The organism is Nocardioides gansuensis (assembly GCF_003076135.1).
Classification (GTDB): Bacteria; Actinomycetota; Actinomycetes; order Propionibacteriales; family Nocardioidaceae; genus Nocardioides; species Nocardioides gansuensis.
Map to the genome: position 1 here is coordinate 227,480 of NZ_QDGZ01000003.1, position 55,510 is coordinate 282,989.

At 72.1% G+C, this 55,510-nt stretch carries 54 protein-coding genes (2 of these 54 cut by a window edge); 22 read left to right on the forward strand and 32 right to left on the reverse strand.

Features of this window, described 5'->3' with window-relative positions; all coding sequences use genetic code 11:
- Positions 1 to 4,563, reverse strand: partial view of an ATP-binding protein gene (locus DDE18_RS08075; protein WP_116571726.1) — the 5' portion only. 954 nt of this gene lie to the left of the window's left edge; 4,563 of the gene's 5,517 nt are visible here — the first part of the coding sequence; it begins with the start codon at positions 4,561 to 4,563; the stop codon falls past the left edge of the window.
- 104 nt (positions 4,564 to 4,667) lie between these two features.
- On the opposite strand from DDE18_RS08075, the gene DDE18_RS08080 reads away from it, so the two are divergent.
- Entirely contained in the window at positions 4,668 to 5,585 is a 918-nt protein-coding gene (locus DDE18_RS08080) for an ATP-binding protein (protein WP_116571727.1), read from the forward strand.
- Positions 5,586 to 5,610: 25 nt separating this feature from the next.
- Here DDE18_RS08080 and DDE18_RS08085 read toward each other — a convergent pair whose 3' ends face one another.
- Together DDE18_RS08085 and DDE18_RS23975 are read right to left on the reverse strand one after the other, a co-directional pair.
- Positions 5,611 to 6,378 (reverse strand): ABC transporter permease, encoded by a 768-nt coding sequence (locus DDE18_RS08085; protein ID WP_245916514.1) that lies wholly within the window; start codon positions 6,376 to 6,378, stop codon positions 5,611 to 5,613.
- A complete protein-coding gene (locus tag DDE18_RS23975; RefSeq protein WP_281258359.1) occupies positions 6,375 to 6,497 on the reverse strand; it encodes a hypothetical protein in 123 nt (40 codons plus the stop codon). Before DDE18_RS23975 ends, DDE18_RS08085 begins: the two co-directional genes overlap by 4 nt.
- A gap of 143 nt (positions 6,498 to 6,640) precedes the next feature.
- Here DDE18_RS23975 and DDE18_RS08090 point away from each other — a divergent pair, with 143 nt between their 5' ends.
- From DDE18_RS08090 to DDE18_RS08100, 3 genes are all read left to right on the forward strand, one after another.
- Entirely contained in the window at positions 6,641 to 7,792 is a 1,152-nt protein-coding gene (locus DDE18_RS08090) for a YibE/F family protein (protein ID WP_211754470.1), read from the forward strand.
- Positions 7,793 to 7,895: 103 nt separating this feature from the next.
- Positions 7,896 to 8,306 (forward strand): hypothetical protein, encoded by a 411-nt coding sequence (locus DDE18_RS08095; protein WP_116571729.1) that lies wholly within the window; start codon positions 7,896 to 7,898, stop codon positions 8,304 to 8,306.
- A 62-nt stretch (positions 8,307 to 8,368) separates the two neighbouring features.
- The gene (locus tag DDE18_RS08100) at positions 8,369 to 9,607 is read left to right on the forward strand and encodes a hypothetical protein (RefSeq protein ID WP_116571730.1); all 1,239 of its coding nucleotides are present in this window, start codon (positions 8,369 to 8,371) and stop codon (positions 9,605 to 9,607) included.
- On the opposite strand, the gene DDE18_RS08105 is transcribed toward DDE18_RS08100, so the two are convergent.
- Positions 9,588 to 10,421 (reverse strand): class I SAM-dependent methyltransferase, encoded by an 834-nt coding sequence (locus DDE18_RS08105; protein ID WP_116571731.1) that lies wholly within the window; start codon positions 10,419 to 10,421, stop codon positions 9,588 to 9,590. The two genes, DDE18_RS08100 and DDE18_RS08105, sit on opposite strands and share 20 nt — an antisense overlap.
- A gap of 95 nt (positions 10,422 to 10,516) precedes the next feature.
- Here DDE18_RS08105 and DDE18_RS08110 point away from each other — a divergent pair, with 95 nt between their 5' ends.
- A complete protein-coding gene (locus DDE18_RS08110) occupies positions 10,517 to 12,331 on the forward strand; it encodes an AfsR/SARP family transcriptional regulator (RefSeq protein ID WP_116571732.1) in 1,815 nt (604 codons plus the stop codon).
- Here the strand turns inward: DDE18_RS08110 and DDE18_RS22620 are convergent.
- Genes DDE18_RS22620 through DDE18_RS08120 form a run of 3 tightly spaced genes read right to left on the reverse strand, consistent with a single transcriptional unit; the run spans position 12,309 to position 14,316 of the window.
- On the reverse strand, positions 12,309 to 12,548 hold the full coding sequence (locus tag DDE18_RS22620) for a hypothetical protein (protein ID WP_133241188.1): 240 nt from the start codon (positions 12,546 to 12,548) through the stop codon (positions 12,309 to 12,311). The genes DDE18_RS08110 and DDE18_RS22620 overlap by 23 nt on opposite strands.
- 16 nt (positions 12,549 to 12,564) lie before the next feature.
- Positions 12,565 to 13,014 (reverse strand): PaaI family thioesterase, encoded by a 450-nt coding sequence (locus DDE18_RS08115; RefSeq protein ID WP_116571733.1) that lies wholly within the window; start codon positions 13,012 to 13,014, stop codon positions 12,565 to 12,567.
- 36 nt (positions 13,015 to 13,050) lie between these two features.
- Positions 13,051 to 14,316: an MFS transporter gene (locus DDE18_RS08120; protein ID WP_245916515.1), complete on the reverse strand. Its 1,266-nt coding sequence runs from the start codon at positions 14,314 to 14,316 to the stop codon at positions 13,051 to 13,053.
- Between the two features lie 82 nt (positions 14,317 to 14,398).
- Between DDE18_RS08120 and DDE18_RS08125 the strand changes: the two genes are divergently transcribed.
- Positions 14,399 to 15,268, forward strand: coding sequence for a LysR family transcriptional regulator (locus DDE18_RS08125; protein ID WP_116571735.1), 870 nt, complete (start codon positions 14,399 to 14,401; stop codon positions 15,266 to 15,268).
- 44 nt (positions 15,269 to 15,312) lie between these two features.
- Here DDE18_RS08125 and DDE18_RS08130 read toward each other — a convergent pair whose 3' ends face one another.
- Genes DDE18_RS08130 through DDE18_RS08140 form a run of 3 tightly spaced genes read right to left on the reverse strand, consistent with a single transcriptional unit; the run spans position 15,313 to position 18,773 of the window.
- Positions 15,313 to 16,842, reverse strand: a complete 1,530-nt coding sequence (locus tag DDE18_RS08130; protein ID WP_116571736.1) for an acyl-CoA synthetase — start codon at positions 16,840 to 16,842, stop codon at positions 15,313 to 15,315.
- A 3-nt stretch (positions 16,843 to 16,845) separates the two neighbouring features.
- Positions 16,846 to 17,973, reverse strand: a complete 1,128-nt coding sequence (locus DDE18_RS08135) for a DUF5938 domain-containing protein (RefSeq protein WP_116572005.1) — start codon at positions 17,971 to 17,973, stop codon at positions 16,846 to 16,848.
- A 5-nt stretch (positions 17,974 to 17,978) separates the two neighbouring features.
- On the reverse strand, positions 17,979 to 18,773 hold the full coding sequence (locus DDE18_RS08140) for an SDR family NAD(P)-dependent oxidoreductase (RefSeq protein WP_116571737.1): 795 nt from the start codon (positions 18,771 to 18,773) through the stop codon (positions 17,979 to 17,981).
- A gap of 135 nt (positions 18,774 to 18,908) precedes the next feature.
- On the opposite strand from DDE18_RS08140, the gene DDE18_RS08145 reads away from it, so the two are divergent.
- On the forward strand, positions 18,909 to 19,523 hold the full coding sequence (locus DDE18_RS08145) for a TetR/AcrR family transcriptional regulator (protein WP_116571738.1): 615 nt from the start codon (positions 18,909 to 18,911) through the stop codon (positions 19,521 to 19,523).
- Positions 19,524 to 19,541: 18 nt separating this feature from the next.
- Here the strand turns inward: DDE18_RS08145 and DDE18_RS08150 are convergent, their stop codons facing one another.
- The 5 genes from DDE18_RS08150 to DDE18_RS08170 all read right to left on the reverse strand — a co-directional run bounded on the left by DDE18_RS08150 (position 19,542) and on the right by DDE18_RS08170 (position 22,954).
- A complete protein-coding gene (locus DDE18_RS08150; RefSeq protein WP_116571739.1) occupies positions 19,542 to 19,880 on the reverse strand; it encodes a cupin domain-containing protein in 339 nt (112 codons plus the stop codon).
- 91 nt (positions 19,881 to 19,971) lie between these two features.
- The gene (locus DDE18_RS08155; RefSeq protein WP_116571740.1) at positions 19,972 to 20,364 is read right to left on the reverse strand and encodes a hypothetical protein; all 393 of its coding nucleotides are present in this window, start codon (positions 20,362 to 20,364) and stop codon (positions 19,972 to 19,974) included.
- An 84-nt stretch (positions 20,365 to 20,448) separates the two neighbouring features.
- Positions 20,449 to 21,090 carry a LysE family translocator gene (locus tag DDE18_RS08160; protein WP_116571741.1) on the reverse strand — a complete coding sequence of 214 codons (642 nt, stop codon included), beginning with the start codon at positions 21,088 to 21,090 and terminating at the stop codon, positions 20,449 to 20,451.
- A gap of 121 nt (positions 21,091 to 21,211) precedes the next feature.
- Positions 21,212 to 21,451: a hypothetical protein gene (locus DDE18_RS08165; protein WP_116571742.1), complete on the reverse strand. Its 240-nt coding sequence runs from the start codon at positions 21,449 to 21,451 to the stop codon at positions 21,212 to 21,214.
- A 126-nt stretch (positions 21,452 to 21,577) separates the two neighbouring features.
- Positions 21,578 to 22,954, reverse strand: a complete 1,377-nt coding sequence (locus DDE18_RS08170) for a pyridoxal phosphate-dependent decarboxylase family protein (protein WP_116571743.1) — start codon at positions 22,952 to 22,954, stop codon at positions 21,578 to 21,580.
- Positions 22,955 to 23,238: 284 nt separating this feature from the next.
- Between DDE18_RS08170 and DDE18_RS08175 the strand changes: the two genes are divergently transcribed.
- The gene (locus DDE18_RS08175) at positions 23,239 to 23,802 is read left to right on the forward strand and encodes a hypothetical protein (protein WP_116571744.1); all 564 of its coding nucleotides are present in this window, start codon (positions 23,239 to 23,241) and stop codon (positions 23,800 to 23,802) included.
- A gap of 146 nt (positions 23,803 to 23,948) precedes the next feature.
- Here DDE18_RS08175 and DDE18_RS08180 read toward each other — a convergent pair whose 3' ends face one another.
- A complete protein-coding gene (locus tag DDE18_RS08180) occupies positions 23,949 to 24,368 on the reverse strand; it encodes a hypothetical protein (protein ID WP_165821105.1) in 420 nt (139 codons plus the stop codon).
- Positions 24,369 to 24,404: 36 nt separating this feature from the next.
- On the opposite strand from DDE18_RS08180, the gene DDE18_RS08185 reads away from it, so the two are divergent.
- The 5 genes from DDE18_RS08185 to DDE18_RS08205 all read left to right on the forward strand — a co-directional run bounded on the left by DDE18_RS08185 (position 24,405) and on the right by DDE18_RS08205 (position 29,212).
- Positions 24,405 to 25,163 (forward strand): alpha/beta fold hydrolase, encoded by a 759-nt coding sequence (locus DDE18_RS08185; RefSeq protein ID WP_211754472.1) that lies wholly within the window; start codon positions 24,405 to 24,407, stop codon positions 25,161 to 25,163.
- Between the two features lie 290 nt (positions 25,164 to 25,453).
- Positions 25,454 to 26,509, forward strand: a complete 1,056-nt coding sequence (locus DDE18_RS08190) for a phosphotransferase (protein ID WP_116571745.1) — start codon at positions 25,454 to 25,456, stop codon at positions 26,507 to 26,509.
- Positions 26,510 to 26,526: 17 nt separating this feature from the next.
- Positions 26,527 to 27,333, forward strand: coding sequence for a histidine phosphatase family protein (locus DDE18_RS08195; protein ID WP_165821086.1), 807 nt, complete (start codon positions 26,527 to 26,529; stop codon positions 27,331 to 27,333).
- Between the two features lie 107 nt (positions 27,334 to 27,440).
- Positions 27,441 to 28,001 carry a TetR/AcrR family transcriptional regulator gene (locus tag DDE18_RS08200; protein ID WP_165821087.1) on the forward strand — a complete coding sequence of 187 codons (561 nt, stop codon included), beginning with the start codon at positions 27,441 to 27,443 and terminating at the stop codon, positions 27,999 to 28,001.
- Positions 27,998 to 29,212, forward strand: a complete 1,215-nt coding sequence (locus DDE18_RS08205; protein WP_116571748.1) for a glycosyltransferase — start codon at positions 27,998 to 28,000, stop codon at positions 29,210 to 29,212. Before DDE18_RS08200 ends, DDE18_RS08205 begins: the two co-directional genes overlap by 4 nt.
- A gap of 14 nt (positions 29,213 to 29,226) precedes the next feature.
- Here the strand turns inward: DDE18_RS08205 and DDE18_RS08210 are convergent, their stop codons facing one another.
- Positions 29,227 to 30,249: an LLM class flavin-dependent oxidoreductase gene (locus tag DDE18_RS08210; protein ID WP_116571749.1), complete on the reverse strand. Its 1,023-nt coding sequence runs from the start codon at positions 30,247 to 30,249 to the stop codon at positions 29,227 to 29,229.
- A 51-nt stretch (positions 30,250 to 30,300) separates the two neighbouring features.
- Here DDE18_RS08210 and DDE18_RS08215 point away from each other — a divergent pair, with 51 nt between their 5' ends.
- On the forward strand, positions 30,301 to 31,941 hold the full coding sequence (locus DDE18_RS08215; RefSeq protein WP_116571750.1) for an ABC-F family ATP-binding cassette domain-containing protein: 1,641 nt from the start codon (positions 30,301 to 30,303) through the stop codon (positions 31,939 to 31,941).
- Here DDE18_RS08215 and DDE18_RS08220 read toward each other — a convergent pair.
- The 3 genes from DDE18_RS08220 to DDE18_RS08230 are packed head-to-tail and all read right to left on the reverse strand — an operon-like array spanning position 31,928 to position 36,370.
- Positions 31,928 to 33,301, reverse strand: a complete 1,374-nt coding sequence (locus DDE18_RS08220; protein WP_116571751.1) for an adenylate/guanylate cyclase domain-containing protein — start codon at positions 33,299 to 33,301, stop codon at positions 31,928 to 31,930. The two genes, DDE18_RS08215 and DDE18_RS08220, sit on opposite strands and share 14 nt — an antisense overlap.
- A complete protein-coding gene (locus tag DDE18_RS08225) occupies positions 33,294 to 34,988 on the reverse strand; it encodes an NAD(P)/FAD-dependent oxidoreductase (RefSeq protein ID WP_133241190.1) in 1,695 nt (564 codons plus the stop codon). Before DDE18_RS08225 ends, DDE18_RS08220 begins: the two co-directional genes overlap by 8 nt.
- Positions 34,989 to 35,041: 53 nt before the next feature.
- Entirely contained in the window at positions 35,042 to 36,370 is a 1,329-nt protein-coding gene (locus DDE18_RS08230) for an FAD-dependent oxidoreductase (protein WP_116571753.1), read from the reverse strand.
- A gap of 76 nt (positions 36,371 to 36,446) precedes the next feature.
- Here DDE18_RS08230 and DDE18_RS08235 point away from each other — a divergent pair, with 76 nt between their 5' ends.
- Positions 36,447 to 37,370 (forward strand): LysR substrate-binding domain-containing protein, encoded by a 924-nt coding sequence (locus tag DDE18_RS08235; protein WP_116571754.1) that lies wholly within the window; start codon positions 36,447 to 36,449, stop codon positions 37,368 to 37,370.
- Here DDE18_RS08235 and DDE18_RS08240 read toward each other — a convergent pair.
- Together DDE18_RS08240 and DDE18_RS08245 are read right to left on the reverse strand one after the other, a co-directional pair.
- On the reverse strand, positions 37,367 to 37,870 hold the full coding sequence (locus DDE18_RS08240) for an O-acetyl-ADP-ribose deacetylase (protein ID WP_116571755.1): 504 nt from the start codon (positions 37,868 to 37,870) through the stop codon (positions 37,367 to 37,369). The two genes, DDE18_RS08235 and DDE18_RS08240, sit on opposite strands and share 4 nt — an antisense overlap.
- 8 nt (positions 37,871 to 37,878) lie before the next feature.
- Complete coding sequence (locus tag DDE18_RS08245) at positions 37,879 to 38,226, reverse strand: hypothetical protein (protein ID WP_116571756.1); 348 nt, start codon at positions 38,224 to 38,226, stop codon at positions 37,879 to 37,881.
- Between the two features lie 392 nt (positions 38,227 to 38,618).
- On the opposite strand from DDE18_RS08245, the gene DDE18_RS08250 reads away from it, so the two are divergent.
- The 3 genes from DDE18_RS08250 to DDE18_RS08260 are packed head-to-tail and all read left to right on the forward strand — an operon-like array spanning position 38,619 to position 41,974.
- Positions 38,619 to 40,778: a DEAD/DEAH box helicase gene (locus DDE18_RS08250; RefSeq protein WP_116571757.1), complete on the forward strand. Its 2,160-nt coding sequence runs from the start codon at positions 38,619 to 38,621 to the stop codon at positions 40,776 to 40,778.
- Positions 40,779 to 40,796: 18 nt separating this feature from the next.
- Complete coding sequence (locus DDE18_RS08255) at positions 40,797 to 41,516, forward strand: UdgX family uracil-DNA binding protein (protein ID WP_116571758.1); 720 nt, start codon at positions 40,797 to 40,799, stop codon at positions 41,514 to 41,516.
- Positions 41,516 to 41,974, forward strand: coding sequence for a DUF5709 domain-containing protein (locus DDE18_RS08260; protein WP_116571759.1), 459 nt, complete (start codon positions 41,516 to 41,518; stop codon positions 41,972 to 41,974). Before DDE18_RS08255 ends, DDE18_RS08260 begins: the two co-directional genes overlap by 1 nt.
- 30 nt (positions 41,975 to 42,004) lie before the next feature.
- Here DDE18_RS08260 and DDE18_RS08265 read toward each other — a convergent pair whose 3' ends face one another.
- The 3 genes from DDE18_RS08265 to DDE18_RS08275 are packed head-to-tail and all read right to left on the reverse strand — an operon-like array spanning position 42,005 to position 45,471.
- Entirely contained in the window at positions 42,005 to 43,582 is a 1,578-nt protein-coding gene (locus DDE18_RS08265; RefSeq protein ID WP_133241191.1) for an MXAN_6640 family putative metalloprotease, read from the reverse strand.
- 11 nt (positions 43,583 to 43,593) lie between these two features.
- Positions 43,594 to 45,045, reverse strand: coding sequence for an MXAN_6640 family putative metalloprotease (locus tag DDE18_RS08270; protein ID WP_116571761.1), 1,452 nt, complete (start codon positions 45,043 to 45,045; stop codon positions 43,594 to 43,596).
- 30 nt (positions 45,046 to 45,075) lie between these two features.
- Positions 45,076 to 45,471 carry an FAD synthase family protein gene (locus tag DDE18_RS08275; RefSeq protein ID WP_116571762.1) on the reverse strand — a complete coding sequence of 132 codons (396 nt, stop codon included), beginning with the start codon at positions 45,469 to 45,471 and terminating at the stop codon, positions 45,076 to 45,078.
- A 38-nt stretch (positions 45,472 to 45,509) separates the two neighbouring features.
- Between DDE18_RS08275 and DDE18_RS08280 the strand changes: the two genes are divergently transcribed.
- Together DDE18_RS08280 and DDE18_RS08285 are read left to right on the forward strand one after the other, a co-directional pair.
- Positions 45,510 to 46,775, forward strand: coding sequence for a DUF445 domain-containing protein (locus DDE18_RS08280; RefSeq protein WP_116571763.1), 1,266 nt, complete (start codon positions 45,510 to 45,512; stop codon positions 46,773 to 46,775).
- A 177-nt stretch (positions 46,776 to 46,952) separates the two neighbouring features.
- A complete protein-coding gene (locus DDE18_RS08285) occupies positions 46,953 to 47,198 on the forward strand; it encodes an RNA-binding S4 domain-containing protein (RefSeq protein ID WP_116571764.1) in 246 nt (81 codons plus the stop codon).
- Positions 47,199 to 47,287: 89 nt separating this feature from the next.
- Here the strand turns inward: DDE18_RS08285 and DDE18_RS08290 are convergent, their stop codons facing one another.
- From DDE18_RS08290 to DDE18_RS08320, 7 genes are all read right to left on the reverse strand, one after another.
- Positions 47,288 to 47,659, reverse strand: a complete 372-nt coding sequence (locus DDE18_RS08290; protein ID WP_116571765.1) for an FKBP-type peptidyl-prolyl cis-trans isomerase — start codon at positions 47,657 to 47,659, stop codon at positions 47,288 to 47,290.
- Positions 47,660 to 47,739: 80 nt separating this feature from the next.
- Positions 47,740 to 48,171, reverse strand: a complete 432-nt coding sequence (locus DDE18_RS08295; protein WP_116571766.1) for a CBS domain-containing protein — start codon at positions 48,169 to 48,171, stop codon at positions 47,740 to 47,742.
- Positions 48,172 to 48,266: 95 nt separating this feature from the next.
- A complete protein-coding gene (gene hisN / locus DDE18_RS08300; protein WP_116571767.1) occupies positions 48,267 to 49,160 on the reverse strand; it encodes a histidinol-phosphatase in 894 nt (297 codons plus the stop codon).
- A gap of 24 nt (positions 49,161 to 49,184) precedes the next feature.
- Complete coding sequence (gene rsgA / locus DDE18_RS08305; RefSeq protein WP_116571768.1) at positions 49,185 to 50,183, reverse strand: ribosome small subunit-dependent GTPase A; 999 nt, start codon at positions 50,181 to 50,183, stop codon at positions 49,185 to 49,187.
- 82 nt (positions 50,184 to 50,265) lie between these two features.
- A complete protein-coding gene (aroA, locus tag DDE18_RS08310; RefSeq protein WP_116571769.1) occupies positions 50,266 to 51,549 on the reverse strand; it encodes a 3-phosphoshikimate 1-carboxyvinyltransferase in 1,284 nt (427 codons plus the stop codon).
- 21 nt (positions 51,550 to 51,570) lie between these two features.
- Positions 51,571 to 52,101 (reverse strand): DoxX family protein, encoded by a 531-nt coding sequence (locus DDE18_RS08315; RefSeq protein WP_116571770.1) that lies wholly within the window; start codon positions 52,099 to 52,101, stop codon positions 51,571 to 51,573.
- 37 nt (positions 52,102 to 52,138) lie between these two features.
- Positions 52,139 to 53,884, reverse strand: coding sequence for a sigma-70 family RNA polymerase sigma factor (locus DDE18_RS08320; protein WP_116571771.1), 1,746 nt, complete (start codon positions 53,882 to 53,884; stop codon positions 52,139 to 52,141).
- 351 nt (positions 53,885 to 54,235) lie between these two features.
- Between DDE18_RS08320 and DDE18_RS08325 the strand changes: the two genes are divergently transcribed.
- Positions 54,236 to 54,835 carry a hypothetical protein gene (locus tag DDE18_RS08325; RefSeq protein ID WP_133241192.1) on the forward strand — a complete coding sequence of 200 codons (600 nt, stop codon included), beginning with the start codon at positions 54,236 to 54,238 and terminating at the stop codon, positions 54,833 to 54,835.
- 36 nt (positions 54,836 to 54,871) lie between these two features.
- Positions 54,872 to 55,510, forward strand: partial view of an SOS response-associated peptidase gene (locus tag DDE18_RS08330; protein ID WP_116571773.1) — the 5' portion only. Its footprint extends 117 nt past the window's final position; 639 of the gene's 756 nt are visible here — the first part of the coding sequence; the start codon lies at positions 54,872 to 54,874; the stop codon falls past the right edge of the window.

Consider the following 55,510-nt stretch of genomic DNA (forward strand, 5'->3'; position numbering starts at 1 on the left):
CTCGCCGGGCACGACGTACGTGTGCTCGTAGTGGGCCATCAGCACGTCGAAGGCACCGGCGAGGTCCGGCGCCCAGTACTGGGCCTGGCCGTTCGGGCCCATGACGCGGTCGTAGCCGCCGATCCCGAAGTTGTCCTCGGCCGACACCCCGCCGGAGAAGTCGAGCGACTGCTTGCCGGTGAGCACCATCGCGCTGTCCGGTGTCATCACCAGGATGCCCTTGGTGTGCATCAGCATGGTGGCCTCGGCGTTCCAGTAGGGCTGGGCGCCGACGTTGATGCCCGCGACCACGACGTTGATCTCGCCGCCCGACTGGGTGAACTCGACGATGCGGCGCAGGGCGGCGGCAACCCAGTCCATGTTCTCCGTGCCGGAGTCCATGGAGATGCGGGCACCCGCCGACAGCGCGAACCACTCGACCGGGACGCCCATCCGCTCGGCGAGGTCGAGGGCCGCGATGATGCGCGTGCACTCGGGCTCCGACACGGCACCGAGGGCCTTGGTCGGGTCGCCGCAGAGCACCACGCGCGTGACGCCCTCGGGGTGGAGGGCCGTCGGCGTGGTGACGACCGCGACGAGGATGCCTGCCTTGTTGAGGCCCCGGGGACGGTCGACCGGCACCAGCGTGCCGGTGTCGTCCAGGTCGTGCTCGACCAGGGTGCCGCGCGGCCCGGTCAGCATCGCTGCGAGCTCGTAGGGGTAGACCAGCCCGCGCCGACGCGCTCGCTGCACCTTGCTGCCGTAGTCATCGAGCGGCTTGAGCGGCTCGGTGGGCGGCTCCTCGATGGTGGAGACCACTCCCGCGCCCGGCGCCGCCGAGAACCGGATGGAGATCGGGACCGGCGTGCCGTCAGGCCCGGCGACCCGGCCCTGGGCGGACACCTCGGCGATGCCGGCGCCGTCGGTCAGCGGCGTGATCTTCTTCTGCAGACTGGTGAGCTGGTCGAGGTCGGCCTCGACGACCGGCCAGACCTGCACCCAGACGTGGTTCATGTCGAGCTTGGCGCCGTCCGCACCGCGTGCGGTGCGCGCTCGGCGTACGGCCTCGAGACAGTTCTCCACCGCACGCTCGGCGTGCGGGAGGCCGATGACCTGGCCTGCGTCGTCGCGGACGACGGCGAGCTGGCGGACCTGCGCGAGGGCGACCAGGCGGCGGTCGGCCGGGTTGTCCCGGGCAACGCAGTCGTAGAGGAGCACGTCGTCGGGCGCCTCGATGCGCGTGACGTGGAAGTCGCGCAGCCGCCAGAGGTTGAGCCGGCGGCCGACCATCGGGTGGACTCCGCGCACGAGATCGTCCTCGACCACACCGCCGGCCCCGTCCGGGCGGAAGGTGAAGTAGTCGACCGGCTGGCCGCTGCCGCGGCAGACCGCGACGGTCACCCGGCGGGCGAGTCCTGCGAACGGAAGGTCGCCCAGCACCTGCGACAGCCCCTCGCGAGCGTCGGTGAGGGCCGCGGGTGCGTCCGGCCAGTGGAGGTAGAGGTCGACGACCGTCTCGTCGCCGGTGGGCCGGGCGGCGACCTCGGTGGTCACGCCAGTGACGAGGCCGGACGCGGCGTCGGAGAGCTCGGCCACGGTGCCGATCGTCGAGACCAGCCGGGTGGGCCGCTCGTCGAGCACGTATTCGGCGTGCACGAACGGGCGGCCGTCGTGGCGGGAAACTGCCAGCTCGTGGAGGTCGAACTCGCGGTAGTGGCGCTTGACCAGGACCTCGAGCATCGGCTCGTCGCCGCCGATGCCCTGCTCCAGCCGCTCGGCGAGGAACTGCACGATCTGCTCGGGGATCGCGGCGAGTGCGTCGAGGCGCTCGGCACGATCCGGCGCGGCGGGATCCGCGGCGAGGGCGGCCAGCTCGTCGCGCACTCCGGCCAGCACGCTGGCGCGCTCGGCGTCCACCAGCGGCTGGTCGAACCAGCGGAACCGGACGCTGCGGGCGAGGTCTCCGATCACGGGGAACCTCAGCTGGGTCGCACGCTTCAGACGCTCGAGCAGGTCGCGCACCTGCGTGGCGCGGTCCTCGGACGGCGGGGGCTCGTCGATCCAGCGCTGCAGCAGCGCCGTCACGACCTCGGCGTCGGCAGCCGGTCGCTGCTGGGTCAGGAAGATCCGGAACACCGCCTCCTCGAGGGCGGGCGTGCGCTCCAGGTCGGTGACGCCGTAGTGGCTGAGGACCCGCTCGAGGCGGCCGTGGAACTCGTCCGGGAGGCCACCGCGCTCCACGTCCAGGCTGCGCAGGTAGGTGTGGAAGTGCTCGCGGGCGCTGTGGACGCGCAGCTCGGTGCGGAGCTCGTCCTCCGCCGGCCGGTTGCGGCTGAGCTCGGCGAGGTCGGTGAACAGGTCGAGGAGCTCGACCTCGTCCTCGATCACGTCGACGCCGGCAGACCGCAGCTCCTCACGCGCGGTGAGATAGCCCTGGAGTGCCGCCTTGCGGTCGGCGGGGGTCACGTCGTAGCCGCGCAGCAGAGCCGCCAGGTCGGCGCGGAAGCGGGCGGCGTCACCCCGGGGCGTGCGGGCCTCGTCGCCCAGGGGAAGGGCCAGCGCCGGGCCGTCGGCCTCGGGGGCTGCCGTGCCGGCGGTCTCGTCGGCAACCGGCTCCAGCTTGACCAGCGGAGCGCCGGTCTCGACCTGGCTGCCAGTGCTGACGGGGAGCTCGCGCACCCGCGCCGCGAACGGCGCCCGGATCACCGTCTCCATCTTCATGCTCTCGAGCACCAGCACCGGGGCCCCGGCCTCGACGACGTCACCGACGGCGACGGGCGTGGCCACAACGAGCGCGGGCGCGGGGGAGCGGAGCACGCCGCCCTCGTCGCGTGTGATCCGGTGCGTGACACCGTCCACCTCGACGAGGTGCGTGGCCCCGTGCACGGCGGACACGATCCGGTGACGGCGACCGCCCACGACCAGCTGGGCGTGGAGGTGGTCGAGGCGCTCGAAGGCGACGTCCGCCGAGGCGGACTGGCTGGCGCTGGCGACCGTGACGCGGTAGAGGCCGGGCGCGGCCTGCAGGGCCGAGACCCGGTACGTCGAGCCGCGGAGCTTGACGCCGACCGGGTCACCGACCTTGTGCTGCGCCTGGGGGCGGCCGCCGTGCGCGGCCTCGAAGAACCGGTCCTTCTCGACCTGCAGCTGCTCGTCGTACGCCTCGATCGCGGTGACGAGCAGGGCGATCTCGAAGCTCGCGTGGGACACCAGGCGCCCCTCGCCGCGGGCCCGGTCGATCCACGCGGTGTCGGCCCACGCGGGCTCACCGGAGACGACCTCGGGCTGGTCGAGCAGGTCGAGCACGAAGCTCTTGTTGGTGGTGCCGCCCTCGATGACCACCGTGGTCTCCGACATCGCCCGCCGCAGGCGGGCGAGCGCCTCGTCGCGGTCGCGGCCGTAGGCGATGATCTTGGCGATCATCGAGTCGAAGTCAGCGGGAATCGTGTCCCCTTCGCCGAGGCCGGTGTCCACCCGGATCCCGGGTCCACTGGGCAGCTCGAGGAGCTGGACCCGCCCGGGAGAGGGAGCGAAGTCGCGGTCGGGATCCTCGGCGTTGAGTCGCACCTCGATGGCGTGGCCGCGCTCGATCGGGCGGCCGCCCTCGAGCGCCCGGCCCGCGGCGACGCGGATCTGTGCCTTGACGAGGTCGACGTCGGTGGTCACCTCGGTGATCGGGTGCTCGACCTGGAGCCGGGTGTTGACCTCGAGGAAGGCGAACGTCTTCTCCTCCGGCTGGTAGAGGAACTCGACGGTGCCGGCGCCCTCGTAGCCGACCGCGAGGGCGAGCCGCTCGGCGGACGCCTTGAGGGACTCGTTCTGCTCCGGGGTCAGCAGCGGTGACGCCGACTCCTCGATGATCTTCTGGTTGCGCCGCTGGACGGAGCAGTCGCGGACGCCGATCGCCCAGGCGGTGCCGTGCCCGTCGGCGATCACCTGCACCTCGACGTGCCGTGCTCCCTCCACGACCCGCTCGAGGAACACGACGCCGCTGCCGAAGGCGCGCTCGGCCTCGTCTCGCGTGCGCTGGTAGGCGTCCTCCAGCTCGGCCGCCGAGGTGACCTTGCGGATGCCTCGGCCGCCGCCACCGGCGGTGGCCTTGAGCATGAGGGGATAGCCGATCGACTCCGCGGCGGCGAGGGCGTCCTCCAGCGTCTCCACGGGACCACCGCTCCAGGCCGCGACCGGCACGCCGACCTCCTCGGCCAGCAGCTTGGACCCGATCTTGTCGCCGAGGCGACGCATCGCGGCCGCGCTCGGGCCGATGAAGGTCACCGCGAGGCGGTCGCACAGGTCCACGAACGCCGGGTCCTCGGCGACGAAGCCCCAGCCGACCCACACGGCGTCGGCGCGGGTCTCGACGAGCGCGCGCTCGAGCACGGCCAGGTCGAGGTAGGGCCGGGCCGCGGCCGGCCCCAGCGCGTAGGACTCGTCCGCCTCGCGCACGAACATGGCCTGCCGCTCCGCGTCCGTGTACAGCGCGATGGTGACGAGGTCCTCGCCTGAGGACTTCAGGTCCCGGGCGGTGTGGATCAGCCGCATGGCTGCCTCGCCTCGATTGACGACTGCGATGCGTGAGAACAAGTCCGAGTCTCCTGTCAGCAGCGGGGTCGCTACGTCCAGTCAGGAGATTGTCACGGGTAGAGGGTTACGGGCTAGTCACCAAGCCGCGGCCTAGGCTGAGGCGCATGGAGCAGGTGGTCTCCTTCGCCCCCGGACGAGCGGCGGGAGTCGACGTGTGGGCCCGGGCGGCGCTCGAGCGGCTGGGTGCGCTGCCGTCGGTACGGCGGGTCGGAGTGGCTCTGGTCGAGGGAGGCGGCCGCCGGCTGTTCTTCACCGCGAGTGACCGCGACAACGCCGAGCGCGTGGACTGGTGCCAGATCGACGCCTACCTGGACGTCCCGCTCAACACCGCGGTGCGCACGAGCGACCTGGTGGCCGGTGACCTGACCGAGCTGGCGGTCTCCTATCCCGAGTTCATCTCCCGCCAGACCGGGGCGACGCCGAGCCTGGCCGCGGTCCCGCTGCGCGCCGCCGGGCAGGTGCTCGGTGGGGTCGTGCTGTTCTATGTGCGGCCCCAGCCCTTCGACGCCGCCCAGCGCCGGGAGCTCGAGGAGCTGGGAGCGGATCTCGGGGCCCGCCTGCGGGCCGCCCAGCGCGCGAGCAGGCTGCCGAGCCGCTCGCTCGAGGAGGAGCCGGTGCCCCCCGGGGCAAGAGTGGCGACCCATCCCGTGGCGCCCGACCCGCAGGAGGTCTCGCGGGCCCGCTCGTTCCTGCGCGGTCAGCTGACGGCCTGGGAAGTCGACGACGACACGCTCGACACCGCGGTCCTGTGCCTGAGCGAGCTGGTGACCAACGCGATCGTGCACACCGCCGGCGGGTGCGAGGTGCGGGCCGTGCTCGACGAGGAAGTGCTGACCGTCACGGTCCGGGACGGAGGCGCCGACCGCGTCGACCCGGATGCCGAGGCTGAGCCACTGGCGGCGCACGGTCGCGGCCTGGCGCTCGTGGCGGCGCTGTCGAGGAGGTGGGGCTCGGAGCTCGATGCCGCAGGGACGACCGCGTGGTTCGTCCTGGAGCCCGGCTTGCGCAGATGCTCTCCGTGACGCGCACGCCGTGCGCCGGCGTCGGTCAACGGGGATGGACCGCGCGCAGGTCTCCGCGGACCACTCTGCCCGTTGCGATCAGCCGTAGCAGCGACGCGGTGGTGATCGCCTGAGCGGCCAGCAGGCCGATCAGCACCAGCACCTGCGCGGCGCCGGCCTCGACTGCGGAGCCGCCACCGAGCAGCACGCCGACGAACGCACCCGGGAGGGTCACCAGTCCCACCGTGCGGGTCTGGTCGAGTCCCGGCGTGAGTGCCTCGCGCGCGCTCGGCTGGATCACGAGGTGGGCGGCGTACGTCGAGGGAAGGCCCAGTGCCAGTGCCCCTTCGTACGCACCCTGGTGTGCCGACAGCTCGTCGAAAGCCCGGCGCCCCGTCAACGTGCTGGCGGTCATCGCACCGCCGATCAGGATTCCGGAGATCGGGATCACGCCGGCGCCGTTCAGTGGGATCACCCCTGAGCCGAGGCACAGGGCGATGACCGGCGCGGCCCCCGCAGCGATGGCAAGGGCCACCCACACGGACTGGCGGGGTTGGGCGCCGATCCGCCGGTGCGACGTCGCAGTGGCGACGGCGAACATGAGCAGGACGAAGGCCAGAGACCACCACAGCGACTGCATGACCGCCGCGATGACGACGCTCACCACCGCCAGCTGGAGGACCGCGCGCACTGCTGCGGTGACGTGATCCCGCTCCACCTCCAGGCCCGCCACTCGCGAGGTGAATGCGGCCGCGACGACCAGCACCAGGAGGACGACCGCGAGCCTCCAGTCCGTGTCGGGTGCGCTCGTCAACGCAGGCTGACCTCGCGCGAGAGGCGCACCGCCACGGCGAGCATGATCACGACGAGCGGCATGGAGGTCTCTGCTGCACCGCGCCAGGTCGGGTGGTCGATGAGGTCGTGCGTGGTCATCTGGTCGTCCTCCTCGGATCGATGCCCTGGTGGAGCATCGTGGTGGATGCCGATCCCGGCGTCCAACGCCCGCGCGGTGCGCCCCGTGGTCGGTGGCAGGATGAGCCGTCGACGGTCCCCGACCCGATGAGGAGCCGCAGCGCATGGGCGCACACCATCCGAGGCACGCCGCGCCGGAGACCCGGAGCATGCGCCGCCTCGCTCTGGCCGTGATCGTCCCGATCGCGGTGGTGACGCTGGCACTGATGGTCTGGCTGTGGCCGTCGAGTGGAACGGTCGCCACCGAGCAGCCGGCCGGCGTGTCGGAGCTGAAGGGTGAGATCACCGCCATCCAGCGGGAGGACTGCCCCCGGGGCGTCGACGAGGACGTCAACGGGTGCGGCACGGCGCAGGTGCGGGTCACCTCGGGCGCCGAGGCGGGCGAGCAGCTCGAGACCCTCCTGCCGAGCGGCCCCGGCGCGCCGGAGGTCGCCGAGGGGGACGCGGTGGTGCTGATCGAGACCAGCACGCCCGACGGCGCCGCCTACTCGATCATCGACCACCAGCGAGCCACCGAGCTGTGGGTGCTCGCCGTGGCGTTCGTCCTCGCCCTGATCGCGTTCGGGCGCTGGCGAGGGATCACGGCCCTGGCCGGGCTCGCCTTGACCTTCGCGCTCCTGCTGCTGTTCGTGGTGCCGGCGATCCTCGCCGGCGAGCCGCCGCTGCTGGTCTCGATCGTGGGCTCCTCCGCGATCGTGCTGACGGTGCTCTACCTCACGCACGGCTTCGCCCTCTCGACGACGGTCGCGGTGCTCGGCACCCTGGCCAGCCTCACCCTCACCGGCCTGCTGTCCGCTGCCTCGGTCGCCGCGCTCCACCTCACCGGCGTCACCGACGACATCTCGACGTCCGTCGTCAGCACCCACAGCGTCAACATGGAGGGCCTGCTCCTCGCCGGCATCGTGATCGGCTCGCTCGGTGTGCTCGACGACGTGACCGTCACCCAGGCCGCCACGGTCACGGAGCTCGCGCGCGCCAACCCGTCGTATCGATTCGGGCAGCTCTACCGGGCCGGCAGTCGCGTGGGCCGCTCCCACATCGCCTCGGTGATCAACACGATCGTCCTCGCGTACGCCGGGTCGTCGCTGCCGCTGCTGATCCTGATCGTCGCCGACGGCGCGTCGTTCGGCGGGGTCGTGACGGACCAGATCATCGCCCAGGAGATCGTGCGCAGCGCCGTCGCGACGCTGGGCCTGATCGCAGCGGTCCCGGTGACCACGGCGCTCGCCGCACTCGCGTCCGGGAAGGCCACCTGAGCAGCAGAATCATCCTCGGGATGGATGCGCGTGCACCGCTCGGACCGAGAGCCTCGGACGGTGCCCGGAGCGGGCGCACCGACTACAGGGGAGACACCTGCGAATGATCACCACCTCCATCCTCCGCCGCGCCTGGGCTGCCATCGCCGGTGCGAGCGCTGTGGCGCTGCTGGCCGCCGGGCCGGCCTCTGCCCACCACTGCCTGGTCAACTTCAACGAGGCCGCCCAGGCGCAGGTCGCCGAGGGCACCGCCTGGATGCCCCTGGGCGACTTCATCGAGTTCGCCGTCGTCAACTTCGGTGGCGCGTCGCCCGCGTGTGCCGCGCACGCCGACGAGTGGGCGGCCGAGATCATGGAGATCGAAGGCCTCGAGTCCGAGCCGAACGTGCACATGAAGGCGACCGTCGGCGGCGGGGCTGCCCACAGGGCCGGCCGTGAACCGGTGCCGTTCAACTACATGGACGTCGAGGGCGACCTGTTCCCGCTGATCGCGGCGGAGCCCGACTGCGCCTGACACCCGGCATCAAGAGGGGCGCGGCCGCTCGGGCCGCGCCCCTCCAGCTCTATCGTGAGGGCGTGCCGGTCCGACTGCGTGCCACCGGGTGCCTCGCCGCCGCCAGCCTCGCGCTGACCTCCTGCACCGCCTCCGACTCCTCGACCGACTCCGACCAGCCGGTCGAGGTGGCCTGGGAGGAGGTGCAGCTGCCCGCCCATCCCGGCGCCCCGGGCCGTGTGGTGGGCCGCAGCGTCGTGCACTGCGCCGACCAGGGCACGACGAGGTGGTACGTCGTGGGAGCGGTGTTCCTCGCCCGTCCGACCGAGGATCAGGACACCCGGCCGGCAGCCTGGATCTCGATCGACGGCACCACCTGGGCGCCGGTGCCGATCGACGCGTCGACGTTCTGGGGGCAGCGCGCGATCCTCAACTCCGCCGCCTGCTCCGAGGGCCGGCTCGCGGCCGTGGGCGCCCGGTCGGGCGGTGGTCACGGCAATCCCCGGGTCACGACCTTCGACCTTCGCGCAGACGGGGTCCTCGTCGACGTCCAGGCGCCGTTCAACCTCTACGGTGGCGTCCATGCCAGCAACGTCGGCCCCATCAGCGGCGGACCGCAGGGCTGGCTGATCGCCGGCAACCGGGTCAGTGGGCCGGCCGTCTGGGTCACCGACGACCCGAGCGGGTTCACCCTGCTCGAGGGCGTGCCCGGCCTCGCGGACGACGACCGGACCCGCGCGCTGGCCCAGGCCGGCACCTGGTCCGAAGCCGAGGGCTGGGTCGTCGTGGGTGGCGGCACCTCGACCGAGTCGGGCCGGGCAGTCGACTACGAGCCCTTCGCCTGGGTGTCGCGGGACGGCACCACGTGGACCCGGGAGCGCCTGCCGGGCACGCAAGGATACGACGACGCGGTGCGCGTGGTGCCGCTCGGGGACGGGCTGGTCGCCGTCGGCATCAGCGGCGACGGCTTCGCGGCCTGGAAGCGGGAGGACGGCGACTGGGCCGAGCCGGTGGCGTTCGGGTCATGGGCGGCGGACGCCTCGGCCGCGCCGTACGTCGCCTCGCTGGTCACGTCGGCCGACGGACTGCTGGCCACGGTGAGCGACGGCTCGGCCTACCAGCTCTGGCGGTCGGTCGACGGGACGACCTGGCGGCAGGTCGAGGTGCCGGTGCAGCCCCGCACCGCCGCCGACCACGCGCTGGCGGTGGCCGCGTCCCCTGACGAGCCGGATGCCTTGCTCGTGACCGACGACGGTGCCGGGCTCCGGATGTGGCGGGCGACCCGGGGGACCGGAGTGACGGCTACACCGTGCGGGCGGTGAGCAGCAGGTACTCCCAGTCCATCACGCCGCCGCCCTGGTCGTATCGCTCGCCGAGCTCGGCCAGGTCCCGGTCGAGGGCCGCCTGCCGCTCCGGCTCGGCGGCCAGGAAGTTGTAGACCGCGATCGTCGGCCCGTAGACCGCCTTGAAGAAGTCGCGGAACTCCTCGCCCGAGCCGAACCGGTCGACGGTGAGCGCGCGGCGTTCGGTCCTCACGTCGGTCACCCGGTGGCCGAGCAGCTCCTGCACGTGCTCCTCGTCGCCCCACAGGGGCGGCGGCTGCGCGCCCGGCGGCGGCGGGGGAGCGTAGGGCTTCATGGTGGCGAACATCTGCCCGATGAAGCCCTCGGGCGTCCAGCTGAGCAACCCGAGGGTGGCGCCCGGCTTCGCGACGCGGACGAGCTCGTCGGCAGCCTGATGGTGGTGTGGCGCGAACATCACGCCGATGCAGGACATCACGACGTCGAACTCGGCGTCGCCGAAGGGCAGCGCCTCGGCGTCGGCCTGCTGCCACTCCAGCGTCGCCCCCTGCGCCTCGGCGGCGGCACGGCCGGCGTCGAAGAGCTCGGGGGTGAGGTCGCTCGCGACCACGCGCGCGCCCTGGAGAGCGGCCGCGATGGCGGCGTTGCCGGTGCCTGCTCCGACGTCGAGGACCCGCTGGCCGCTGGTGATCCCGCACGCCTCGGCCAGGACCGGACCGAGCGGCGCGACCACCTCGGTCGCGATGGCGGGGTAGTCGCCGGACGCCCACATCGCCCGGTGCTTCGCCTTGAGGGCCTGGTCTGCGGAGACGTCTGTGGGTGCGGTGTCGGTCATGGGTGCTCTCCTCGAGGTGGCGACTGGTCTGGTCAGCATGGGGAGAGACCCTGTGATCCCACCTGTGACGGCTCCCGTCGTGCCACAATCCGGGCGTGGCGGATCTCCGCATCCAGCTGCTCGGGCCGCACCCCCTGGTCTCCCGCGATGGTGGCACCAAGCCGCCACCACGCGGGCGCAAGGCATGGGCCCTCCTCGCCTACCTCACGCTGACCAGGGCCGCACCCACGCGACAGTGGCTCGCCGAGCTGCTCTTCTCGGACGCGGCCGACCCGCTCAACGCGCTGAGCTGGAACCTGTCCCAGCTGCGCAGCCTGCTGGGCCCCGACGCCACCCTCGGCGGAGACCCCGTGGTGCTGACCCTCGCGCCCGGGTCCTTCGTCGACGCCCAGGCGCTGACCGCGAGCAGCTGGCGCCACGCCATGGACCTGCCTGGCCTCGGCTGCGACCTGCTGCAGGACATGCCGCTGGGAGCCTGCCCCGGATTCGAGGCGTGGCTGCTCGCCGAGCGCCGCCGGCTCGCCGCCGCCGCCGAGGACGTCCTGCGCGAGGCGGCGCGTGCCCGGCTCGCGGCCGGGGACGGCGTACGCACCGTCGACCTTGCCGGCCGGCTGGTCGCGGCCAATCCCCTCGACGAGGACGCCCAGGAGCTGCTCATCCGGGGCTACCTGGCCGCCGGCGACCGGCTCGCGGCCGAGCAGCAGCGCGATGCCTGCGTCGCACTGTTCCGCCGCGAGCTGGGTGCCGTGCCGGGCATCGCCGTGCTCCATGCGGCTGACGGCCCGGCCGTGCAGCGGCGGGCGCTGTCCGACCGGGCTCCGTCGCGCGCGTCCACCGTGGCCCGCCTCGAGGCGGGTGTGAGCAGCGCCCAGGCCGGTGCGTCCGACACGGCCATCCGGCTGCTGCGGCAGGCGGTGGACGAGGCGGAGAGCGTGGGTGATCCGGCGTTGCGGATCCGGGCCCGGGCAGCCCTCGGCTCCGCCCTCGTCCACGCGGTGCGGGGCCGTGACGGGGAGGGCGCCCAGGTGCTGCTCGAAGCCATCGCCCTGGCCGATCTCACCGGGACGCCCGGGGCGGCCGCCCAGGCGAGACGGGACCTCGGTTACGTCGAGCTGCTGCGCGGCCGCTACGACCGGGCCCGGCGCTGGCTGGACGACGCCAGGGAGCTGTCCGGAGGGGACGGGGTCGAGAGGGCCTGGACGTGCGCGCTGACGGGGGTGGTCGACACGGACCTGGGGCGTCACGAGCGCGCGTTGGCCGGTTTTGCGGAAGCCCTGGAGCTCGCGCGGGCCCATCGGGACGCGCAGGTCGAGGTGTGGGCACTCACCTTCGCCGGCCGGGTGCGCCTCCTCCGCCGCGACCTCGCCGGCGCTCGCGCCTCCCTCACCGCTGCCATCGACTCCGCCCGGTCGGTGGGCTGGACGGCCTTCGTGCCCCTGCCGGAGTCGCTGCTCGCCGAGGTCGACCTGCTCGAGGGAGACCTCCACGCCGCCTCGGGGGCGTTCGAGCACGCTCACGCCATGGCCGTGCAGCTCGACGACCCGTGCTGGGAGGGCATGGCCGGCCGGGGGCTCGGGCTCGTGGCGGCCGCCCGGGGCGACATCTCCGAGGGGATGGACCGGCTCGCCGACGCGCGCACCCGGTGTGTGCGCGTGCCCGATGCCTACCTCTGGATCGAGGGCTACTGCCTCGATGCGCTCTGCGGCCTGGCGGTCGCGCACGACCCGCGGCAGGCCTCCCAGCACATCGACGACCTCGAGGCGCTCGCCGCGCGCACCGGCATGCGGGAGCTGGTGGCCCGGGCATACGCACATCGTGGACGGCTGGGCGACCAAGCCGCCGCGGAGGCCGCTCAGGTGCTGGCAGCGGAGGTGGACAACCCCGCGCTCACGCTCCCTCGAAGCCGTTGAGCAGCAGGAAGAACACCGCCACCCCGACCAGGCCCATCCCGACGCCGATCAGCGCCCCGACGAGCCGCTTCGGCCACAGCAGGGCGCCGAGCGCGGCCATCACGAGCAGCTGGACCGGCAGGATCCAGTTCTCGGTGCGCTCGCCGTCGAGGAAGTACGCCGTCACGGGCAGGCTGAAGATGCCCGCGACGGCCAGCACGGCCAGTCGGATCACCATCCTGCGAGGGTAGCGCTCAGCGCGGCCGCCAGCGCTTCCACAGGGCGGTGCCCTCCGCGCGCACCTTGCCGTCGTACTCCAGGCGGACCTCGGCCTCGATGGCGTCCTCCGAACCGGACAACACGCCCGCCACCAGGGAGACCTCGTCGCGCAGCGGCGCCGGACGGCGGTAGTGCACGTCGATGCCTGCGGTGACGTAGGGGAGCAGGGCGTCACCCAGCGGTGTCCACCCGCGCTCGTACGCCGTGTGCGTCACCGCGGCCGCGCTGTGGCAGTCGAGCAGTGTGGCGATGATGCCGCCGTTGAGGAAGCCCACGCCGTTGTCGTGCTCGGGCCACGGCATGAACGTCGCGACGACGGTGCCGTTGGGCCCCAGGTAGGACTTCAGCCGAAGCCCCTTCTCGTTGGCGGGGCCACACCCGAAGCAGGGCAGGTCGGGGAAGTAGCGGTCCTGGAGTGCGTCCACGTGCCCAGCGTGGCAGAGCGGGCCTCGCGCCGCCGACTACGACGTGGGCGCCGCCGGCTGACCGCTCGTGGTGAGGAGGGGCGGGATCCGCCGGAGGGAGGCCGCCAGGAGGCAGGCGACGACGAGCAGGCCGCCGGCCAGCAGGGACACGCCGGTCCAGCCGCTGCGGGCCCAGGCTGCGCTGCCGAGGTTCCCGAAGACCGAGGAGCCCACGTAGTAGGCGAACAGGTAGAGCGCCGCGGCCTGGCCTGTGCTCGTGCCGGCCGCGTGGGCGCGTGCGACGACCCACCCGCTGGCCAGCCCATGGGCGATGAAGAACCCGATCGCGAGCACGGCGACACCGAGCACGATCACCGGGAGGGAGGGGGTCAGGGAGAGCCCGACGCCGGCGAGCGCGATCACGCATCCGGCAGGCATGATCGCGCGGCGCCCGATCCTGTCGGCGAGGCGCCCCGAGAGCGTGGAGGACGCCGTGCCGAGGGGATAGACGAGGTAGACGAGGCTCAGGGCGCCCGCGCTCAAGCCGAACGGCGCCGACATCAACCGGAAGCCGAGCGCGTTGAACACGGCGACCAGGGCCCCCACGGCGCAGGCGCCGAGTGCGTAGAGGGCCAGCAGGGCCCGATCGGTGCCCGCGGCGCGTGCCATCGCGAACAGGTGGCCGAGGTCCATCGGCCTCGCGACGAAGTGGCGCGACGCAGGGAGCAGCAGCCAGACGACCACCGCACAAGCGAGGGCGAACGCGGCCGCAGCCGCCATCGCCCACCGCCACCCGAGCACGTCGGCGACGGGGGCGGTCACGAGGCGGCCGGCCATGCCGCCCAGTGCCGTGCCACCGATGTAGAGGCCCGCCGCGCGCGCGTGGGCCGACCGGTGGAGCTCCTCGCGCAGGTAGGCGGTCGCGACCGCAGGGAGGCCGGCCAACGCCACGCCCTCGAGCAGACGCAGCGCCAGGAGCGCCTCCCAGGTCGGAGCCGCCGCACACGCGACGGCCACCAGGACCGAGGACCCCAGGGAGAGGTGGATGAGCCGGGTCCGTCCCACCCGTTCCGACAGCGGGCCGGCGACAAGGAGCGCACCTGCGAGGCCCGCTGTCGTCAGGGACATGGTCAGGGTGCTCTGGGCGGGGGTCACGGCGAAGGCCTCGCCGAGCAGGGGGAGGAGCGCCTGGGTGTCGTAGAGCAGCACGAAGGTCGCCATGCCGGCGACGAAGACCGCCGCGAGGACGCGGCGGTATCCCGGCGTGCCAGGCAGGTGTCCCGTCTCGGCAGCCGCGGGAGAGGGCGCGTGGGTGGTGCTCACCAGAGCAGCGTGAACCCGAGAGGGGTCATGCGTCCAATGCTCAAGAAGTCGCATATCCATGCAGGATACGTATGATGCCGCCATGCTCGTGCGTGATCTGGCGTGGCTGGTGGCCCTGGCGGAGCACGAGCACGTGACCGACGCCGCCGCGATCCTCGGAGTCAGCCAGCCGACGCTGTCCCGGGCCCTGGCCAGGGTCGAGGCGGAGCTCGGCGCCAGGCTCTTCGAGCGCCTCCCGGGCGGCGTACGGCCGAATCCCCTCGGCGAGCTCGTCGTCGAGGGCGCGCGGGACGTGGTCGCGCGCTACGAGCGGGTCGTCACCGAGCTCGCGAGCCGGCTCGACCCCGACAGCGGTGTGGTGCGACTGGCCTTCCTCGATTCGATGGCCACCTCCCTGGTCCCGCAGCTGCTGCGGGCGTTCCACGAGGAGGCCCCTGCGGTGCGCGTGCTGCTCAGCCAGGAGCCGGCGCACGACATGCTGCGTGACCTCACGACCGGGGCAGCCGAGCTCGCGATCACGTCGTCGCGCCCCGAGGGCGACTTCGGCTGGCTGCCGCTCCAGCACGATCGCCTTGTCCTGATCGTGCCGCCCACTCATCGGCTCAAGAGGCGCAGGCGCGTGGACCTGGCCGAGGTCGCCGAGGACGAGCTCATCACCACCCCCGTCGGGTATGGCTTCCGGTCCCTGGTCAACGACCTGCTCGCCGAGGCAGGGATCGGCATGCAGGTGTCCTTCGAGAGCGGGGACCTGGCGACCGTCGAGGGGCTCGTGGCAGCAGGCCTCGGGGTGGCGGTCGTGCCCGAGCAGCTCGCCGGTCAGACCGGGTCGGTGGGGCTCGCCCTCACGACGCCACGCGCCCGGCGTACGGTCGGGCTCACCTGGCGGACCGACCGGCCACTCGCACCCGCTGCCGCCCGGCTGCGCGACTTCGTCGCCTCGCTCCACCGCTGACCCTGTCCAGGCGAGACGGCTTCCCCTGAGCCGCTGACACCGGGTCAGGCCAGCAGGCTGGCCCTGATCTCGGTCTTCAGCACCTTGCCCACCTTCGACCGCGGCAGGTCGGGCCACACCTCGACCTGCTTCGGCGTCTTCACGCTGCCCAGGCGGGCCTTGACGAACTCCTTGACCTCGCCCAGGTCGGCCTTGTGGCCGGCCTTGAGCTGCAGCACGGCGGTGAGGCGCTCGCCCCACTTCTCGTCGGGCAGACCGAGCACCGCGCAGTCGGCCACGGCCGGGTGCGCCATCAGGGCCTGCTCGACCTCGGTGGAGTAGACGTTGAAGCCGCCGGTGATCACCATGTCCTTGGCCCGGTCGACGATGAAGAGGAAGCCGTCCTCGTCGAGGTAGCCGATGTCACCGGTGTGGTGCCAGCCGTGGGCGGAGGCCTCCTTCGTCGCCTCCTCGTCGCGGTAGTAGCCACGCATCACGAGGCTGCCGCGGACGACGATCTCGCCGCGCTCGCCCGTGGGGAGGAGGGTGCCGGGCTCGCCCATGATGGAGACCGTCACCAGCGGAGACGGTCTCCCCGCTGATGAGAGCCGCTCGTGGGCCACGCTGCCGTCGGCGTGGAAGTGGTCGGCCGGAGCCATCGTCGAGATCATCATCGGCGCCTCGGTCTGGCCGAAGAGCTGGGCCATCACCGGCCCGATCCGGGTGAGCGCCTCGGTCAGGCGCGTCGCGGACATCGGGGCCGCGCCGTACCAGAAGCACTGCAGCGAGGAGAGGTCCGCGCCGGCCAGGCCGGGGTGGTCCAGCACCATGTAGATGAGCGTCGGTGGCAGGAACGTGTGGGTCACCCGGTGCTGCTCGACGTTCTCGAGGAACGCCGCCACCTCGGGGGTGCGCATCACCACGAGCGAGCCGCCGTGGCAGAGCACCGGGAAGCAGAGCACGCCGGCTGCATGGGTGAGCGGCGCGAGGGCGAGGTAGACCGGCCGCGGCGAGAACGGATAGCTCATCAGTGTGAGCGCCGTCATCGCCTCCAGGTTGGCGCCGGTGAGCATCACGCCCTTCGGGCGCCCGGTCGTGCCGCCGGTCCCGACGATCATCGCGAGGTCGTCGTCCGCGTCGCGGTCGACGACGGTGCCCTCGCCGCGCGCGAGGAACTCGTCCCACCTGAGCGCGCCCTCCACGGGCGCATCGAGGCAGACCAGGGTGGTCAGCCGGGGGAGGGCGTCGCGGATCTCGCAGACCAGCGGCGCGTACGCCGACGTGAAGATCAGCACCGAGCACTCGAAGAGGTCGAGGAGCTCGCGGTTCTCGGCCGCCTCGTTGCGCGGGTTCACCGGGCACCAGACTGCTCCGGCCCTGCTGATCCCGAAGACGCAGCTGAAGGCCAGCGGGTCGTTGGCGGAGAGGATCGCGACCTTGTCGCCGGGCACGACGCCCGAGCCGGCCAGGGCCGCCGAGATGCGGAAGCTGAGCCCCCGCACCTCGGCGTACGACCATGTCTCGCCGTCACAGACCAGGCAGGGCGCGTCCGCGCCGAGCGAGAAGCCCTTGTCGAGGTGGTCGACGAGACGCACGCGTCACCCCTGGACCGTCAGGACGGGCTCGGACACCAGGCCGAAGCTGCGCAGCACGCCGAGCAGCTCCCGGTGGCCGAACGCCTGGCAGCCGGACGCGAAGCCGACCTGCTTCGGCTGCTGCTGCAGCAGCGCATACGCGGCGTAGGCCTGGAGCAGGCCGGTCTGGGCGTAGTTCTGGTTGCCGTGGATGACGCAGTGCGCGCGCCCGAGCGGGCCCGAGGCGTGCACCGAGTCGAGGGACTTGTTGACCCTCGGGTTCTCCCGGGGCGGCATCTGGTTCATCACCTGCGCCGCCGTCGCGTCGAGGGCGGTGTCACGGTCCTCCGGCGACATGTCCTTGGTCGCCTCGAGGGCGCCCGCCACGATCTGGGGTACGCCGTTCATCAGGGCGGCGTTGAAGACACCACCCTGCGCCTTCACGTTGGCCACCCGCGGGTCGTGCTTGAACCACACCGGGTGGGAGGTGCCGCCCCACGGGAGGGACAGCGCCAGCTCGTGCTGGCCGGGCACGACCAGCGGCACCAGGCCCTGGGCCGGGTCGAAGGGGACGTAGGAGTTCTGCTCGAGGTAGTGCGCGGCCGCGGTCGCGGCGTTGACCAGGATGGTGCGGGTCGAGGCGATAGTCGGGCTGCCGCCCCAGAAGACCGCGATGTCGAGGGTGTCCAGGCCCGGGCTCTCCAGGCAGAGCTGGGCCGCGATCTCGCCGGTCGTGTACATCTGCGCGAGGCCGGGGGAGAGCAGCAGACCCGCGGCGGCGAAGTCCGCGCCGTACTGCTCGTCGCAGGTGATCAGCCAGTCCTGCTCGCCGGTGGTGTCGACGTAGTGGACGCCCGCGGCCAGGCAGGCCTCGACGACCTCGGGGCCATACTTGCTGAACGGGCCGACGGTGTTGCAGACGACGGCTGCGCCCTTGAACAGGTCGGTGAGGGACTCGACGTCGTGGGAGACCTCGGCGACGTTGTACTGCGCGGTCTCGATGCCGGGCACGTGCGCGTCCATGGAGGCGGTGAGCCTGTCGGCGCTGCGGCCGGCTGCCAGGAACGGCACGTTGAACTGGCGGAGGTATTCGCAGACCAGGCGGCCGGTGTAGCCGGAGGCGCCGTAGACGATCACGGGCTTGTCGCTCATGGTGCTCACATCCCCATTCCGCCGTCGACCGGCAGGCCGACTCCGTTGACGAACCGGGCCGCGTCGGACGCGAGGAAGACCACCGCGTCGGCCATGTCGGAGACCTCGCCGAGCCGGCCGGACGGGGTCAGCTCGACGACGGCGCCGATCGCCTCCTCGACGGAGCCGAACAGGCCGAGCTCGGCGACGTCGTGGGCCAGACCGGCGCCCATCGCGGTGGGGACGAGGCCGGGGTAGATGCAGTTGACCCGAACCCCGTAGCCGAGCTTGCCGCTCTCCATCGCGGCCACCCGGGTGAGGCGGTCGCACGCGGACTTGGTGGCCGAGTAGACCGAGATCGCCGGGAAGGCGATGGTCGCGGCGACCGAGGCGACGTTGACGATGCTGCCGCCCTGTCCGGCAGCACCGCCCGGACGCATCGCGCGCAGGCCGTGCTTGATCCCGAGGGCGGTGCCCAACACGTTCACCTCGAGCATCTTGCGGACGTCGGCCGGGTCGATCTCGGTGATCAGGCTGGTGATCTCGACGCCGGCGTTGTTGACCAGGATGTCCAGGCCGCCGAGCTGCTCGACCGCCTGGGCCACCGCGGCCTCCCAGTTGGCGTCGTCGCTGACGTCGAGGTGGACGTAGCCGTGCCCGTCGCCGAGGCCTTCTGCGACCTTGGCGCCGAGGTCGTCCTGCAGGTCGGCGACGACGACGCTGGCGCCGGCCGCGGCCAGCGCCTGCGCCATGCCTTCGCCGAGTCCTTGTGCGCCTCCCGTCACCAGGGCCTTGCGCCTCGTGAGGTCGAGATCGGTCATGGCTGTGTCTCCTTCGGTACGCCGGGTGATGGGCGTCACACTGCTCCCGGGTCTTGACGGATGTCAAGACTTTTCTGGACATTCGTCAAGTCTTTTCTGGCCGAATGTCAAGGGTATGGAGGTAGGGTGTCCGCCATGGCCACCCGGACCATGCGCAAGCCGCCCGAGGACAAGTACGACGAGCGCCGTCGCGCGCTCGCCGAGTCAGCGCTGCGCACGCTGGGCGAGCTCGGCTACGCCCGGGCCAGCCTGCGCGAGATCGCGCACAACTCGGAGTTCAGCCATGGCGTCGTGCACTACTACTTCCGCGACAAGCTCGAGCTGATCGTCTACTGCGTGCAGGAGTACAAGAAGACCTGCGTGACGCGCTACGACGGCGTGGTCGCCGATGCCACGACCCCCGAGGGCCTGGTCGACGCGTTCGCGGCCAAGCTCGCCGAGACGATCATCGACGAGGCCCCGATGCACCGCCTCTGGTACGACCTCCGCGCCCAGAGCATGTTCGAGGAGCACCTGCGGGAGGCCGTGACGGCGATCGACCGGACTCTCGAGGACATGGTCTGGCGCGTCGTCACGCGCTACGCCGAGCTGGCGGACGCCGCACCGGCACTCACTCCCAACGCGGCGTACGGCGTGCTCGACGGGGTCTTCCAGCAGGCACTGCTCGGCCACGTCGGCGGGCAGGACGGCGCGCTCTCCGTGCTCGACGCGCAGGTGCACGAGCTGATGCCGCTGATGCTGCGGCGCTGAGACTCTGGCCGTGGCCGGTTACTCCGGGCCGAGCCCGTCGGGGCCGGACGCGCCCTCGCTCGCCCCCTTCAGCTCCACGAAGACCACGTGCGTCGGGGTGTCGCCGATGTTCTCGCCATGGTGCCGCTGGGCAGGCAGCCAGCCCACGGTCCCCGACTCGAGCTCCACCTCTCGCTGCAGCTCCCCGGAGACCAGGCGCCGGCGGAAGCTGCTCAGTGTGTACATGACGCTGTCCGGGTGGGTGTGTGGCGTCGTCCGGTCGCCCGGCTGATCGGTGTACTCGAGGACGCGGACCTTGTCGTTCTCGAAGATGACCTTGTAGTGCTCGGGGTTCGTGACCGTGGGATCGAGGCTCATACCATGAGCATGACCGCGCGCCGGACACGCCGCAGAGGATCGGCGGTTTTGCGCGGCTACCGGGGCGGCACATCCACGCGCCCCCCAGGAGCTAGCGCAACTGCTTCTTGGCCAAGCCGGGAGGAAGTGGCTTCTCGCAGGCAGCCCGCTTGGTCTCGTCGTCCGCGGCTGCGTCGACGCAGCGCTTCCACGTGCGCATGCCTGCGGCGTGTGCGTCGGCGAGGTCCGTCATCTTCCGCGCCCGTTGCGCGGGTGTGAGCCGCCGCCAGGCTTCCTTCCAGGCCGCGTTCTTGCCGTGGTCGATCGCGGCAGCCTTGTTCGAGTGCGCCCATGGCGGGGGGCCGTGACCGGACTCCTCTCCGTCGCCCTGATCGCGGTCGTCGGTGTCACGCGCGGGTGTGGCAGCCGTCGTCTCGCCCGCCGGACCGGACGCGAGCGCTGCTGTGACCGCGAACAACCCGCCGACCATGAGAGCGGCGAGCACAGCGGCGATCCACCGTCTTCGCATGCCTCAGTGTGCGCCGGAAGTCGGCATCCGCACATGCCTCACGTTGACTATGAGTGCGGACTATGAGTGCGGCCGGCTGGTGGCCATCTTGGCGGCGAAGAAGCCGAGCAGGGTGCCGGATGCGAATCGCTGCGCCTGGAGGACACGGGGGTGTCGGGTGAGGAACCCGGCCAGGGCGGCGGACGTCAGGACGATGAGGGCGTTGACCGTCACTGCGACCACGATCTGCGCCGTTCCCAGCTGGAGGAACTGCCACCACGCAGCGCCCAGCGCGGGGTCGACGAACTGTGGAATCAGCGCGGCGTACATCAGCGCGATCTTGGGGTTCAACAGGTTGGTCACCACCCCCATGCCGAACAGGCGGCGCGGCGAGTGGGGAGCGAGGTCGCGTGGTTCGAACGGGGACCCGCCGCCCGGCCGGAGCATCTGCCAGGCCAGCCACGCGAGGTACGCCGCGCCAGCCAGCTTCACCACCTGGTAGGCCTCGGGCACGGCCACGAAGAGGGCTGACAGGCCGGCGGCCGCCGCGAGCAGGTAGACGATGAATCCGAGGGCGACCCCGGCCAGCGACACAAGACCGGCACGTCGTCCTTGCGAGATCGACCTCGATGCCAGATAGACCATGTTAGGCCCCGGAGTCAGCACCATCCCGAGGGCGACCACCACGACGCCGAGCAACGAGGCCAGTGACACGAGCTGCATGACGCGAAGGTACCCGGCGGGTCACTGGCCCAGAGGCGGACCCACCGCCCGATGGCCCGCCACCGCCGATTTTCTGCCGGTACGCAGTGCGGCCCCTCCGATGATGGCCAAGAGACCTCGGCTAGGAGTGACGTTCCTTGTGGATGTCCATTCCCCACGCCACACCGTGCGCGACCGCGCCGACGAGCACCAGTGCGAGTCCAAGAGCACAGAACCCCCATCCCAGGCTGAGGCCGCCATCGGTGACCATCCACATGCCAATGAACAGCAACGCGGTTCCGGGAAGCCACGCGACGGTCGGCGACGGAGCCCAGCGCTGCCGCATCTCGGAGCCCTTCTCGTGGGCGACCTCATGGCTCATGCGGGGAGTGTCTCAGGTGCGGGCGACAGGCGGCCGCACATCGCCAGTTCCGACGGCACGGCAGCGTCGGTTGCCGACCCCGCAGCGGTCCGCCCGTGGTCACGGGTTGCGTGGGTCGGGCCCCTGTCACGACGCGGTCACGGCAGCGCGAAGGGCGTCGAGGGTGCGCTCGACGTCGGCGTCGGTGGTTGACCAGTTGCTCACCGAGATGCGCAGCACGGCCCGCTCGCGCCAGACCGAGCCACTGGTCCACGCGGTGCCGTCGTCCAGCATCCGGCGGACGACGTCGAGAGTGCGGGCGTCGTCTCCGAAGGCCGCGCAGACCTGGGTGAAGACCACGTCGTTGAGCACCTCGGCACCCTCGATGCCAGCGATGCCGTCGGCGAACGCCCGGGCATGGCCGGCCAGACGCTCGACGAGCTCGGCGACCCCGCTGCGGCCGAGCGACCGTAGTACCGCCCACACGGTGAAGGCGCGGGCGCGACGAGACAACTCGGGGACCTTCTCGAAGGGATCGCCCGCGGCGTCCTGGATCAGGTAGTCACCGTGCATCGACATCGCGGCCCGCAGCGCGGTCGGGTCGCGGACGATCGCCAACCCGCAGTCGTAGGGCACGTTGAGCGTCTTGTGGGCGTCGGTCGCCCATGAGTCGGCGGCCTCGTAGCCGTGGACGAGGTGACGGTACGCCGGAGTGGCACCGGCGAAGAGCCCGAACGCGCCGTCGATGTGCACCCACGCCCCGTGCTCGTGCGCCGCCGCGATCGCCGCTTCGAACGGATCGAACGCCCCGGAGTGGACATTGCCCGCTTGAAGAACCACCACCGCTGGCCGGTCATCGCCGCCCCCGAGCCTCTCGCGGAGCGCGGCCGGGTCGATCCGGCCCTGCTGGTCAACCGGGACGAGTTCCGGCGCACCGAGGCCGAGGTAGCGCAGCACCAGGTCAACGGAGCCGTGACGCTCCGCACCGACCAGCACGCGCACCCCCGCCGAGCCGACCAGGCCGTAGCCCCCAACGTCCCACCCAGCCCGGGCGAGCACCGCGTCGCGGGCGGCGGCCAGGCAGGTGAAGTTGGCCATGGTCCCACCGGTCACGAAGCCGACGGCGCTGCCCCCGGGCAGGCCCAGGAGGTCCAGCACCCACGCCTCGGCGACGTCATCGACCGCGGTCGCCCCAGGCGTGACCTGGCGCAGCCCGGCGTTCTGGTCCCACGCCGAGGTCAACCAGTCCGCCGCTAGCCCCGCAGGGTGCGTGCCCCCGATCACGAACCCGAAGAATCGACCTGACGGCATCGCCGTCAGCCCCCGCTCCACCGCCCCAGCCAGCAGGTCCACGACCGCCATAGGATCGGTCGGGCCGTCGGGCAGCTCCGCGCCAAGGGCGGCAATCACCTCGGCGACCGAGGCCGCCGGAGGTACGGGACGAGCGGGCAGGGTCGACAGCCACGTCAAGGCGTGCTCGTGCGCGCGGGCGAGGGCCCCCGCGGCGTCAGGTGTGCGGCCCACCTCATCACGCACCTTTCAAGTCAGGTCCGGCCATTGCCAAGGAAAGCCACAGAACCGGGCGCCCCACGCCAGGACCTCCGCGTAGCCTCCACCAGACAGGATGACTCAGAAACAACCACCACGGGGACCGAAGTCGCAGGCTCATTGCCGTCACCGATCGGCGGCAGATCAGTGCGTCCGCGGAGACGTCTCGACGCACCGTTGTTTGCGGCGGGGCACGCCGAGGTGGATCGTGAGACATGGCGCCTCGTGCATCGAGCAGTGCACTCGCAGGACTCCTCGGCGTGCTCATCGTCGGGTGCGGAGGTGAATCCGATCGAGCGACGAGCACGACGGATACGGCCACGACCGTCGCGCCGTCCAACCTCGATCGGTACCTCCTGCAAGCCGACGAGGTCCCGGGCCTGGAACCGATGTCGTCGCCGCAGACCGTCTCTGGGGAACCGTTCGATCTGCCCACGGGCGGCGCCGAGCGGCTTCGGCGCAGTGGCTACATCTCGACCACCTATCAGCCCGCCGAAGGCCACCGCAGCGGCGGCGTCAGCAGCGTCCTGCTCTTCGAGACCGAGGCCCGGGCACGCAACTGGATGGCCTATGAGACGAGCGACGAGGCGATCCAGCACCAGATCCCCGGCGCGAAGATCGAGCGGTTCCAGGTTCCCGATGTCCCCGGCGCACAGGGGTGGACGGGGCCCGACCTGCACGGCAACGCCATCGGCCACGTCTACTGGACCCAGGGCCGCTGCATGATGCTCATCGGCCTCGAGGTCGAGGGACCGCGTGTCGAGCGGCTGTCGGCCGGTGTCAAGGCAATCTACGAGCGCACGGGTGGCACCTGCCCGGACTGATGCTGAGTCGGGCGCAGCGGTCCAGCCGGTCGAACGCCTCCCACCTCGGGCCGACCAAGGCTTACCCGGGGGGGCATAGTCGCGCACGTCCTCGACGGAAGTCTGTCTTGGCGGTGTTCTGTTTGTGTCTGCGCTGGAGCGTCAGGTCAGGACTCCGCGAGGGCGCGCACCGCACGTTCGATGGCGGGGCGCATGTCAAGATCAGGGTCGACGGTGAGCCGGTGCAGGAGCAGTCCGTCGGCGAGCGCCATGAGGGCCCGGGTCGCCGGCACGGGCTCGGCGATGCCGACGGCGACCACGATCCGCTCAGTCCACCGCTCGAACTCGCGGCGCTGCCGCCGCAGCGGCTCGCCAAGCTCAGGGTCGCCGGCGAGTTCGAGGAAGAGGGCGTAGCGTGCGCGGGTGCGCGCGGCGAACGGCCCGGTCTGCAGTTCGGCCATGGCGCACAAGCCCTCGATCAGCCCGAGCCCCGCATCACCCGTTCCGTCGACGCCTCGGCCTGGTCGCCGCGGCTGCCAGAGGCGTCCGGCTTCCACCATCTCGTCGTCGAGACGCCCGGCCTGCATACTCACGTCGCCGCCATCGGCGAGGGCGAACCGGTCGTGCTGTTGCACGGATTTCCCCAGCACTGGTGGCAGTGGCAGGCCATAGCTCCGGTCATCGCCGCAGGCGGCTACCGCGTCATCTGCCCCGACCTGCGCGGGGCTGGCTGGACCGTGGCCGACGATCCGCGTATCGAACGCGAGACCTGGCTCCGCGACCTGCTTGCCCTCTTCGACGTCCTCCACATCGAGCGCGCCCACCTCGTCTCCCACGACATGGGCGTCATCACCGCGATGCAGCTGACCTATGACCACCCCGAGCGGGTTCGAACAGCAGTACAACTCTCCGTGCCGCCGGGCTTCATGACGTTCAGTCCGGGGCTCCTCCCGGGCTTCCGGCACCTGCCCCCGTTCATCTGGCACCGCCCGGGCGCCTCCCTGCGCGGAGTCTTCTCCGAGGCCTACGTCGCCCGCCCGATCTCGGAGGCAGCCGTCGAAGCCCACCTCGCCCCGATGCGCCGACCCGACATCGACGGCGCGGTGCGTCCGCTCACGCGAGGCATGGTCCTGCCGGAAGCCATGCGCATGATGCGCGGCGTCTACCGCCGCCGGCGACTCACGGTGCCGACCCTCGTCGTATTCGGCCGCCGCGACCGCCCCTGGACCGAGGAGCTCTTGGGGCGTGTCTGCCGCAATCCGAAGCGGTACGCCGATCGCGTCGAGTTCGCCTACGTCGACGACGCAGCGCATTTCATCACCGACGACGCCCCCGCGGCAGTCGCCGACCTCGCGCTCGACTGGTTCGAACGAGCCGCATGACGTAGCACTAGCCGAGGTGTTGCGTTGACCGCCTGAACCCGCAGCACAATCGCCCTCTTTTCGGCGTACGGCTCCAGCTCTTCCAGTTGGGCGAGCGACCGATCCGGATCGTCGTCGCGACGCAGCCGGGCACCGCGGACCGCACCAACTTCACTCCCAGCCGGCTTCGGTGGTCCGCGGCCCGGCACGTGCCGCATCGGTCCGCCGGCAACGGTCACGATCGTCGCACCGCGCCTGGCAAGCGCAGAAGTTCTTGGCCGGGGGGCGATGGCGCGTCGTACCCTCGGAGCATGGGGAAGTCCCGCATCCCCCACTCTGGTTCCGCCGGTGAGGCCCCGTCCGGGGGTGGCCCGCGGATCAAGGGAGAAGACCGTCTCAGGTGGGTGCTGGAAGAGGCCGGCGTGCTCCCTGACGCCGCGTCACTGGATGAGAACCAGGTCGTCTCCCTGGATGGCGGCGTCGACGCGCTGACCTACCTGGTCCGGCGCAACGGCCAGGACGTTGTCGTGAAGCTGAACGACCATGGCCTGGAGGCCGAGGCGAGAGCACTGCGCGCCTGGCAGGAGTACACCTCCTGCGTCCCGCGGGTGCTGGGCGCCGGCACGGTGCCGGGGACCGGCACGCGGCCGGTCAAGTATCTGGTCCTCGCCGCCATGGTCAACGACGAGGGCGACATCGTGGAAACCGCAGTGGAGTACCTGAAGCGGTCGCCCACGGCTGCTCGCGAGGTGGGGCGGCAGCTCGGCGCCGAGCTGCACCGCCTGCACCAGGCGCGGGGTGCGACCGGCTTCGGAAACTTCGCGGACTCGGCGGGTGCCGAGCGGACCTACCACGCCTGGAGCGCCTATCTCGAGGAGTTCTTCATGCAGCATGCCGACTACGTCAGGGGCCTGGGGATCCGGGACCGTCAGATCGACCACGCGCGCGCCTTCATCCGGCAGTGCCCGTACGTCGATGAACCCCGTTACCTGCACGGTGACGTCTCCATCCGCAACATCGCGATGCGCAGCTATGACCCGATCAGGATCAGCCTGTTCGACCCCAACCCGCTCTGCGGTGACCCTTCGTGGGACATCGCGCCGATGACCAACAACGTCGACTTCAACGAGCGTCGCCATCGGCGGGACGACAGCGCGTCGGAGACACTCCTGCGCGACCGCGAGCTCCTGGCCGGGTTCGGGGAGTCGTACCCCAGCGTCGTCGCCGAGACGTCGCTGCTCACGGCCCAGCTGGTCCAAGCGGTCCTCCAGGCCGAACATCGGACGGCTGGGTCCGATCACGACGAGCTCGACGTGAAGGTGACGCACGAGTTCATCCGCGACGTCATGGAACGGATGTCGGCATGACAGACAATCAAAGGTTCGTGGCAATTCGCCACGGCGAGAGCCAGACGAATGCGACCAACACCTTCCAGGCCGGCAACCAGAGCCTGTCCGACCCGCTCACGCCGAGAGGCGAGGCAGACGCGCGCCGCCTGGCCGAGCGACTGAGTGCCCTTCCCGTGGACGTCATCGTGAGCAGCGGCTACCTGCGGGCTCACACGACCGCAGCCCTGATCGCTGAGGCGACCGGCAGCCCGCACCTCGTACCCGTGACCCAGGGCTCCTCCTCCTGGCTGGATGTTCCGGCGGACGATCCGGACGTCCTCACCTGTGACTCGCTGCTGCGGGAGATCGATGTGCCCAGCGAGCTGGAGGGGCTGCGATTCGACGACCCCCGTGCCCGGGAGATCCAGCACGCCGCCATGGCGGTCGCGGACCAGCCGGACGGTCACTATTCAGACGAGGAGAACCTCTACGACCTCTGGCGGCGAGCCGAGGCCATCTCCCGCTACCTCGAGGCCCGCAGGGAGGCCCTGGTCGTGGTCGTCGCGCACGGTGGCATCCTCAAGGTCTGGCTCGCGCACCTCATGTTCATCACGGTCCACGGGCTGGACACGCCCGCACAGCTGTCCGCCTACCGTGGCTTCACGAAGCTGGGTTGGTGGGACAACACCGGCCTGATTCCCCTGATGTTCAACCGCCGAGAGGGCTGGAAGTGGCTGATGACGGACATCCAGCACCTCGGGCCTGAGTACCTCAGCTTCATGCCGGTCCAGGTTCCGGGGGCCGCGCCGGACACCGGTGCCGAGTACCTCGGCGAGGAGACCACCGACAGCGACCGGTCCTGACCCCGCGGCCACGCCCTCCAGGCCGGATGCTCGCATCCTGTCTAGACCGGGCTTCCGTCGCCACGGCATTTCATGTCAATGTTATTAACATGAAAAGGTCGTACACGATGACCAGCCGCGCGGACGCGGCCAGACAGACGGGGGAGCGGATCCTCGCTGCGGCGCTGGACCACTTCGCTGCGGCCTACTACGACGAGGTCACCCTCGACGCCATCGCGGTCGACGCCGGCGTCAGCGTGCAGACGGTGATCCGCAGGTTCGGGTCGAAGGAAGGCATCGTCCGAGCCCTGGTGCAGGTCTCCCGGCCACGGACGGAGTCCCAGCGGGCCGAGGCACCGGTGGGAGACATCCGGGGCGCGGTCGCCAACCTCGTGGAGCACTACGAGTCCGAGGGCGACCTGATCCTGCACGTGCTCCGCCAGGAGCTGCGCGTCCCGGCGTACGCCGAGGTGAGCGCGCACGGCAGGCGCGTCCACGCCGAGTGGATCGGCCGCGTCTTCGCGCCGTGGCTCGATGCCGAGCGGGGCGTCGATCGCCGACGCATGCTCGCCCAGCTCGTCGCCGTCTGCGACCTCTACACGTGGTTCCTGCTGCGGAGGCAGCAGGGCCTCTCACAACGCCAGACGGAGCTGGCGCTCGTCGAGCTCCTGGAGGGAGTGCTGCCATGAAGGTCCTCTGCTACACGGCGCCCGTCCGCGGGCACCTGTTCCCGACCGTCCCGATCCTGCTCGAGCTCAAGCGGCGCGGGCACGAGGTGGTCATCCGCACGATGGGCGCCGAGGTCCCACGACTTCGGGAGATGGGGCTCAAGGCGGATGCGGTCACCGCCGAGATCGACGCCATCCAGCTCGAGGACTACAAGGGCAAGAACCCGGTGGAGTCGCTCAAGCTCGGCGTCGTCAGCTTCGTGCGTCGCGGTGCGCTCGAGGTGCCCGAGATGCGAGCCGCGATCGAGGAGGAGCAGCCCGACCTGCTGCTGGTCGACGTGGTCACCTGGGGTGCCGCGGCCGTGGCGGAGACCTGGGGTGGGCCGTGGGCGGTCGTGCAGCACGCGCCCACCCCGGTGCCCTCCGACGAGGTGCCACCCTTCGGGCCCGGGCTGAAGCCGATGGGCGGCCCGCTGGGACGACTGCGCAACCGCCTGCTGCGGCCCCTGACCCTCGGCGCGGTCGAGCGCGTGGTCGTGCCGAAGCTCAACGAGCTGCGAGCCTCGGTGGGGGCCTCGCCGGTCCGCGACGCCCGCGACACGTTCACCCGGGCCCCGCTGACGCTCTACGTCACCTCGGAGTCGTTCGACTATCCGCGCAGCGACTGGCCGGACTCCTTCTGCTTCACGGGTCCGCTCAACTGGGACCCCCCGGTCGACCCGCCTGCCTGGCTCGACCCGCTCAGCCGCCCGATCGCCCTGGTCACCACGTCCTCGGAGTTCCAGGACGACGGCGAGCTGGTGCGGGTCGCGCTCGCCGCGCTGGCGGAGGAGCCACTCGACGTGGTGGCCACCATGCCCGCAGGCGTCGAAGAGGTGGAGCTGCCCGCGAACGCCCATCTCGAGGAGTTCGTCCCCCACTCCCACGTGCTGCCACGGGCAGTGGTGGCTGTCACGCACGGCGGCTTCGGCGCCACCCAGAAGGCTCTTTCGGCCGGGGTCCCGGTCGTCGTGGTGCCCTTCGGGCGTGACCAGGCCGAGGTCGGTCGCCGGGTCGAGGCGGTAGGTGTCGGCGTGTTCCTGCCTCGCAAGAAGCTGAGCCCCGCCTCCTTGCGCGACGCCGTACGTCGGGCGCGAGAGCTGGAGCCGGCCACGCGAGCCTTCGCGGAGCGGATGAAGCACGAAGGCGGCGCATCGCTGGCCGTCGACCGGCTGGAGCAGCTGCTCGGCTGAATCCCGGCCGGGCGTCAGCGCCAGCCGAGCTCGGGCGCGACGTGGGTCAGGATCGCTTCGAGCACGTGAGCGTTGTAGTCCACGCCGAGCTGGTTGGGCACGGTGAGCAGCAGGGTGTCGGCGGCCGCGATGGCCTCGTCCTGGGCGAGCTGCTCGACCAGCTTGTCCGGTTCCGCGGCGTACGTGCGTCCGAAGACCGCGCGCTTCTCGGGCTCGATGTAGCCGAACTGGTCGGACCCGGCTCCCTCGTGGCCGAAGTAGGCGTGGTCGCGCTCGTCGACGAGGGCGAAGATGCTGCGGCTCACGGAGACGCGCGGCTCGTGCTCCCAGCCGGCGTCCTGCCAGGCGGCGCGGAAGGCCTCGATCTGCTTGCGCTGCTGGATGTGGAAGGGCTCGCCCGACTCGTCGAACTTCAGCGTCGAGCTCATCAGGTGCATGCCCTTGCCGGCCGCCCACCCCGCGGTCGCGTCGGACCCAGCCCCCCACCAGATGCGCTCCCGCAGCCCCTCGGAGTGCGGCTCGATCCTCAGGAGTCCGGGCGGGTTGGGGAACATCGGGCGCGGGTTGGGCTGGGCGAAGCCGCGGCCGGACAGGAGCTCGAGGAACACCTCGGCGTGCCGGCGTCCCATGTCGGCATCCGTCTCGCCCTCGGCGGGGGCGAAGCCGAAGTGCCGCCAGCCCTCGATCACCTGCTCCGGTGATCCCCGGCTGATGCCGAGCTGCAGCCGCCCGCCCGCGATCAGGTCGGCGGCGCCGGCGTCCTCGACCATGTAGGCCGGGTTCTCGTAGCGCATGTCGATCACGCCCGTGCCGATCTCGATCCGGCTGGTGCGCGCTCCCACGGCGGCGAGCAGCGGGAAGGGGGAGGCCAGCTGGCGGGCGAAGTGGTGCACCCGGAAGTAGGCGCCGTCGGCGCCCAGCTCCTCGGCCGCCACCGCGAGGTCGATCGACTGCAGCAGCACGTCGCTCGCCGACCGTGCGGCCGACTGCGGCGAGGGGGTCCAGTGGCCGAAGGACAGGAAGCCGATCTTCTTCATGGCGGGATAACCCTTCGGGTGGACGGACCCATTCCCAGTAGCCTCGCCCGGGTGAGCGCGACGATCAAGGCCTCGGGGTTGGCAGCACGCCGCGGCGCCACCTCCCTCTTCTCGGGGCTCGACCTCGTGGTCGCGCCCGGCGACCTGACGGGGCTGGTCGGGCCCAACGGCGCAGGCAAGTCCACGCTGCTGCAGACCCTGGCCGGCGTCCGCGTGCCCGAGGACGGCACCGTGACCGTCGTGCCGGCGACGGCGACGGTCGGCTACCTCCCCCAGGAGACCGAGCGCCGCGAGGGCGAGACGGTCCGCATGTTCCTGGCGCGGCGCACCGGCGTGGCGGACGCGCAGACCGCCTTCGACGACGCCACGGAGCGGTTCGCGGCGGGAGAGGAGGGAGCCGACGACGCCTACGCCCTGGCCCTCGAGCGCTGGCTCGCCCTCGGCGGCGCCGACCTCGACGAGCGGGCGGAGGCCGTGGCCGTCGACGTCGGCCTCGCCGTCGACCTGGACCAGCCGATGACCTCGCTCTCGGGCGGCCAGGCCGCGCGTGCCGGCCTCGCGAGCCTGTTGCTCTCGAGATACGACGTGTTCCTGCTCGACGAGCCGACCAACGACCTCGACCTCGACGGACTCGCCCGCCTCGAGCGCTTCGTCACCGAGCTGCGGGCCGGCGCAGTGATCGTCAGCCACGACCGGGAGTTCCTCGCCCGCACGGTCAACCGCATCGTCGAGCTCGACCTCCACCAGCGCACGATCAACATCTACGGCGGCGGCTACGACGCGTGGCTGCACGAGCGGGAGGTCGCGCGGCGGCACGCGCGTGAGGCCTACGAGGAGTACGCCGGCACGGTGGCGAGCCTGCAGGCGCGCGCCAACACCCAGCGCAGCTGGGCGGCGCAGGGCGTCCGCAACGCACGCCGCAGCATCAACGACGAGCCGGACAAGTCGATCCGCCGGTTCCGCATCGAGTCCAGCGAGAAGCAGGCTTCCAAGGTCCGCCAGACCGAGCGCGCGATCGAGCGCCTCGACGTGGTCGAGGAGCCCCGCAAGGAGTGGGAGCTGCGGATGGAGATCGCCGCCGCACCGCGCTCCGGCGCGGTGACCGCGGCGCTGCGGGAGGCCGTCGTACGCCTGGGGGACTTCACCCTCGGGCCGGTGACCCTCGAGATCGGCTGGGCGGAGAAGGTGGCCATCACCGGACCCAACGGATCCGGGAAGTCGACCCTGCTGGCCGCCCTGCTCGGCCGGATCGAGCTCACGGAGGGATCAGTGCACCTCGGCCCCGGCGTCGTCGTGGGTGAGGTCGACCAGGCGAGACGGCTCTTCGAGGGGGACGAGCCGCTCGTCCACGCCTTCCAGCGCCATGTGCCCGACCTGGCGCCCGAGCCGGTGCGCACGCTGCTCGCGAAGTTCGGCCTCAGGTCCGACCACGTCCTGCGCCCCGCGTCCAGCCTCTCGCCGGGGGAGCGGACGCGGGCCGCGCTGGCGCTCCTCCAGGCGAGCGGCGTCAACCTGCTCGTCCTCGACGAGCCGACCAACCACCTCGACCTCCCCGCGATCGAGCAGCTCGAGGCGGCGCTGGCGGACTATCCCGGCACCCTGCTCCTCGTCACCCACGACCGCCGGATGCTCACGGCCGTCGAGACCACCCGGGAGCTCCACGTGGAGGCCGGCCGGGTCACCGAGCGCTGACGTCGCCCAGCCCGAGCAGCAGGTGCGCCTCGATGGGCCTGCTCTTGCCCTTGAGGTCGAGCTCGCCCAGCGACGTGGTGCGGGCGTCGGGCACCAGTGCCCTCGTCCCGGGTCCGATCGCGACGCCCCCGGCGGGGGCCTTGCCCTCGATGCGCGACGCGGTGTTCACGACGTCGCCGATGATGGTGTGGGTGCGGCCACCGGCGGTGCCGAGCAAGGTCACCGACACCTCGCCGGAGTTGATGCCGACGCGGAACCGGGGCCAGTCCGGATGCGCGGACGAGACCTCGCCACATGCTCGCTGGAACGCCAGGCCTGCGGCGCACGCGCGGCGCGCGTGGTCGGGCTGGTCGCCCCGCTTGTTGAAGGTGACCATCAGCGCGTCGCCGACGATGCGGTCGACGTCCCCGCCGTGCGGGGACACCACTGCCGGCACGGCCACGGCGAAGTAGGTGTTGAGCATGGCCGTCACCTCCTCGGGCGCGTGGTTCTCCGAGAACGTGGTGAACCCCTGGAGGTCGGCGAAGAGCACGCTGATCGTGCGGCTGCCGCCGCTCGTGCCGGGCAGGTAGAGGTCGGCGAAGCGCTCCTCGTGCCATGACCTCCACGCGCCGAGGGCCACCAGGCCGAACGCGGCCATCATCAGCACGTGCCACTCCCACCAGCTCAGGTGCCAGTTGCGCGCCAGGGCGATCGCGACCATCGCCTCGGCGAGCAGGACGAACGCCGACAGCATCGCCACCAGCATCAGGGAGGGGCGCCGACGCCAGAGCTGCGCGTAGCGGACGGCGCTGAGCAGGTAGAGGAGCACCGCGGGCACGGCCAGGACGACCGGCAGGGCCTCGCCTGTGGGGGGCCGGTCCAGGGGCGGGAGACCCGCCAGCGACCAGGCACCCCACAGCAGCATGGCCGCGAGGAGGACGATCCGCAGCACCTTGCCACGGCGTACCTCCCTGACCGCTCCACTCTCGGACAGGCGCGCCCCCGACCTGGCGGCGAACACGGCGCCCACCGCGATGCCGATCGGCGTGGCGGCCTGGAAGCCGGTGTTGCTGGTCTCCAGCAGCACGCCCGGAGTGGCCAGGGCGTGCAGCCCGAGGAAGCCGGCCGAGCTGAGGAACGTCAGCGAGACCAGGAGGACCCGCGCATCACCGCGCCGGATCGCTGCCTGCCCGGTGGCGTAGGCCAGGCAGGCAGCCAGTCCCGCGGAGACGAGGACGAGCCAGAAGTGCGCCGGATGGTGCTCCCACCTCGCGTCCAGGCGGGGCTCGGCGAGCAGCAGCGCGAGTCCCACCAGCGGCAGCAGGAGGGCCAGGACGCCCAGCGCCAGGACGGTGTGGGTCGCGGACCGGTCAGGCATGAGGCGTGCTCAGGAACATGTGGACCTGTGAGACGACGACCGAGCCCTCGCCCACCGCGGAGGCGACCCTCTTGACCGAGCCGCAGCGGACGTCGCCCACCGCGAAGACCCCCGGCAGCGTCGTCTCGTGCGGGTACGGCGCGCGCCCGGACTGCCACGCCGGGGACGCCCCGGCGTCCGCTCCGGTCAACAGGAAGCCGAACCGGTCCCGTCCGAGCTCCGGCGGCAACCAGTCGGTGCGGGGCTCGGCGCCGATCATCACGAAGAGGCCGTCGACCTTGACCTCGTCCTCCTGCCCGGACGTGCGGTTGCGTATCCGCACCGCTTCCAGCCGGCTCTCGCCGAGCCCGTCCACGACTTCGGTGTCCAGGTGGGTCTCGACAAGCGGTTCGGCGGCGATCGCGTCGACGAGGTACGCCGACATGCCCTGCCGCAGGTCGCCGCCTCGGACGACCAGGTGCACGCGCTCGCAGTAGCGCGCGAGGTGCAGCACCGCCTGTCCGGCGGAGTTGCCGCCACCGACCACGGCCGCCGTGAGTCCCGCCAGGGAGTGCGCCGCCGACACGCTGGCGCCGTAGTGGACACCCTGGCCGGTGAGCCGCTCGAGGTTCGCTGCCCCGAGGCGCCGGTAGGTCACGCCCGTGGCGAGCACGACCGCGCGTGCGGTCACGTCTCCGACACCCGTGATGTCCAGGACACACCGGTCACCGGCCCGCCTCAGTCCGGCCACCTCACGCATCAGGACGAAGTGAGCACCGAAGACCCAGGCCTGCTGGTAGCCGCGCTGGGCGAGCTCCGAGCCGCTGAGCCCGCGGGAGAAGCCCAGGTAGTTGCGGATCAGCGAGCTGGTGCCGGCCTGCCCGCCGAGTGCCTCCCGCTCCACGACCAGCGTCCTCAGGCCCTCGGACGCGCCGTACACCGCCGCCGCCAGGCCCCCGGGCCCGGCGCCGACACAGACCAGGTCGTAGTCACGCTCGTCCTCGGCCAGGCCGGTCGAGAAGCCCCAGGCCTCCACGATCTCGACGTTGGTCGGATCCACCAGACTGACGCCTCCGAGCGCCGGCATCCAGACCACGACCTCGCAGCCCGGCTCACCGAATCGCTCCAGCACCTCCCGCCCCAACGGGGAGTCCGGCTGCCGGAAGGAGTAGGGCACCCGGTTGCGACTGAGCAGGTCGTTGATCTCGAAGCCGCGGGCCGACCCGCGCCGGGCGACCACGACGACCTCGCGGAAGCTCGACGGCTCGTTGCGGGACCAGTCCTGCACGAACTCGGCGACGGTGCGGTGGAACAGCTCGTCACCCTGCCGCCAGGGCGCCAGCACGTAGTAGTCGACGTCCCGCATCGCCATGTCCTGCAGGATCCGGCGGCCGGTGGCGCGGTCGGCCCACGCGCCCCAGGGGACGAGCAGGGCACGCTTGGCCTCGGGATGCAGCGTCCGCGCGGTCGAGAGCACCCACGAGCGGCCGTCGTCCGCGAAGGCCTCGTCGACCAGCACCACCGCCACGCGTTCGCCACGCTCGTGCGCGCCTTCCAGCGTGCGTACGGCGTCCGGGCAGGTGAGCTCGCCGCGGACGAGGTAGTCGCCCCCGAACGCGCGTTCGAGCTCGCCCTCCACTCGCCGGAGCCGGCGCGCGTCCTGCTGGACGGCGAGCAGCATCGGACGGTCGCCCCACTCTGCGAGCACCCCGCGAGCCTAGGCGCGCCGGGTGCGAGGCAGCGTCGCCAGAATGCGGTAGATCAGCGGCCGGCGGCGAGCATCTCCTCGCGGGTGGCGACCTTGACCCGGAGGCGGTCCTGGGCCTCGCCCAGGGCGATCTCGTGCTGGTCGAGACGCTCCCAGTAGTCGTAGGTCGCGACCTCGACGCCACGGTCGGCGAAGTAGGCGTCCACGTCGGTGGCGTCCCGCGAGGGGGCAGTCGCGGTGGTCTCCTCGAGCAGGTGCGCCACGGTCTGGGCCGCGTCGGACTTGGTGTGCCCGATGAGGCCGACCGGGCCGCGCTTGATCCAGCCGGTCACGTAGGTGCCCGGGATCGGCGCGCCGTCGAGGTCCAGCACGCGGCCCTCGTCGTTCGGGATGACCGCGGCGCGGTCGTCGAAGGGCAGGCCCGGCAGCGCGGAGCTGCGGTAGCCGATCGCCCGGTAGACCTGCTGGACCTCCCAGTCGGTGAACTCGCCGGTGCCCTCCACGTTGCCGTCGGCGTTCGGGGAGTGCGTGCGCTCGGTGCGCAGCGCGGTCACGCCGTTCTGGTCGCCGAGGATCTCGGTGGGCGCTTCGCAGAAGTGCAGGTGGATCCGGTGCGGCTTGCCGACGGGGTCGCGGCCGACCCAGTTGGCGAGGGTGTCGAGCACCATCTTCTGGGCCTTGTGCTTGGCGATGTGCGCCATGCCGTGCTCGTCGACGTCGAAGCCCTCGGGGTGCACGATCACCTCGACGTTGGGGGAGTGGTTGAGCTCGCGCAGCTCGAGGGGGGAGAACTTGGCGTATGCCGGGCCGCGGCGCGCGAACACGTGCACGTCGGTGATGGTCTTGGCCTTCAGGCCCTCGTGGACGTGGGCGGGGATGTCCGTCACCAGCATCTCGTCGCCCGTCTTCGCAAGCACGCGCGCCACGTCGAGGGCCACGTTGCCGACGCCCACCACGGCGACGCTCTTCGCCTGGAGCGGCCACGTCTGCGGCACGTCCGGGTGCGCGTCGTACCAGGACACGAAGTCGGCGGCGCCGAAGGAGAGCTCCTCGCCCGGGATGCCGAGGTCGCGGTCGGCCATGGCGCCGGTGGCGACGATCACCGCGTCGTAGAACTCGCGGAGGTCCTCGAGCTTGACGTCCACGCCGAAGTCGATGTTGCCGAGGAAGCGGACCTCGGGCTTGGCGAGCACGCGCTGCAGCGCCTTGACGATCTCCTTGATCCGCGGGTGGTCCGGGGCGACGCCGTAGCGGACCAGGCCGAACGGCGCGGGCAGGCGCTCGAGGATGTCGACGGAGACGTCCGCCTCGGACTTGGTGAGGATGTCGGCGGCGTAGATGCCCGCCGGACCACCACCCACGATGGCAACACGAAGACTCATGTCGCCAGTCTGGGGGCCCGTGGCGTCCCACAGAACGAGGTTGTGGTTGTGTGGTCACAAGGTAGCCTTGTGCCCCATGTTGGGTTCACACGTGCCGGAGCTGCGCGCCCTCGAGCTCCTGGTGGTGGTCGCGCGCACCGGGAGCCTGTCCTCGGCGGCGGCCGAGCTCGGCATCACCCAGCAGGCTGCCTCGTCGCGGATGCGGACCATGGAGGCGCTGGTCGGGGCGCCCCTGCTCTCTCGCACCCGCCGCGGGTCGGCGCTCACCGAGACCGGCGAGCTGCTGGTCCAGTGGTCCAGCCGGGTCCTCGACGCCGCCGAGCAGCTCGATGCCGGCCTGACGGCGCTGCGCCAGGACCGGCGCGGCCACCTGGCCGTCGCCGCCAGCCTCACGATCGCCGAATACCTGCTGCCCGGCTGGCTGGTGGCGCTTCGCTCCCAGCAGGAGCGGCTGGGGCAGCCGGTCACCGAGTTCACCCTCACGGCCACCAACAGCGAGCGGGTCGCGCAGATGGTGGCCTCGGGGGAGGCGGCCCTCGGCTTCGTGGAGGGGCCGGAGGCTCCCGAGGGGCTGAGCCATCGCCTCGTCGGCGTCGACGAGCTCGTCGTCGTCGTCGGGCCGCACCACCCGTGGGCCCAGCGGTCGAGCCGGCGAGTGAGCGCGGCGACCCTGGCCGCCACGCCCCGGGTCGTCCGGGAGGCCGGCTCGGGCACGCGCACGGTGCTCGAACGGGCGCTCCGTGACCACCCGCCGACGCCGCCGGTGCTCGAGCTGACCAGCACGGCCGCCGTCCGGGCGGCCGTGGCGGCCGGTGCCGGCCCGGCCGCGCTGGGCGCCCACGCCGTGCGCGACGACGTCGCCACGGGACGGCTGGTGCGGATCTCGGTGAGCGGGCTGGACCTGTCGCGCCGCCTCCACGCCGTCTGGACCGGCGGCGCCCACCCGCCCGCCGGGCCGGCGCGCGACCTCGTGGCCGTGGCGGTGGGCCGGGGACGCTAGGCGTCCAGGCGGGCGCGGATCGAGGCGTACGTCGCGTCGCTGAAGGCCACCAGCCGTGCCTCCTCCACCGCCGATCCGGCCGCCGAGAGGGTCTCGACCGCGGCATCGACGGCGTCGTCGAGCGGCCAGCCGTAGACGCCGGCACTGATGAGCGGGAACGCGACCGTGCGCGCCCCGAGCTCGTCCGCGACCTCCAGGCAGCGCCGGTAGCAGGACGTGAGCAGCGAGCGGTCGGTCTGGCCGGCGCGGTGGTTGGGCCCGACGGTGTGGATCACCCAGCGGGCGGGCAGGTCCCCGGCCGTCGTCCAGCCTGCGTCGCCGGTGGCGAGCCCGTCGGGGAAGCGGGCGACGCAGTCCGCCAGGATCGCCGGTCCGCCGGCGCGGTGGATGGCGCCGTCCACGCCCCCTCCGCCGCGCATCGCGTTGTTCGCGGCGTTCACGATCGCGTCCGCCTGGACGGTGGTGATGTCGCCCTTGACGACGGTGACGGTGGGAGCCATGCGCCCATTCAAGCGCGAACCCGGGCCTGGCGGGCCCAGGCGGCCAGCCAGCCGACCTCCATCGCCGCGTCCAGCAGATAGGTCCACCGGATCCGGCCGCGGGGCACGAAGACGAGGTCGATCACCAGCAGGCTGGCGGCGGTCCCGACGCCGACCCGTCGGGCGGTCGCGTCGTCCTGGTCGGCCAGCAGCTGGGCCGCGCCGTTGGAGATGAGGAGGCAGGCCACGGTGTACTCCAGCCAGCGGTCGGCCTTGGGCCCGAAGACCGCCTCGAAGGACCTGATGCTGGCCAGGGGCCACAGGCCGCCGATCACGTTGAAGGCGCCGTGGGCCCGGGACAGCCGCTGCCGATCCATGTGGTCACGTACCCGCCCGTCGTCCGGGGCAATCCCGGGTGTCCGGCTGCTTCTACCCCGATCTGGCGATGCCTCCGGGAACGGGCGTCCGTAGCGTGGCGTGGGTCGAGCGCTTGCCCCAGCGCCGGCCGTTGCTCCCGGACCCGTTTGCGGGTCCGGGAGCACGAGCGCGCCGGGGCGCGGTAGCATGGGTCCTGCACCGGCCGCACGCCGGACGACTCGCTCCCGGCGAGGTCACCGTCCGAGGGCTGGTCCACACGGCCCCCCGGGTCGCCGCAGTCGCGGCCAGCGGGAGCCGATCGCGGCGGGGAGGTCCCCCGCCACGTGTCGTGTCCCAGGGGCGCAGGCGTTCGTCGTACGACGCGGGCGCGGGACGCGAGAAGGAGGAGTCCTTGGCTCGAGGAGCCCAGCGCCAGGGTGGTCGCCACCGCCAGCGCAGCAACCAGCGCACCCACCAGCGCGCCCGCAAGCGCGACAACGAGGGCATCATCCCGGTGCTCGCCCGGGTGGTGCGCGAGGTCGAGACCGCGGTCGAGCGCGGCCAGGCCAACTCGGTGCGCACCCGCTTCCAGGTCGTCGCGCTGCTCGTGCGCGAGACGCGCGCAGGACTGAAGGCCGACGAGGCGCTCAGCCAGGCCCAGCGCGAGGAGCAGCTCAAGCGCCTCGACGGGGTCGCCACGATCCTGGCGAAGACCGCCGCCCGGGAGCCGAGCCTGCTCTCGCTGCTCGCGGAGGACGCCGTGCTGTCCGAGATCGGCGAGGACCTCAAGGAGGAGCTGCTGGAGCAGGCAGGCATCGAGCGCACCCAGCCGCCCGCTCCCGACGGGGCCGAGATCCCCGACGCCGTCGCGCAGCCCCAGCGCCGCGTCGTACCCCAGTCGGTCATCTCCCGCCAGCTCGCCAACCCGTTCCTCGTCCCCGACTTCAGCGCCGTGCCGCCGACTCCGGCGGAGAGCCGCCGCCTCGTCGGCTGGGAGCTCATCGAGCCGCTGCTGCGCTCCTTCGAGCGCGCGAGCAGCGGGGCGACGTCGTGCATGAGGCTGCCCGAGCCCGCGCCGGTGATGCTCCCGCCCGGTCTCGAGCTGATGCCCCACCAGGGCGAGGTGGTGACAGCGGCCAGGGACGGCCACCGCACGTTCCTCCTCGCCGACGAGCCCGGCCTCGGCAAGACGGCGCAGGCGCTCGTGGCCGCTCAGGCAGCCGATGCCTTCCCGCTGCTCGTCGTGGTGCCCAACGTGGTCAAGATGAACTGGGCCCGAGAGGCGCAGCAGTGGGTGCCGATGCGCAAGGTCACGGTCATCCACGGCAACGGCCACGACATCGACGCCTTCGCCGACATCGTGGTCGTCAACTACGAGGTGCTCGACCGCCACGTCGGCTGGCTGGGCGACCTCGGGTTCCGCGGCATGGTGGTCGACGAGGCCCACTTCATCAAGAACAAGGCCTCCCAGCGCTCCCAGAACGTGCTCGGCATCGCCGACCGCATCCGGGCCCGCACGGGCCGACCGCTGATGATGGCGCTGACCGGCACGCCGCTGATCAACGACATCGAGGACTTCCGCAACATCTGGCAGTTCCTCGGCTGGATCGACGAGAAGAAGCCGCTCGTCGAGCTGATGAACAAGCTCGAGGACTCGGGCTGGACGCCCGCCGACGCCGGCTTCTACCCCGCGGCCCGCCAGGCCGTCATCGACATGGGCATCGTGCGCCGCCGCAAGGTCGACGTCGCCAAGGACATCCCGGCCCGCCGCATCGCCGACATCCCGGTGGAGCTGGACGACGCGGCCGCCCGCTCGCTGCGCGAGGCCGAGCGCGAGCTGGCCCGCCGCCTGGTGAAGCGCTACGACAGCGCCCTGGCCGCGCGCACCTCCGGCCAGGTCGTCGACGGCATCGACCTCGAGCTCGTACGCCGCGTCGCGACGTGGGAGCGGGAGGACTCCGACAGCAGCAGCTCGGGCGAGAACGTCTTCACGATGATGCGCCGCATCGGCCAGGCCAAGGCCGGGCTCGCGGCCGACTACGCGGCCCAGCTGGCCCGCAACGTGGGCAAGGTCGTCTTCTTCGCCAAGCACATCGACGTGATGGACGTCGCCGAGGACACCTTCGAGCGGCGCGGCATCCGCTACTCCTCGATCCGCGGCGACCAGACCAGCAAGGCGCGCACCCGCAACATCGACGCCTTCGTCGAGGACCCCGAGGTGCAGGTGATCGTCTGCTCGCTGACCGCGGCGGGCGTCGGCATCAACCTCCAGGTCGCCTCCAACCTGGTGCTCGCGGAGCTCTCGTGGACCGACGCCGAGCAGACCCAGGCGATCGACCGCATCCACCGCATCGGGCAGGAGGAGCCGGTCACGGCCTGGCGGATCATCGCCGCCCAGACCATCGACTCCAAGGTGGCCGAGCTCATCGACTCCAAGGCGGGGCTGGCGGCCCGGGCGCTCGACGGCTCGGACGCCGAGGTCACCTCGTCGGCCGACATCCAGCTGGAGGCGCTGGTCTCGCTGCTCACCGACGCCCTGCTGGCGCGCGGCGACCACATGCCTCCCCGCTGAGCCGGGTACTGGGGCGCGGTGACTCCCACCGCGTATCCCGGTGCCGAGGCATGGGTGCCGCGGCGCGGGGGACTGCCCGCCCTGCGCAGGGCGGCGCAGGAGTGCGAGGGCTGCGACCTCCACGCGCACGCCACCCAGGCGGTCGTGGGCGCCGGGCCCCGGGACGCCGCCCTGATGCTGGTGGGCGAGCAGCCCGGGGACCAGGAGGACCTCGCGGGCGAGCCGTTCGTCGGGCCGGCCGGCAAGCTGCTCGACCGGGCGCTCGACGCGGCGGGCCTCGACCCCGATCTCGTCTTCCGCACCAACGCGGTCAAGCACTTCCGCTGGGAGGGGACGCGCGGCAAGCAACGGCTGCACAAGGGTCCGTCGCGGCTGCACGTTGCCGCCTGCGGCCCGTGGCTGGTCGCCGAGCTGCGCCTGGTCTCCCCGCGCGGCGTCGTGCTGCTCGGCAGCACGGCCGGCCAGGCCGTGTTCGGCGCGGACTTCCGGGTCACCCGCGACCGGGGGCGCGTGCTCGACTGGCCGGAGGGCTGGGGCGGGCTGGCAGAGCCGCCTGCCTGGGCGCTCCCGACGGTGCACCCGTCGTCGGTGCTGCGCTCCCGCGACCGGGACACCGACTTCGAGCTCCTGGTGTCCGACCTGGCCGTGGCAGCCGACGCGCTGGCCAGGGGCGGCGTTGGGAACCAGGGACCTGCGACGCAGGATGGACGGACAGCCACACCCACCGAGGAGGCGTGATGACCGAGGACCGCGAGATGTACGGCGACCAGCCGGTCGACGACGAGGACCAGCTCCAGCCGGAGGACACCCTGGAGGACCAGGACCTCGACGACGTGCTCGACCGTGGCTACTCCCCGCCGGACCGCCCGCCGCACGGCTACGACGACCGGCCCACCGGCAGCGAGCTGCTTGAGGGGGAGTCGCTCGAGGAGCGCATCTCGCAGGAGGAGCCGGAGCCCGATCCCTACGCCGAGCAGCCGCAGCCCGACGAGAACGCCCTGCCCGAAGACATCGACTACGGTGCCACGCCCGACCCGCGGGCCGGTCGGCTCGTCCAGCCCGATGAGGGGACCGGGGACGACGTGATCAGCCAGGAGGTCGCCCGCGACGTCGGCATCGACGGCGCCGGCGCGAGCGCCGAGGAGGCCGCCATGCACCTCACCGCCGAGCCGGAGCCGCCGGACGAGGAGCCGTGACCGTCAGCCCATCAGCTCACGCGGCCGACCCTAGCGGCGGCGCTTCTTCTTCACCTTGACGGCCGAGCCCTTGATCTTGAACGCCTTCTGGTCGTCTCGGGACGCGCCCTGGCAGGCGAACGGCGACTCCTTGCCGCACTTGTAGCGCGTCGAGGCGTTGGCCGCGGTGACGAAGACCGCCGCGACCTTCCTGGCGCTGAACTTCACCTTGACCGAGCCGTTGCCCTTGCGGTTGAGGCGCACCCGCTGCTTGGACAGCTTGCCGTTGTGCAGCACGACCAGGACCTGGGCGGCCGGACCCGACTTCCGCGACGGGCCGGCGATCCTGACCTTGAGCCGCCAGCGGCCAGAGCCGAGGTCGGCGCCCGGGACGAACTTGATCGAGTCGTGCGTCAGGTGGTCGAGCCGCACGGTCTCGCCGTAGCGGCGGGCTGCCTTGCTCAGCCCGACCTCGCGCAGCGGCACCGTGGCGGGGTAGGCGCTGCCCTCGGGGTAGGTCTGCGCGGGCACGAGGTTGCCGCTGCCGAAGGCGGCGTAGACCGCCGGGAGCCCGCCGCGCCTCGCGAGCACCGTCTTCAGGGCCTCCACGGAGTACTTCCGGCCGTCGCCGCGCAGGCTGCCTGCGGCCTTCCAGGCGTCCTTGACCAGGCGCTTGTCGAAGCGCTTGGTGAGGTATTCCCAGAAGATCCAGTTGCCGTACTGGAAGCCGTAGGTGGTGCTGAAGGCGTCGAGCGGGATCATCGGCGCACTGAGCTGGCTGACCGGGAGGAACTGGCGGTTGTCGTCGACGTCGTCGGCGACCCGCTCCTCCATCCAGGTGGCCGTCGACTCCATGAACCAGCCGTCGTCGCCGTAGTCGTAGGCGTACTGGACGGCGTGGAAGAACTCGTGGGCGGCCGTGACCTGGAGGTTCTGGGTCGGCGTGGCCGCGGGGAACTGGGTCGGGTGGTAGTCGTTGTCGAGCACGCAGAAGCCGCTCGCCGTGCGGGCCTTGGCCCGGTGCTCGGCGGCGCAGTAGCCGTAGAGGCCGGCACCGAGGTCCTTGAGGTAGACGTCCAGCTTGCTGTTGCCGCCCAGGCCGCGGTCGCCCACGGGCTTGCGGTAGCCGAACTTGCCGACCTCCTTCTTCCAGGTCTGCTCCAGGGTGGCGAGGTTGAGGGCCACCCACTCCGGGCTCGGTGGCGCGTCGGCGGTGGTGGGCACGTAGTGGACGCACACGTGCGGACCGCAGGTCTTCGTCGACGGGGCCGTGTAGCCGGTGCCGAAGGGGTCGGCCGCGCCGTCGGTGGGGCGCGCCAGCATCGCCTCCGCCTGCTCCGAGTCCTCGCCGGTGAGGTCGGGGCGGGCCAGCCACAGGTCGCGCAGGGCGACCGTGGCCGAGGGGTCGCCCGCACGGGCGTCGCCCTCGAGCACCCGGCTCGCCACCGCCAGGGCCGCGCGGGGCGTCGGTGGGAGGGCTGAGGCGGTCGGCCGAGCGAGGTGGGCGCGGCGCGGGGAGGTGACGCGCGGGGAAGCTCCGTCCTCGTCCCCGGCGGCGGCCGGGAGGCCCGGCACCAGCGACAACCCGGTCACGAGGGCGAGCAGGCCAGCGGACATTGCCTTGCGCAACGAGTGCTCCTTCATCGGTTGCGGACGAGTGTCGCGGTGACGTCGAAGGTCACGTCGTCGTCGAGGGGAGTGCCCTGGCACGCGAACTGGTCCGTCTTCTTCTGGCAGTCATATCGCGTCGACCCGCTGGCCAGCACGACCAGGACCCGCTTGACGTGGCGGCGGCTCAGGTCCACCCGCACACGGCCGCGGCCCTGCCTGTCCAGCCGCACGGTCCGTCGGCCGACCTGCCCGTCGGTGCGATGCACCACCAGGCGCACCGCGTGGCCGGTGCGGCGGGCGCCGCCGTCGATGGCCAGGCGCACGCCGGCCTTGCCCCGGACGGACCGGCGGGCGGCGACCTTCACGACCTGCGAGGCCAGGTGGGGTACGACGATGCGCTGGTCGCGCCACGTGGTGCGCCGTGGTCCCAGGCGCACCGTGGTGTCGGCCCGCTGGCGCGCGTAGGCCGCCCCCTCGTCGTAGCTGCGCGCCGGCAGCAGGTTGGCCACCGCGAAACCGGCGTAGAAGTCGGGGAATCGCCCGTTCTCGCGCTGCACGAGCTTGCGGACCGCCTGCACCGAGAAGCGGTCGGGGTCCGCGGCGAGCTCCCACACCCGTCGTACGGCATCGGCGCCGAAGGCCTCGGCGACGTGCTGGAAGAAGATCCAGTTGCCGTAGGGGGCCAGGTCGCCGGCCCACCGGTCGAGGGGGATGCCGCGGCGACCGAGCTGGCCGGACTTGAGGAACTGCCGGTTGTCGTCGACGTCGTCGGCGATCTGGTCCTCCATCCAGGTGGCCGTGGCCTCGAGGAACCACGGGTCCTCGGTGGCGTCGATGCCGAACTGGACGGCGTGGAAGAGCTCGTGCGCCGCGGTGACTCGCAGGCTGGGGTCCGGGCCCATCGGGAAGCCGGCGAAGTCGTCGTCGAAGACGCAGTAGGCGGAGGCCTGGTGCTTGTGCCCGGGCACGGAGTCCTCGGGCGCGCAGTATCCGTAGAGGCCCTGGCTGCCGATCTCGGCGAGGTAGACGTCGAACTGGGCCGTGCCGCCGGCACCGCGGTCGGAGGCGGGGGCGGGATAGCCGAGGACGACCATCGTGTCGAGCGCGTGCTGGCCGACCTCGAGGGTGCGCCGCACCCAGTCGGGGGTGACGCCGTCGGACGACTCCATCGGCGGCGCGTCGGCCGTCGTGGTGACGTAGTGGACGCACAGCTGGGGCGTGCAGGAGGACGCGCGCGGCGCGGCCGGGTCCCACGGGGTGCCGTCGGGGTCCCGCGGATCGGTCGGCCGGGCCAGCAGACCCGCCCGGTGGTCGTCCTGCCGCAGCCGCGGGTCCAGCACCTGGCGGGCGAGGAAGGCGTCGCGCAGCTCGATGGTCAGGTCGCGACCGGACTCGTCTGCGTGCGCCGTCGTGAGCGGCGTCGCCGCCAGCAGGGGTCCGACGACCGCGGCAGTCAGTCGGACGCGCCAGTGCCTGGACACGTTGCCCCCTTCGCTGGATGAGCCCACAGGCTACAAGTCGGCGATGTGCTCGATGATCGCGGTCGTGGAGATGGCGGGCGTGCGCGGGAGGTAGACGACCTTGCACACGTCGGAGAACTCGTCGAACTTGCCGGCCCAGTCGTCCCCCATGACGAGGACGTCGGCGCCATGCTCCACGATGTAGTCGCGCTTCTGCTCGAGGCTCTCCTCGACGAAGACCTCGTCGACGACCTTGAGCGCAGCGACGATGGCAAGGCGCTCCTTCTGGCTGAAGACGGGAACCCGTCCCTTCTTCTGCTCGTTGAGGGCGTCGGCCGAGACGCCCACGACCAACCGGTCACCCAGCGCCGCGGCCCGCTCCAGCACCCGCAGGTGCCCGACGTGGAACACGTCGAACGTGCCGAAGGTGATGACGGTGCGGGACATGCGCGTCAATGTATCGGCTCGACGGAGAGGACCCGCGAATGACTGCGACGGTCTCGATGATCACGCCCGACCCGGCCGCCGACGAGGAGCGGCGCAGGGCACTGCGCCGGATGCGGACGGTGGCGGTGTCGCTGCTGGTCCTGGCCGCCGTGGTGTACGTCGCGACGCTGGGCGGCGAGGGTGCGTGGGGCTTCGTCAACGCCGGCGCGGAGGCGTCGATGGTGGGCGCGATCGCCGACTGGTTCGCCGTGACCGCGCTGTTCCGGCACCCGCTCGGCCTCCCCATCCCGCACACCGCACTGGTGCCGAAGCGCAAGGACGAGCTCGGCAAGGGGCTCGAGGAGTTCATGGCGGAGAACTTCCTCCAGGAGGCGATTATCCGCGACCGGGTGGGCGCCGCCGAGATCTCCGGGCGCGTCGGCGACTGGCTCACCGACCCGGCCAACGTGCGCCGGGTCGCCGACGAGGTCGCGGACGTGGCCGCGATCGGCCTGGGCAAGGTGCGCGACGAGCACATCGCCGACCTGGTCACGGAGGCCTTCATCCCGCGGTTCCGGGACGAGCCGATCGCCCCGCTGGCCGGCAGCCTGCTCGCCGAGATGGTGCGCGACGACCTCCACCACGGCCTCGTCGACCTGGCCCTGGAGGAGCTGCATCGCTGGCTGGTGCACAACCCCGAGACCTTCAGCGAGGTGCTCAGCGAGCGGGCCCCGTGGTGGGCCCCGCCGCGCCTCAACGAGGTGGTCACCGAGCGCTTGCACATCGAGGCGGTCAGGTGGCTGGAGGACATCGCGGCCGACCCCGACCACCACGCCCGCCGGGCGCTGGACTCGATGCTGGCCCAGCTGGCCCAGGACCTGCTCCACGACCCGGCCACCATGGAGCGCGCCGAGCGGTTCAAGGAGCGGGTGCTCGAGCACCCCCAGGTGGTCACCACGGCCATCTCGCTCTGGAAGGCGATGCGGGCGGCCCTCCTGGCTTCGATCCGTCAGCGCGACGGCGCGGTGCGGCAGCGGCTGATCGTCGAGCTCACGGCGTTCGCCGAGCGCCTCGTCAGCGACGCCGAGCTGCGCGCCAAGCTCGACGGCGCCGCCGCCGACTTCGCGGTGTTCGCCGTCTCCCGCTACGGCGCCGAGCTGACCACGGTGATCACGCACACCATCGAGCGCTGGGACGGCCGCGAGGCGGCCCGACGGATCGAGCTGCACGTCGGGCGTGACCTGCAGTTCATCCGCATCAACGGCACGATCGTGGGCGGGCTCGTCGGCCTGCTCATCCACACGGTGGCCGTGCTGCTCCACTGACTCGGCGCGTGTGCACGCGGTGAGGGTGTCGAGTCGGCGCGTCTGTCCACGGTGAGGGTGTCGAGTCGGCGCGTCTGCCCACGGTGAGGGTGTCGAGTCGGCGCGTTTGCACGCGGTGGTGGTACGCCGCGCCCTGAGGAGTTGTGGCGGCGACTCTCCCGCGGGGACGATGACCTCATGAGCGAGCCGATGGACGTCCCGATCCGCGACGAGTCGATCAGGCTCGGGCAGTTCCTCAAGCTCGCCAACCTCGTCGAGACCGGCGCCGAGGCCAAGCCGCTCATCGCGGCAGGCGAGGTGTTGGTCAACGGCGAGGTCGAGACCCGCCGTGGCCGACAGCTCGTCGAGGGCGACGTGGTCACCCTCGGCCCGGCCTCGGCCAGAGTCGCCTCAGGGGACGCCGAGATCGACGTCCCCCGGTAGGCGAAGCGTGTGCAGATGCGCCGACTCGGCGGGTGTTGCGCGTGCAGATGCGCCGACTCGGCGGGCGTTGCGCGTGCAGATGCGCCGGGTCAGCTGACGCCGAGCAGGTCGACCACGAAGATCAGCGTCTCGCCGGGCTTGATCACGCCGCCGGCGCCGCGGTCGCCGTAGCCCAGGTGCGGCGGGATCACGAGGCGGCGACGGCCGCCGACCTTCATGCCCTGGACACCCTGGTCCCAGCCGGCGATGACCTGGCCGACGCCGAGGCGGAACTGCAGGGGAGTGCCCCGGTTGTAGGAGGCGTCGAACTCCTCACCGGTGGAGTGGGCGACGCCCACGTAGTGCACCGAGACGGTCGAGCCGGCCGTGGCCTCGACACCGTCTCCCTCCACCAGGTCGGTCACCTCGAGGTCGGTGGGGGCGTCTCCCAGGTGCGGGTCGACGTCGGGCTTCTCGGTCACGGTGTGCTCCGTTCGGACGGGTGTGCTGTCTGCGCCACCCTAGTCACCAGTCGGGGGAGTGGCCCGCTCCCATAGGTCGGTCAGGACTGGTGGAGATAGTTGTCGAGCTGGTCGCGCTCGAACTCCAGCTCGTCGATGCGGTGCTTGACGACGTCGCCGATCGAGATGATCCCGGTGAGCCGGCCGTTGGTGAGCACGGGGACGTGGCGGATCCGGTGGGCGGTCATCACCTGCATGAGCTCGTTGAGCGACTCGGAGCCCTCGCACGTGCGCACCTGGGACGTCATGATCTCGGTGATCGGTGCGTCGAGGACGTCCTCGCGCTCCAGCAGGTGGCGCACCACGTCGCGCTCGCTCACAATGCCGTCGACCGAGCTGCCGTCGGAGCTGACGACCAGCGCGCCGACGTTGTGCCGCGCCATCAGCGCCACGAGCTCGCGCACCGTCGCTTCCGGGGCGATCGTGATCACGTCCTGGCTCGGCTTCGCCCTGAGCACGTCGTTGATGCGCATCCGTCCACCTCCACCTGCATTCGTCTTGCCTGCGGCTCAAACTAGCCACTTCGCGGGCCGGATGACAGGGGGCCACGCGGGGCGTGGACAAGTGCTCAGTCCGCGACGGGGGGTGGCATCTGGCGGCCGCGCAGCGCGTGGACCGACCCGTGGCCGGGCCGCCGGTCGTCGGGGTCGTCCACGTCGCCGGAGAGCGCGCCGAGGAAGGACAGGGCCGCGTCGTGGAGGTGGCCGTTGGAGGCGAGGGCGTTGCCGCCGTAGGGGCCGTCGGTGCCCTCGAGCGACGTGAAGCGGCCGCCGGCCTCCCGCACGATGACGTCGAGCGCCGCCATGTCGTAGAGCTCCAGCTCGGGCTCGGCGGCGATGTCGACCGCGCCCTCGGCCAGCAGCATGTAGGACCAGAAGTCACCGTAGGCGCGCGTGCGCCAGCAGCGCCGGGTCAGGGAGATGAAGTCGTCGAGGCGGCCGCGCTCGTCCCAGCCCGAGAGCGAGCTGTAGGCGAAGGAGGCGTCCTCGAGGCGGCGTACGTCGCTCACCTCGCAGCGCGTCGCCTTGAGCAGCGACCGGCCGGTCCAGGCGCCGTTGCCCTTCGAGGCCCACCAGCGGCGCTGCAGCTGGGGAGCCGACACGACGCCGAGCACCACCTCGTCGTCGACGGCGAGCGCGATCAGCGTCGCCCAGACGGGCACCCCGCGGACGAAGTTCTTCGTGCCGTCGATGGGGTCGATGATCCAGCGCCGCTGGCTGTGCCCGGCCGAGCCGTGCTCCTCGCCCAGCACGGCGTCGCGCGACCGCACGCGCGAGAGCGTGCGACGGATGCCCTCCTCGACCGCCTGGTCGGCATCCGTGACCGGTGTGAGGTCGGGCTTGCTCATCACGTGCAGGTCGAGGGCCTTGAACCGGGCCAGGGTCAGTGAGTCGGCGTCGTCCGCGAGGACGTGCGCGAGGCGCAGGTCGTCGGTGTAGTCCGCGGGTCCGGTGATGGCCATGGAGCACAGGGTAGGCCCGGGCGCTCACCAGTCGGTCGACGCCTCCCGTGCGGCGAGCAGGCGGCGGAACGACTCCACCCGCTCCGCGTCGGCCTGGCCGGCGGCCAACGCCTCGTCGAGGCCGCACTCGGGCTCGTCCCTGCCGTGGGTGCAGCCGCGGGGGCAGTCCTCGGTCATCTCGTCGAGGTCGGGGAAGGCCTCGATCAGGTCGCCCGGCTGCACGTGGGCGAGCCCGAACGAGCGGATGCCGGGCGTGTCGATGATCCAGCCGTCGCCGCCGGGGAGCTCGAGCAGGTAGGCCGACGTCGAGGTGTGACGGCCCCGGCCGGTGACGGCGTTGACGACGCCCACGTCCCGCTTGGCCGTGGGGATCAGCGCGTTGACCAGGGTCGACTTGCCGACGCCGCTGTGGCCAACCAGCACGCTCGTGCGCCCCCGCAACCGGTCGCGCACCTCGGTCAGGTCCCCGCCGCGCTCCGTCACCACCCACGGCACCCCGAGCGAGCGGTAGGTCGAGAGCAGCGTCTCCGGGTCGGCCAGGTCGGCCTTGGTCAGGCACAGGAGCGGCGCCATCCCGGCGTCGTACGCCGCGACGAGGGCGCGGTCGATCAGGCGCGGCCGGGGCTCGGGGTCGGCCAGGGCCGCCACGACGACCAGCTGGTCGGCGTTGGCCACGATGACCCGCTCGACGGGGTCGTCGTCGTCCGCCGTGCGGCGCAGTGTCGTCGTGCGCTCGACCACCTCGACGATGCGGGCCAGCGAGCCCGAGGCGCCGGAGACGTCGCCGACGACGCGGACCCGGTCGCCCACCACCACGCCCTTGCGGCCCAGCGGGCGGGACTTCATCGCCATCACCGTCGAGCCGTCGATGAGGACGGTGAAGCGGCCCCGGTCGACGGTGACGACGACGCCGTCGACGGCGTCCTCGTAGGTGGGCCGGTCCTTGGTGCGGGGACGAGTGCGCCGGCGCGGGCGCTCGTAGTGCTCCGCGTCGTGGTCGGTGTAGCGACCGCGACCGCTCACGTCTCCTCCCGGTGAGCTCGCAGCTCGACCGCAGGGTTGCGGTCGGACGTCCTGGGGCGTCCGACGCGGTCTCGCCCTTCGCTCACGGCACCACCAGCGCGCTCCAGAAGCCGGCGAAGTCGGGGAAGGTCTTCGACGTGGTCGCGATGTCCTCGACCTTCACGCCGTCGACCGCCGACCCGACGATGGCGCCGGCGTGGGCCATCCGGTGGTCGGCGTAGGTGCGGAAGACGCCGCCGTGCAACGGGGCCGGCCGGAAGGCGAGGCCGTCGGGGTGCTCGGTCACGTCGGCGCCGAGCCCGCCGAGCTCGGCCGCGAGCGCGGCCAGCCGGTCGGTCTCGTGTGCCCGGATGTGGGCGACGCCGCGCAGGTGGGAGGGGGAGTCGGCGAGTGCGCAGAGGGCGGCGACGGCGGGAGTGAGCTCGCCGACGTCGTGGAGGTCCACGTCGATGCCGTGCAGCCGGCCGGTGCCGCGGGCCCGCAGGCCCTCGTCGGTGAACGCGACCTCACAGCCCATCTGGGCGAGGATCTCGCGGAGGGCGTCGCCGGCCTGCGTCGTCTCGCGCGGCCAGTCGCGGATCGTCACCGACCCGCCGGAGGTTGCAGCCAGGGCGAGGAACGGCGCCGCGTTGGACAGGTCGGGCTCGATCACGTGGTCGACGGCGGCGATCGGGCCGGGGGCAACGGCCCACCGGTTGGCGCCGCTGTCGTCGACCTCGACCCCGTGCCGGCGCAGCATCGCCACCGTCATGTCGATGTGGGGGAGGGAGGGCACGGGCTTGCCGTCGTGGCGGACGTCGACGCCGTGCTCGAAGCGGGCGCCCGCGAGGAGCAGCGCGGAGATGAACTGCGAGGAGGCGCTCGCGTCGATCACGACCGTGCCACCCGGCACCGAGCCGCGCCCCACGACCGTGAACGGCAGCGCCCCGCGCCCGCCGTCGTCGACCTGCACGCCGAGGGCCGTCAGCGCCACGAGCACCTCGCCGACGGGGCGGTTGCGCATGTGCGGGTCGCCGTCGAAGGAGACCCGCCCGGTCGACAGGCCGGCCACCGGCGGCAGGAAGCGCATCACGGTCCCGGCCAGCCCGCAGTCCACCTGGGCGTCCCCGTCGAGCGGGCCGGGCGTGATCCGCCAGTCGTCACCGGAGTCCTCGACGCCCACCCCCATCGACGCGAGCGCCCGGGCCATCAGGGTCGTGTCGCGCGAGCGGAGGGGGCGGCGTACGACGCTCGGCCCGTCCGCGAGCGCGGCCAGCACCAGCGCGCGGTTGGTGAGGGACTTGCTGCCGGGCAGGGAGATCGTGCGCTCGACCGGCGCGTTCGGGCGCGGTGCGGGCCACAGGTCGGTGTCGGCAGGCGCAGTCACCTGCGCAGCCTACCGAGCACGTCAGGTGAGCTGTGCCTTGGCGAGGCGGGCCTCGCGCCGGGCGTCCTTCGCGAGCTGCCGCGCCTCCCGGCGTACGTCCTTCGCGGCGCGCTGGGCGCGCCACGCCATCCCGGGCTTGCCCTCCGTGTCGACCCCGGCCAGCAGCAGGCCGCCGAGCATCGAGACGTTCTTGAGGAAGTGGACCCGCTGGCCGGCCTTCGCGCCCGGGTCGGTCTCCTCCCAGAAGCGGTGCGCCGCGAGCGTGGTGGGCACGAGAGTGGCCGCCAGCACTGTGGACGCGAGTCTCGGCGCCCGGCCGGTGGCGAGGGCGAGCCCGGCGGCGACCTGGGCGGCCCCGTTGATGCGGACCAGGGTCTTGGGGTCCGAGGGGATGGGGGCGCCGGGGGCCAGCCTGCGGGCGAGCGGCACCGCCTTGTCGGCCAGCGGCGCGGCAGCCGGGGCCAGGGCCTCGGGGTTCTTGAGGGCATCGATGCCACCGGCGACGAACATCGAGGCCAGCATCGGTCGGGCGATCAGTCTCGAGACGGTCATGGCTCCTTCCTACACGATGGCGGGAAGAAGAGGCGCGTCACGGCAGAGGGACATCCCGCTGGTTGTTGGACGTGTCCGAGTCGGTGAAGCCGACAGGCGAGACGGACATCGCGAGTGTCCCGCCTTGCGGTGCCACCGCCGAGAAGAGCAGAGGCAGGGGCGAGTCGGCGCCGCTGATGGTGCAGCTCCACGCCTTGCGTGCCTCGGTACACCGCTCTTCGTCGACGGCAACGAAGTTGGCCACGGAGTCGCTCGGCTGCACAGTCAGCACGGCCTGAGCGGCGGCCGGCACGCCCGACACTGTCACCGAGATCATGTGCTGCGGGCCAGTGGTGACCACGCCCGCAGAGAAGGTCAGGTCGGGCCCCGGCGGAGTCGGCGTCGGAGCCGTGGTCTCCGACTCAGTGGGCGTGGGGTCCGTCGGTGTCGGCGTGGGGGTGGGCGTCTCCGTGGGGGTGGGCGTCTCCGTGGGGACGGGTGTCTCAGTCGGCAGCAGAGTCGGCACCAGTGTCGGTGTCGTGGGCTCCGAGGGCGTCTGCGTCGGGGTCTCCGTCGGCGTCTGGGTCGGCGTCGGAGTCGGGTTCTGCGTCGGGTTCTCGGTCGGGTTCTCAGTCGGGGTCTCAGTGGGCGTCGGCGTCTGGGTCGGCGACGGGGTGGGCGTCGTCGTGGGTGTGGGGGTCGGCGTGGGTGCCGTCGTGGGCACCGGCTCAGGGGCGCTCGCGGTCGTGGTCACGGCCGAGGAGGCCCTCGTGCGCGGATCGGTCGGCTTCGGCCGGGATCTGGCGGACGTCGAGCCCGCCTCCTTCGGGGCCGAGACGGACACCCGCGGCGCATCGGCCTGCGGCCGTTTCGCCTCGCCGCCTCCCTGCACGGCCGCGAACACGCCCGCTGCGACCGCGACGCTGGCGGCCACGCCGCCGACCGCAGCCGCCTGGGTGTTGCCGGCCAGCCACTCCTTGCCCCGGTCGAGCAGCAGCACCAGGCCCCCGGCGGAGCCGGCGCCCACCGAGGAGAGGTAGCCCGCCGCAGCGCTGCCGAGGAGCAGCGGGGCGAGGATGCCGGCCAGGTTGGAGTTGACCTCGGTGAGCTCGAGGTAGATCGCCATGCACTTGCGGCACTCGTCGAGGTGGGCCTCGGTCCTGCCCGAGTCGCGCCGGGACAGCCCGTTGCGGATGTAGCCACCCAGGTGCTGGTGCGTCCACTCGCAGGCGTCCTCCTCCAGGTCGCCGACGTGCTCGTTGAGGAAAGCCTGACGCAGCCCCTCACGGGCCCGGTAGGCGAGCGCGGAGACGGAGTTGGCGCTCATGCCCAGCAGCGGAGCGATATCGGCCGGCTTCTGGCCCTCGACCTCGGTGTGCCACAGCACGAGCTGCCAGCGCTCGGGGAGGGAGGCGAAGGCGCGCGCCGCCGCCTCGCTCTCGAAGCCCTCGACGGCGGTGTCCCGGAACGGGACACCCGGGTCGAAGGCCTCGATCTCGTCGGTGTGGTGGAGCCTGGACCCGGCCCTCAGGCGGTCCACGCGGAGGCGTCGTACGGCGGTCAGCAGGTAGGCGCGGAAGGCCACGTCCGGGCCGCCCCCGCGCTGCAGGACGCCGAGCACCTTGACGAAGGCATCAGAGACCAGGTCGTCGACGTCGCCTGCTGCCACCAGCTGGCGGGCCAGCCGGCGCGCGGCGTCCGCGTGCCTCTCGAAGAGGGCGCCGTAGGCGTCGAGGTCCCCGCCCCGGACCGCCGAGATCAGCTCGGCGTCCGCGGCAGCTTCCAGCGTTGTCGTGGCGCTCATGCTGACTCAACGATCGATTGGGGGAACGATGACGTGACTTGTATTGTCTGCGTCCGCCCGGCTCCCGTCTGCGGAATGCGCTGAATGCGGACATCGGGCCGGAGCCGCCGGAAAATCGGCCCCGAAACGGCGTCATGTCCCTCACCTGGCCACGTCCATTCAGTGTTGGCCACTGGAAGAGGGAGCAGGCCGTTGGGCATCTTCGCGACACGCACGCGTCGGGTGCCCACCAGCCACCCCGGGGTGAGAGGGGGGCTGCTGCCCGCTGACGTGTCATCGGTGTTGCCACCGGGATACGAGGCTGTGGCGGAGGCTCTCACCTCGGGGTCGGACCCCACGGAGGCCTGCCGCGTGGTCGGACGCCGGATGGCGCTGGACGGCTCGTCCCTGGAGGAAGCCCACGCCGGGCTGCACGACACCTGGCAGGCGGTCAACGGCTGCGACCCGTCGTACGCCGCGACGTCGGCGCTGCTCGTCGCCTGGAGCGACGCCACGCTGGCCTACATGCACCAGCTCTCCTGCGAGGACCCCACCACGGGGCTGGCCACGCAGGCACACGTCCGCAGCCAGCTCGCCGACCTCTACCGCAAGCACGTCCAGGGCTCCCTCTGCGACACCCACGCGCTCGTGGTGTGCGAGCTCGGTCCCGCTGCCTCGGCCGACGGCGTCGAGGACGGGAGTGGACAGCTCGAGCGCTCGCTCCGGCTGGCGCGGCTCGGCGACGATGCCCGCACCGTCTTCCCGCTGGGAGAGACGATCGGTCGGCTCGGCGCCCGGCGCGTGGTGGTCGTGGCCCGGCGCGACGAGCGGCTCGGCGCCCGGGTGCGGCTGCTGCGCAACCTGGTGAGCAGCCTCGTGGTCGCCGGCGTCGCTCCGCGCGTGTGGATCGAGGGTCTGCCGTCGTCGGACACCACTGCCGCGGTGCTGCTCGACGAGCTCGCCCGCGGCTGACCTGCAGGCACGGCCCCGCTCTCATAGGGTGGTGCCATGTGCGGCCGTTATGCGTCATCGCGACGCCCCGAGGACCTGATCGAGGAGTTCGAGGTCGTCGAGAGCCGCGTCCCCGTCCCGCTCGCAGCCGACTACAACGTGGCGCCCACCAAGGAGGTCTACGCCGTCGTCGAGCGCCCGCCCCGCACGGGCGAGGAGGGGGAGGAGCAGCCACCACAGCGCCAGCTGAGGGTGTTCACCTGGGGCCTGGTGCCCTCGTGGGCCAAGGACCCGGCGATCGGCAGCCGGATGATCAACGCCCGGATGGAGACGGTGGCCGCGAAGCCGGCGTACAAGCGTGCCTTCGCGGTGCGGCGCTGCCTGCTCCCGGCCGACGGCTACTTCGAGTGGTACCCGACCTCGCAGACGACCTCGCGGGGCAAGCCGGTGAAGCAGCCGTTCTTTATCCGGCCGCGCGACCACGGGGTGCTCGCGATGGCGGGGCTCTACGAGATCTGGCGAGACCCGAGCCGCGGCGACGACGACCCCGACCGGTTCCGCTGGACCTGCACCGTGATCACCACGCAGGCGGAGGACTCCCTGGGCCACATCCACGACCGGATGCCGCTCATGGTGGAACGGGACAGGTGGGCGCAGTGGCTCGACCCCCGCGTGCCCGGTGAGCTGTCGTTGCTC

Bases quoted from the DNA above. Each gene is read 5' to 3' on its own strand.
- DDE18_RS08080 (WP_116571727.1), top strand. From the start codon at position 4,668: ATGGAGCAGGTGGTCTCCTTCGCCCCCGGACGAGCGGCGGGAGTCGAC.
- DDE18_RS23975 (WP_281258359.1), bottom strand. From the start codon at position 6,497: ATGACCACGCACGACCTCATCGACCACCCGACCTGGCGCGGTGCAGCA.
- DDE18_RS08090 (WP_211754470.1), top strand. From the start codon at position 6,641: ATGGGCGCACACCATCCGAGGCACGCCGCGCCGGAGACCCGGAGCATG.
- DDE18_RS08095 (WP_116571729.1), top strand. From the start codon at position 7,896: ATGATCACCACCTCCATCCTCCGCCGCGCCTGGGCTGCCATCGCCGGT.
- DDE18_RS08105 (WP_116571731.1), bottom strand. From the start codon at position 10,421: ATGACCGACACCGCACCCACAGACGTCTCCGCAGACCAGGCCCTCAAG.
- DDE18_RS22620 (WP_133241188.1), bottom strand. From the start codon at position 12,548: ATGGTGATCCGACTGGCCGTGCTGGCCGTCGCGGGCATCTTCAGCCTG.
- DDE18_RS08125 (WP_116571735.1), top strand. From the start codon at position 14,399: ATGCTCGTGCGTGATCTGGCGTGGCTGGTGGCCCTGGCGGAGCACGAG.
- DDE18_RS08135 (WP_116572005.1), bottom strand. From the start codon at position 17,973: ATGAGCGACAAGCCCGTGATCGTCTACGGCGCCTCCGGCTACACCGGC.
- DDE18_RS08140 (WP_116571737.1), bottom strand. From the start codon at position 18,773: ATGACCGATCTCGACCTCACGAGGCGCAAGGCCCTGGTGACGGGAGGC.
- DDE18_RS08145 (WP_116571738.1), top strand. From the start codon at position 18,909: ATGGCCACCCGGACCATGCGCAAGCCGCCCGAGGACAAGTACGACGAG.
- DDE18_RS08150 (WP_116571739.1), bottom strand. From the start codon at position 19,880: ATGAGCCTCGATCCCACGGTCACGAACCCCGAGCACTACAAGGTCATC.
- DDE18_RS08160 (WP_116571741.1), bottom strand. From the start codon at position 21,090: ATGCAGCTCGTGTCACTGGCCTCGTTGCTCGGCGTCGTGGTGGTCGCC.
- DDE18_RS08165 (WP_116571742.1), bottom strand. From the start codon at position 21,451: ATGAGCCATGAGGTCGCCCACGAGAAGGGCTCCGAGATGCGGCAGCGC.
- DDE18_RS08180 (WP_165821105.1), bottom strand. From the start codon at position 24,368: ATGCAGGCCGGGCGTCTCGACGACGAGATGGTGGAAGCCGGACGCCTC.
- DDE18_RS08190 (WP_116571745.1), top strand. From the start codon at position 25,454: ATGGGGAAGTCCCGCATCCCCCACTCTGGTTCCGCCGGTGAGGCCCCG.
- DDE18_RS08200 (WP_165821087.1), top strand. From the start codon at position 27,441: ATGACCAGCCGCGCGGACGCGGCCAGACAGACGGGGGAGCGGATCCTC.
- DDE18_RS08205 (WP_116571748.1), top strand. From the start codon at position 27,998: ATGAAGGTCCTCTGCTACACGGCGCCCGTCCGCGGGCACCTGTTCCCG.
- DDE18_RS08210 (WP_116571749.1), bottom strand. From the start codon at position 30,249: ATGAAGAAGATCGGCTTCCTGTCCTTCGGCCACTGGACCCCCTCGCCG.
- DDE18_RS08220 (WP_116571751.1), bottom strand. From the start codon at position 33,301: ATGCCTGACCGGTCCGCGACCCACACCGTCCTGGCGCTGGGCGTCCTG.
- DDE18_RS08230 (WP_116571753.1), bottom strand. From the start codon at position 36,370: ATGAGTCTTCGTGTTGCCATCGTGGGTGGTGGTCCGGCGGGCATCTAC.
- DDE18_RS08235 (WP_116571754.1), top strand. From the start codon at position 36,447: ATGTTGGGTTCACACGTGCCGGAGCTGCGCGCCCTCGAGCTCCTGGTG.
- DDE18_RS08240 (WP_116571755.1), bottom strand. From the start codon at position 37,870: ATGGCTCCCACCGTCACCGTCGTCAAGGGCGACATCACCACCGTCCAG.
- DDE18_RS08245 (WP_116571756.1), bottom strand. From the start codon at position 38,226: ATGGATCGGCAGCGGCTGTCCCGGGCCCACGGCGCCTTCAACGTGATC.
- DDE18_RS08260 (WP_116571759.1), top strand. From the start codon at position 41,516: ATGACCGAGGACCGCGAGATGTACGGCGACCAGCCGGTCGACGACGAG.
- DDE18_RS08275 (WP_116571762.1), bottom strand. From the start codon at position 45,471: ATGTCCCGCACCGTCATCACCTTCGGCACGTTCGACGTGTTCCACGTC.
- DDE18_RS08280 (WP_116571763.1), top strand. From the start codon at position 45,510: ATGACTGCGACGGTCTCGATGATCACGCCCGACCCGGCCGCCGACGAG.
- DDE18_RS08285 (WP_116571764.1), top strand. From the start codon at position 46,953: ATGAGCGAGCCGATGGACGTCCCGATCCGCGACGAGTCGATCAGGCTC.
- DDE18_RS08295 (WP_116571766.1), bottom strand. From the start codon at position 48,171: ATGCGCATCAACGACGTGCTCAGGGCGAAGCCGAGCCAGGACGTGATC.
- hisN (WP_116571767.1), bottom strand. From the start codon at position 49,160: ATGGCCATCACCGGACCCGCGGACTACACCGACGACCTGCGCCTCGCG.
- DDE18_RS08315 (WP_116571770.1), bottom strand. From the start codon at position 52,101: ATGACCGTCTCGAGACTGATCGCCCGACCGATGCTGGCCTCGATGTTC.
- DDE18_RS08320 (WP_116571771.1), bottom strand. From the start codon at position 53,884: ATGAGCGCCACGACAACGCTGGAAGCTGCCGCGGACGCCGAGCTGATC.